General features: G+C 72.6%; 46 protein-coding genes and 1 pseudogene (1 of these 47 running past the window's edge). 28 read left to right on the plus strand and 19 right to left on the minus strand.

The genetic code is table 11. The features are described from left to right. Window positions 1-364: 364 nt before the first annotated feature. Entirely contained in the window at window positions 365-1,249 is an 885-nt protein-coding gene (locus HS045_RS32080; protein ID WP_307827820.1) for a recombinase family protein, read from the plus strand. Window positions 1,250-1,303: 54 nt separating this feature from the next. Then, window positions 1,304-1,573: a hypothetical protein gene (locus tag HS045_RS32085; protein WP_196455381.1), complete on the plus strand. Its 270-nt coding sequence runs from the start codon at window positions 1,304-1,306 to the stop codon at window positions 1,571-1,573. A 275-nt stretch (window positions 1,574-1,848) separates the two neighbouring features. Here the strand turns inward: HS045_RS32085 and HS045_RS32090 are convergent, their stop codons facing one another. From HS045_RS32090 to HS045_RS32105, 4 genes are all read right to left on the minus strand, one after another. Continuing rightward, window positions 1,849-2,373 (minus strand): hypothetical protein, encoded by a 525-nt coding sequence (locus HS045_RS32090; RefSeq protein ID WP_196455382.1) that lies wholly within the window; start codon window positions 2,371-2,373, stop codon window positions 1,849-1,851. A 53-nt stretch (window positions 2,374-2,426) separates the two neighbouring features. Beyond that, complete coding sequence (locus HS045_RS32095; RefSeq protein ID WP_196455383.1) at window positions 2,427-3,017, minus strand: hypothetical protein; 591 nt, start codon at window positions 3,015-3,017, stop codon at window positions 2,427-2,429. A gap of 472 nt (window positions 3,018-3,489) precedes the next feature. Beyond that, window positions 3,490-3,915: an MFS transporter gene (locus tag HS045_RS32100; RefSeq protein WP_196455384.1), complete on the minus strand. Its 426-nt coding sequence runs from the start codon at window positions 3,913-3,915 to the stop codon at window positions 3,490-3,492. Beyond that, the gene (locus HS045_RS32105; RefSeq protein WP_374191431.1) at window positions 3,846-4,445 is read right to left on the minus strand and encodes an MFS transporter; all 600 of its coding nucleotides are present in this window, start codon (window positions 4,443-4,445) and stop codon (window positions 3,846-3,848) included. Before HS045_RS32105 ends, HS045_RS32100 begins: the two co-directional genes overlap by 70 nt. Window positions 4,446-4,939: 494 nt before the next feature. Here HS045_RS32105 and HS045_RS32110 point away from each other — a divergent pair, with 494 nt between their 5' ends. Both HS045_RS32110 and HS045_RS32115 read left to right on the plus strand, forming a co-directional pair. Then, window positions 4,940-6,172 carry a styrene monooxygenase/indole monooxygenase family protein gene (locus HS045_RS32110; RefSeq protein ID WP_196455386.1) on the plus strand — a complete coding sequence of 411 codons (1,233 nt, stop codon included), beginning with the start codon at window positions 4,940-4,942 and terminating at the stop codon, window positions 6,170-6,172. A gap of 6 nt (window positions 6,173-6,178) precedes the next feature. Further along, on the plus strand, window positions 6,179-6,676 hold the full coding sequence (locus tag HS045_RS32115; RefSeq protein WP_196455387.1) for a flavin reductase family protein: 498 nt from the start codon (window positions 6,179-6,181) through the stop codon (window positions 6,674-6,676). A 118-nt stretch (window positions 6,677-6,794) separates the two neighbouring features. Here the strand turns inward: HS045_RS32115 and HS045_RS32120 are convergent, their stop codons facing one another. The 3 genes from HS045_RS32120 to HS045_RS32130 all read right to left on the minus strand — a co-directional run bounded on the left by HS045_RS32120 (window position 6,795) and on the right by HS045_RS32130 (window position 9,349). Further along, entirely contained in the window at window positions 6,795-7,532 is a 738-nt protein-coding gene (locus tag HS045_RS32120; RefSeq protein WP_196455388.1) for a CHAP domain-containing protein, read from the minus strand. A gap of 140 nt (window positions 7,533-7,672) precedes the next feature. Continuing rightward, window positions 7,673-7,984 (minus strand): hypothetical protein, encoded by a 312-nt coding sequence (locus HS045_RS32125; RefSeq protein WP_196455389.1) that lies wholly within the window; start codon window positions 7,982-7,984, stop codon window positions 7,673-7,675. A 285-nt stretch (window positions 7,985-8,269) separates the two neighbouring features. Further along, entirely contained in the window at window positions 8,270-9,349 is a 1,080-nt protein-coding gene (locus HS045_RS32130; protein WP_196455390.1) for a winged helix DNA-binding domain-containing protein, read from the minus strand. A 127-nt stretch (window positions 9,350-9,476) separates the two neighbouring features. Between HS045_RS32130 and HS045_RS32135 the strand changes: the two genes are divergently transcribed. After that, window positions 9,477-10,805, plus strand: coding sequence for a hypothetical protein (locus HS045_RS32135; RefSeq protein WP_196455391.1), 1,329 nt, complete (start codon window positions 9,477-9,479; stop codon window positions 10,803-10,805). Between the two features lie 358 nt (window positions 10,806-11,163). Continuing rightward, window positions 11,164-11,547, plus strand: a complete 384-nt coding sequence (locus HS045_RS32140; protein ID WP_196455392.1) for a response regulator transcription factor — start codon at window positions 11,164-11,166, stop codon at window positions 11,545-11,547. Window positions 11,548-11,705: 158 nt separating this feature from the next. Here HS045_RS32140 and HS045_RS32145 read toward each other — a convergent pair whose 3' ends face one another. Beyond that, the gene (locus HS045_RS32145; RefSeq protein WP_196455393.1) at window positions 11,706-12,398 is read right to left on the minus strand and encodes an endonuclease V; all 693 of its coding nucleotides are present in this window, start codon (window positions 12,396-12,398) and stop codon (window positions 11,706-11,708) included. A 366-nt stretch (window positions 12,399-12,764) separates the two neighbouring features. Here HS045_RS32145 and HS045_RS32150 point away from each other — a divergent pair, with 366 nt between their 5' ends. From HS045_RS32150 to HS045_RS32205, 12 genes are all read left to right on the plus strand, one after another. Then, the gene (locus HS045_RS32150; RefSeq protein ID WP_196455394.1) at window positions 12,765-13,682 is read left to right on the plus strand and encodes a CHAP domain-containing protein; all 918 of its coding nucleotides are present in this window, start codon (window positions 12,765-12,767) and stop codon (window positions 13,680-13,682) included. 415 nt (window positions 13,683-14,097) lie between these two features. After that, window positions 14,098-15,111 carry a LacI family DNA-binding transcriptional regulator gene (locus HS045_RS32155; protein ID WP_196455395.1) on the plus strand — a complete coding sequence of 338 codons (1,014 nt, stop codon included), beginning with the start codon at window positions 14,098-14,100 and terminating at the stop codon, window positions 15,109-15,111. A gap of 93 nt (window positions 15,112-15,204) precedes the next feature. Continuing rightward, window positions 15,205-16,191 carry an ABC transporter substrate-binding protein gene (locus HS045_RS32160; RefSeq protein WP_230885203.1) on the plus strand — a complete coding sequence of 329 codons (987 nt, stop codon included), beginning with the start codon at window positions 15,205-15,207 and terminating at the stop codon, window positions 16,189-16,191. 69 nt (window positions 16,192-16,260) lie between these two features. Next, complete coding sequence (locus tag HS045_RS32165) at window positions 16,261-17,772, plus strand: sugar ABC transporter ATP-binding protein (RefSeq protein WP_196455396.1); 1,512 nt, start codon at window positions 16,261-16,263, stop codon at window positions 17,770-17,772. After that, entirely contained in the window at window positions 17,769-18,821 is a 1,053-nt protein-coding gene (locus tag HS045_RS32170; protein ID WP_196455397.1) for an ABC transporter permease, read from the plus strand. The genes HS045_RS32165 and HS045_RS32170 overlap by 4 nt, the downstream gene beginning before the upstream one ends. Then, window positions 18,818-19,816 carry a galactofuranose ABC transporter, permease protein YjfF gene (gene yjfF, locus HS045_RS32175; protein WP_196455398.1) on the plus strand — a complete coding sequence of 333 codons (999 nt, stop codon included), beginning with the start codon at window positions 18,818-18,820 and terminating at the stop codon, window positions 19,814-19,816. Before HS045_RS32170 ends, yjfF begins: the two co-directional genes overlap by 4 nt. A 52-nt stretch (window positions 19,817-19,868) precedes the next feature. Further along, window positions 19,869-21,563 (plus strand): ribulokinase, encoded by a 1,695-nt coding sequence (gene araB / locus HS045_RS32180; RefSeq protein ID WP_196455399.1) that lies wholly within the window; start codon window positions 19,869-19,871, stop codon window positions 21,561-21,563. Between the two features lie 73 nt (window positions 21,564-21,636). Beyond that, a complete protein-coding gene (locus tag HS045_RS32185) occupies window positions 21,637-22,320 on the plus strand; it encodes an L-ribulose-5-phosphate 4-epimerase (RefSeq protein WP_196455400.1) in 684 nt (227 codons plus the stop codon). A 25-nt stretch (window positions 22,321-22,345) separates the two neighbouring features. Continuing rightward, window positions 22,346-23,851 (plus strand): L-arabinose isomerase, encoded by a 1,506-nt coding sequence (gene araA / locus HS045_RS32190; RefSeq protein ID WP_196455401.1) that lies wholly within the window; start codon window positions 22,346-22,348, stop codon window positions 23,849-23,851. 74 nt (window positions 23,852-23,925) lie between these two features. Continuing rightward, on the plus strand, window positions 23,926-24,891 hold the full coding sequence (locus tag HS045_RS32195; protein WP_196455402.1) for a TIGR03557 family F420-dependent LLM class oxidoreductase: 966 nt from the start codon (window positions 23,926-23,928) through the stop codon (window positions 24,889-24,891). 252 nt (window positions 24,892-25,143) lie between these two features. Continuing rightward, complete coding sequence (locus HS045_RS32200; RefSeq protein ID WP_196455472.1) at window positions 25,144-25,551, plus strand: YciI family protein; 408 nt, start codon at window positions 25,144-25,146, stop codon at window positions 25,549-25,551. Between the two features lie 6 nt (window positions 25,552-25,557). Further along, a complete protein-coding gene (locus HS045_RS32205) occupies window positions 25,558-26,703 on the plus strand; it encodes an RNA polymerase sigma factor (protein ID WP_196455403.1) in 1,146 nt (381 codons plus the stop codon). Window positions 26,704-26,795: 92 nt separating this feature from the next. Here the strand turns inward: HS045_RS32205 and HS045_RS32210 are convergent, their stop codons facing one another. Together HS045_RS32210 and HS045_RS32215 are read right to left on the minus strand one after the other, a co-directional pair. After that, window positions 26,796-28,736 (minus strand): ABC transporter ATP-binding protein, encoded by a 1,941-nt coding sequence (locus tag HS045_RS32210; protein WP_307827821.1) that lies wholly within the window; start codon window positions 28,734-28,736, stop codon window positions 26,796-26,798. Next, window positions 28,733-30,499, minus strand: a complete 1,767-nt coding sequence (locus HS045_RS32215) for an ABC transporter ATP-binding protein (protein ID WP_196455404.1) — start codon at window positions 30,497-30,499, stop codon at window positions 28,733-28,735. The genes HS045_RS32210 and HS045_RS32215 overlap by 4 nt, the downstream gene beginning before the upstream one ends. A gap of 279 nt (window positions 30,500-30,778) precedes the next feature. Between HS045_RS32215 and HS045_RS32220 the strand changes: the two genes are divergently transcribed. Together HS045_RS32220 and HS045_RS32225 are read left to right on the plus strand one after the other, a co-directional pair. After that, window positions 30,779-31,765 carry a RimK family alpha-L-glutamate ligase gene (locus tag HS045_RS32220; RefSeq protein ID WP_196455405.1) on the plus strand — a complete coding sequence of 329 codons (987 nt, stop codon included), beginning with the start codon at window positions 30,779-30,781 and terminating at the stop codon, window positions 31,763-31,765. Between the two features lie 33 nt (window positions 31,766-31,798). Further along, window positions 31,799-33,253, plus strand: a complete 1,455-nt coding sequence (locus HS045_RS32225) for a carboxylesterase/lipase family protein (RefSeq protein WP_196455406.1) — start codon at window positions 31,799-31,801, stop codon at window positions 33,251-33,253. An 82-nt stretch (window positions 33,254-33,335) separates the two neighbouring features. Here the strand turns inward: HS045_RS32225 and HS045_RS32230 are convergent, their stop codons facing one another. The 4 genes from HS045_RS32230 to HS045_RS32245 form a co-directional block, all read right to left on the minus strand. Then, window positions 33,336-34,130, minus strand: a complete 795-nt coding sequence (locus HS045_RS32230) for an SAM-dependent methyltransferase (protein WP_196455407.1) — start codon at window positions 34,128-34,130, stop codon at window positions 33,336-33,338. 114 nt (window positions 34,131-34,244) lie between these two features. Beyond that, on the minus strand, window positions 34,245-35,405 hold the full coding sequence (gene chrA, locus HS045_RS32235; RefSeq protein WP_196455408.1) for a chromate efflux transporter: 1,161 nt from the start codon (window positions 35,403-35,405) through the stop codon (window positions 34,245-34,247). Further along, a complete protein-coding gene (locus tag HS045_RS32240; RefSeq protein ID WP_230885221.1) occupies window positions 35,402-39,640 on the minus strand; it encodes a HAMP domain-containing protein in 4,239 nt (1,412 codons plus the stop codon). The genes chrA and HS045_RS32240 overlap by 4 nt, the downstream gene beginning before the upstream one ends. Before the next feature lie 32 nt (window positions 39,641-39,672). Beyond that, entirely contained in the window at window positions 39,673-40,476 is an 804-nt protein-coding gene (locus HS045_RS32245; RefSeq protein WP_196455409.1) for a hypothetical protein, read from the minus strand. 486 nt (window positions 40,477-40,962) lie between these two features. Here HS045_RS32245 and HS045_RS32250 point away from each other — a divergent pair, with 486 nt between their 5' ends. Together HS045_RS32250 and HS045_RS32255 are read left to right on the plus strand one after the other, a co-directional pair. Further along, window positions 40,963-42,147, plus strand: a complete 1,185-nt coding sequence (locus HS045_RS32250) for an FxsB family cyclophane-forming radical SAM/SPASM peptide maturase (protein ID WP_230885204.1) — start codon at window positions 40,963-40,965, stop codon at window positions 42,145-42,147. Next, entirely contained in the window at window positions 42,144-43,463 is a 1,320-nt protein-coding gene (locus HS045_RS32255) for an HEXXH motif domain-containing protein (protein ID WP_196455411.1), read from the plus strand. Before HS045_RS32250 ends, HS045_RS32255 begins: the two co-directional genes overlap by 4 nt. Before the next feature lie 13 nt (window positions 43,464-43,476). Here the strand turns inward: HS045_RS32255 and fxsT are convergent, their stop codons facing one another. Continuing rightward, window positions 43,477-46,005 (minus strand): FxSxx-COOH system tetratricopeptide repeat protein, encoded by a 2,529-nt coding sequence (fxsT, locus tag HS045_RS32260; RefSeq protein WP_307827822.1) that lies wholly within the window; start codon window positions 46,003-46,005, stop codon window positions 43,477-43,479. A 407-nt stretch (window positions 46,006-46,412) separates the two neighbouring features. On the opposite strand from fxsT, the gene HS045_RS32265 reads away from it, so the two are divergent. Together HS045_RS32265 and HS045_RS36345 are read left to right on the plus strand one after the other, a co-directional pair. Then, complete coding sequence (locus HS045_RS32265) at window positions 46,413-47,387, plus strand: SIR2 family protein (RefSeq protein WP_196455413.1); 975 nt, start codon at window positions 46,413-46,415, stop codon at window positions 47,385-47,387. Beyond that, window positions 47,384-49,393, plus strand: a complete 2,010-nt coding sequence (locus tag HS045_RS36345) for a tetratricopeptide repeat protein (protein ID WP_196455414.1) — start codon at window positions 47,384-47,386, stop codon at window positions 49,391-49,393. Before HS045_RS32265 ends, HS045_RS36345 begins: the two co-directional genes overlap by 4 nt. On the opposite strand, the gene HS045_RS32275 is transcribed toward HS045_RS36345, so the two are convergent. The 4 genes from HS045_RS32275 to HS045_RS32290 form a co-directional block, all read right to left on the minus strand. Beyond that, entirely contained in the window at window positions 49,295-50,686 is a 1,392-nt protein-coding gene (locus tag HS045_RS32275; RefSeq protein WP_196455415.1) for an MFS transporter, read from the minus strand. The two genes, HS045_RS36345 and HS045_RS32275, sit on opposite strands and share 99 nt — an antisense overlap. Window positions 50,687-51,113: 427 nt before the next feature. Then, window positions 51,114-52,526: an NAD(P)/FAD-dependent oxidoreductase gene (locus HS045_RS32280; protein WP_196455416.1), complete on the minus strand. Its 1,413-nt coding sequence runs from the start codon at window positions 52,524-52,526 to the stop codon at window positions 51,114-51,116. Between the two features lie 171 nt (window positions 52,527-52,697). Further along, window positions 52,698-53,837 (minus strand): cellulose binding domain-containing protein, encoded by a 1,140-nt coding sequence (locus HS045_RS32285; RefSeq protein ID WP_196455417.1) that lies wholly within the window; start codon window positions 53,835-53,837, stop codon window positions 52,698-52,700. Between the two features lie 179 nt (window positions 53,838-54,016). Further along, window positions 54,017-54,613 carry a TspO/MBR family protein gene (locus tag HS045_RS32290; protein WP_196455418.1) on the minus strand — a complete coding sequence of 199 codons (597 nt, stop codon included), beginning with the start codon at window positions 54,611-54,613 and terminating at the stop codon, window positions 54,017-54,019. A gap of 115 nt (window positions 54,614-54,728) precedes the next feature. On the opposite strand from HS045_RS32290, the gene HS045_RS32295 reads away from it, so the two are divergent. From HS045_RS32295 to HS045_RS35185, 4 genes and pseudogenes are all read left to right on the plus strand, one after another. Further along, complete coding sequence (locus tag HS045_RS32295) at window positions 54,729-55,295, plus strand: MarR family winged helix-turn-helix transcriptional regulator (protein ID WP_196455419.1); 567 nt, start codon at window positions 54,729-54,731, stop codon at window positions 55,293-55,295. A gap of 162 nt (window positions 55,296-55,457) precedes the next feature. Further along, window positions 55,458-56,177 carry an NADPH-dependent FMN reductase gene (locus HS045_RS32300; RefSeq protein ID WP_196455420.1) on the plus strand — a complete coding sequence of 240 codons (720 nt, stop codon included), beginning with the start codon at window positions 55,458-55,460 and terminating at the stop codon, window positions 56,175-56,177. A gap of 370 nt (window positions 56,178-56,547) precedes the next feature. Next, window positions 56,548-57,291 (plus strand): class I SAM-dependent methyltransferase, encoded by a 744-nt coding sequence (locus HS045_RS32305; protein WP_196455421.1) that lies wholly within the window; start codon window positions 56,548-56,550, stop codon window positions 57,289-57,291. Window positions 57,292-57,586: 295 nt separating this feature from the next. Further along, a pseudogene (locus tag HS045_RS35185) lies at window positions 57,587-57,671 on the plus strand (transposase) (its annotated part continues 224 nt past the right edge of the window); the annotation flags it as partial.

A 57,671-nucleotide genomic window follows, 5' to 3' on the forward strand; every position in this document is an offset into this window, starting at 1 on the left:
GCGGAGGCCGGGATCAGCGGTTCAGAGTGATCAGCAAGCAAACGATCACAAGCTACACATTCACCGCGTTCGTATGCAAGATCCACATAAGTAGCAGATAAAGAACGGAAAGTGGTCAAATCGGAAAGATCGCCTTTCCTGATCGACCGCCGGGTGCACTGGCGGCCGGCCGGTCCTCGATCCCAGGACGCCCGGGGGGGAAGGCGGGTCTCGTGAGTCGCGCCGTGCGCCGCGCCGGACGCTGTTTCATAGGCGACCGCCTATGAAACAGCGCGGCCGGGACCGGCCATCCAGGGCGGACCGTGTTTCATAGGTCGATGCAAACACCTTGCTGATTGAAACATATCCGTGAAACAGTGGCGGGGTGAGCGACGACTTCCTGCGCGTCGAAGAGCGCGACTGCCCGATGTCCTCCTGCGCCGCCCCCGCGGGCTCGCCCTGCCGGACCGGCAAGGGGCGGGTGGCCGCCCAGTACCACACCGCCCGGTTCCGGCTCGTGCCCGCCCTGGCCAAGGCCCTGTCCGTGCCGACCCCGCCGGTCCGCAGGCCCGGCACCGTCTGGACCGAGCTGCCCCGCCCGGCATCGGCCGCCGCCCCACCGGCCGGGCGCATGCGGATCGGCTACGCCCGCGCCTCCACCGCCCGCCAGTCCCTGGACGTCCAGATCGACTCCCTGGCCGCGGCCGGGGTCGCCAAGGTCTTCTCCGAGAAGATCTCCACCCGCGCCACCAGCCGCCCCGAGCTCGAGCGGGCCGTCGCCCTGGCCCGCGACATGCGCGCCGCCGGAGCCGCGGTCACCCTCGTGGTGCACGAGCACAAGCGGCTGGGGCGCGGCATCGAGCTGGCCGCGCTGGCCGAACAACTGCGCGCCGCCGGCATCGGTCTGGAGTTCCTGTCCGGCGAGCTGCAGGGCAGCCACGACCCCTCCGGCATCGTCTTCACCGTGCTGGCCGCCTTGAGCGGCATGGAGCGCGAGTACATCCGCGAGCGCACCCTGGAAGGCCATGAATCCGCCCGCACCCGCGGCAAGACCATCGGCGGCGCGGCCGTCACCGACGAGGCCATGCTGTCGATGGCCCTGCACCTGCGCGAGCAGGGGATGAGCCTGCGCGACATCGCCGGTTGCCTCGTCATCACCAAGGGCAAGAAGAAGGGCCGCCACCCCTCAGCCGCGACCGTCCTGCGCCTGCTGCGCGAGCATGACGAGACGACCGCCGCCGCGGCGGCGGAGAACGTGCCGCCCGTCTAGGGAAGGCAGGCCGCTGCCCGGCCCGCTGGCGATGACCGGCTCACCTGGGAGGGGGTGCGCCCGGCCCCGCGCCGGCTGGAGAACGGCTACCGGGTGGCGCGGCGGTCCGGCGACGGGCGCCGCTACCTGCTGCCGTCCGGCAGCGAGACGCCGATCGGCTACGCCGAGACCGACGGTAGTCGCTGGAGTGCCCGCACGATGGACCACGAGCCGGTTGAGGTGGACGCCGTCTGCGGCTCCCACGCCCGCCAGGCCGACGCCCTGGCCGCCCTGGACCGCCACCACCGCACCCGGCCCACCACCGCCCCGCAGCCCGGCACCTGACCCGCCTGCCGTGCTGCGGAGACGGCTGGCCCGTGGTCATCGGCGGCCCGAGCGCCTATACCGGGCTGCGGTCGATGCCGGGAGCGATGACGAACTGATCCGTTTCATTGAGCGCCGCAGTGACGGGTCGGGGGAGAATCAGGACCTGCGGTACGGGCTGGAGCCGGACGGTACTCCGTCCGGCTCATGGTGATGGTCGCGGTCGTCGACTCCTTGCCCGTGTCTTCGCGCCGATCGGCCGGCTCGATGCTTTCTGGCTCCTGATAAAGGCGGACTTATTCCGGGTCAACGGAAGGCAGACGTCCTGCCTCACCGGTACCGGCGTCCTTCGCCGTGGACCTTCCCGCGGCGATCAACCCGATGGCCATGATCAGCCCGTACACCAGGAAGGGCCAGCCGTACGGCTGGCGGGGCGCCCACTGGTCGGAGACGATCGCCACTCCCGTCAGAAGAACGGCCGCCGTCAGCGCCCAGCCCACCACCTGTCCCGCCAGACGGGTGCGCCGCCACATCAGCAGGAGCGCCAGGACCAGGGCCGTGGCGATCCCCGGCCAGCCCATCTCGACGTACTCCCAGCCGTAGGCGAGGTCATCGTGCCGCTGACCGATGATCGCGTCGTATACCGAGTCCCCGACGAGGGAGAGCGGGAAGGCCATCAGGAGCATGCACAGACTCCCGTACAGGCCATCGCCGAGGTGGCCGTCTTGGGTCAGCCAGGTCAGCGTGAGCACGGCCGCCGCGTACGCGCAGACGACCAACGCCGCGGGCAGGCCGTGGAGGCGGGCGAGGACTCGAATCATGGGATGCCTTCCAAAGATGGCCACGTCATGGCCAAGACGGCAGCACGGTGGTCTCACCGGTGATCAGCGTCCGGCTGCGCTGCCGCTGCACCGCCACCGCGGCGGTGCACCGGTCCGGCTGCCCGGTCACCGGTGGCTTGGCCGTCGCGGTGGCGGCCGCCGCCTGGAGGCGGGCGCCGATCCGGGCGGGGCCGCAGTTCGCCGCAGGGATTCGATCGTGCGCGGTGGCCGATGAACAGGAGGGCGGCAAGGGCCACGAGCTGCATTATTCCGCAGGCCAGGAGGGGGGCGCCGTAGGGTTGTCGCGGCGGCCAGCCGCTGTTGGCGATGGTCCGGCCGAAGTAGATCATGAGCGCCGCGCCGGTCACGGCCATCGACACGCCAAGACGCGTCGGTCGCCGATGGGAGGTCGTCCGCATCAGCCAGGCCATCCAGAGCGCTTGAATCACCCCGGGGCCCACCATCAGGAGAAATCCCCACGGCTCGGCCATGGATGACTCCTGTGCGGCCAGGAGTTCCGCGGCGGGGATGCCGATCGCCTTGCCGATGAGGGAGAGCGGAAGCGTCAGCACGAGGATGAGCAGGTCTCCGTACATCATGTCGCCCAGTTGGCCGCTGTGGGTCCACCGGGCCAGCATGATCACTGCTCCCGCGTAGGGCAGGGCGGCGCAGACGGCGAGTCCGTTGAGGATGATGTGCGTCCTTGTCCGCCTCGTGGTGCGCCGCTGCGGGGCGGCGCGCGGTACGGCGGGGAGGGGTTGACCCACGACATGCTCGCAAGCTGGTAGGAGGAAGTGGAGTAACCGTACGGACGCCGTCCGGGTGCGTGATGCCGGCGTTATGCCCGGCGACCGCGATCTACGCCCGCTTGACGCGGGTGGCGCGGGTCACCCTCGCGGGCAGGTGCGGCCGGGCCGTCGTGCGGGTGCGGCGTGGTTGCGGGGCGAAAGCGTGCCTCGGCGGGCCGCTGATCGGGTGCCCTGGGCATGCTCGCGGGTGAGGTGCGTCATAGGCGGGCCGGTGTGGCCGGGGTGGTGGAGATCGGTGAAGCTTTGCCTGGCTTTACCTTGTTTGCTGTTTGCCGCCCCACCTATTTGCCCTTTTTCCTTCTCTCGCTCACTCTGAATGGGCCTTTGATCCTTTGGGTTGCGTCTTGCGTGGTTTCAGGCGTTTCGTCAGGTTGGGGTGGATTCTTTGGTGAGGCGGCGGCTCATGATGTCGATCATCGCGAGGTGGATCATGGCTTCGGAGCGGTCGGGCCGCGGGCATGGCCATGGTCAGTCCGGCACTGCCGATGACCAGCGCGGGCAGGATTTCGAGATAGCCCGTGTCGGTGTCGGCGACCACGGCGATCCAGCCCATGCCCAGTGTCTGCAGCAGCAGCCCTCCGACCACGAACGTCCGCTCGCCGACCTTGTCGGCCAACCGGCCGGCGATCGGCGCGCACACCATCAGCGTCCCGGTCCACGGCATCAGCCGCAGGCCGGCGCCGAGCGGCCCTTCACCGTGCACGGTCTGGAAATACTGCGCGAGGAAGAACATCGTGCCGTACAGCGAAGCGAACACGCAGAAGTTCGCCGGGTTGGCCGTGGCGAAGCACTGATCAGGGTGAGCGACAGCGGCAGCACCATCGCGGCACCGGCGCCCTGCAACGCCCGGGCCGCGACCAGAGCGGCGATGGTCGGGGACAGCGCGCAGGCCGCCGATGCGACGGTGAACACCGCCAGCCCGGCGGCGAACATGCGGCGGCGGCCGAACCGGTCACCCAGGGCCGCTCCGGTCGGCAGCAGCACCGCGAACGTCAGATTGTACGCGTTGACGGTCCACTCGAGCGATTCGAGCGACGCCGCCAGATCCTGCCGGATCGTGCCGAGAGCCGTCGTCACGACCAAGCTGTCCAGGGCCATCATGAACGACGCCACTGAGGTTATACCCAGTACCCACGCCTGATCGGACGTCATCCGTCCTCCGTCACCGCTCACCGCTTCTTCTTTCTGCTCGGACCTTCTCCGGACACGCGGTCGGACGCCGTTCGCCGGAATCCTGCGGGTCCGCCGTCTGTTTCTGTGCATGGCTTTCTGCACGTGCTCCGCGGGCACGCCGCCGGATACACGCGTCGGGCCTCCGGCCTCCGCGCGACCGGTCAAGTGCGCAGCGATCGCGGGAGATGGCCGGTCCGGTTCCCCGCCCGAGTGCCGTAGTCGCTCGGCCCGCCCGCGCGATGCGGCCCCGGCGATACACGCGTCCACCGACCCTTGGAACACCCCGGCCTCGGCTCAGCCGCTGAACCGGGAGTAGAGCGCGGACCAGGGCCCGTAGCGTTCGGGGACATCACGCCGACCGGACCCGGTGCGCAACCGCCGCTGAGAACCCGCCGACGGGTCGGCGGCCCGCGCCCGTTCGTGGCGGCGTGCCTGTGACGGACCTCCCGGGCCGAAGCCCGCGCCAGGCGGACGGAACCCGCGCTGAGCGGATGGCCCGCCCGGCGGCGCCCGCCGTACCGTTCTCATCAGGCGCCGATCGACCATCCACCAAAGAGAAGACCCTGGAGAAGGGACATCCCACCATGCGCAGAATCCTCATCGTCGGCGCCGGGCAGGCGGGCCTCCACCTGGCCCTCGGCCTGCTCCGCAACGGCTACGACGTCACCGTCGTCTCCAACCGGACCCCGCAGGACATCCGGAACGGCCGGGTCATGTCCGGCCAGGCCATGTTCGGCACGGCCCTCGGGCTCGAACGCGACCTCGGCCTGGACCTGTGGGCGGGCGAGTGCCCGCCGATCGACGGGATCCAGCTCACCGTCCCCGGCCCGGACGGCGGCCGGGCGATCCACTGGGCGGCCCGGCTCGACACGCCCGCCCGCTCGGTCGACCAGCGGCTGAAGATGCCCGCCTGGATGGCCGAGGTCGAGCGGCTCGGCGGCAAACTCGTCATCCACGACGCCGGGGTCGGCGACCTGGAGGAGTACGCCGCCGAGTACGACCTCGTCATGGTCGCCGCGGGCAAGGGGCCGATCGCCTCGCTGTTCGAGCGGGACGCCGCCCGCTCGCCGTACGACGCCCCGCAGCGGGCCCTGGCCGTGACCTACGTCACCGGCCTGACGCCGCGGCCGGAGCACTCCGCGGTCTGCTTCAACCTGATCCCGGGCGTCGGCGAGTACTTCGTCTTCCCGGCCCTCACCGCCGCGGGCCCCTGCGAGATCATGGTCTTCGAGGGGGTGCCCGGCGGGCCGATGGACTGCTGGGGCGACGTGCGCACCCCCGCCGAGCACCTGGCCCGGAGCCGGCGGATCCTGGAGACCTTCCTGCCGTGGGAGGCCGAGCGCTGCGCCGACGCGGCGCTCACCGACGACGGCGGCGTACTGACCGGCCGCTTCGCCCCGGTCGTGCGCCGACCGGTCGCGACGCTGCCCTCGGGCGCGCCGGTCCTGGGGGTCGCCGACGTCGTCGTGCTCAACGACCCCATCACCGGCCAGGGGTCCAACAACGCCGCCAGGTGCGCCGCCTCCTACCTGGCGGGCATCCTGGAGCACGGCGGGCGGCCGTTCGACGCGGCCTGGATGGAGGAGACCTTCGAGCGCTACTGGGAGGGGGCCCGGCACGTCACCGCCTGGACGAACGCGCTGCTCGCGCCCCCGCCGCCGCACGTCCTGGAGATCCTGCAGGCCGCCGGCCGGGTGCCGGAGGTGGCCTCGCGCTTCGTCAACGGCTTCGACGACCCGGCGGACTTCTCCGAGTGGTTCATGGACCCCGTCTCGGCGGGCGGCTACCTGGCGCGCACCGGCGCCCGAGGGGAGTGAGCGGCCGTGCGATCCCTGCGCGAGGCCCTCGGGCAGTACGCGACCGGGGTGGCGGTGGTCACCGCCGCCGCCCCGGGCGGCGACCTGGCCGGGGTCACCGTCAACTCCTTCACCTCGGTCTCGCTCGACCCGCCCCTGGTGCTGTGGTGCCTGGCCCGGAGCTCTCCCAGCGCGCCCGTCTTCCTGCGGGCCGGGCGGTTCGCGGTCAACGTCCTGGCCGAGGACCAGGACCACCTGTCACGGCGGTTCGCCACGCCGCTGCCCGACAAGTTCGCCGGGGTGGAGACACTGCCCGGTCCCGGCGGCGCACCGCTGCTCGCCGGGACGCTGGCGTCCTTCGCCTGCCGTACGGCGACCGTGCACGAGGGCGGCGACCACCTCATCCTCGTCGGGGAGGTCGAGCGCTTCCACCGCGCGGAGGGCGCGCCGCTGGTCTTCCACGCGGGGCGCTACCGCTCCGCGGCGCCCCTCGGCCTCGTCCCGGCTCCGGCGCGCTGCGCCTAGCGCACCGGCGGGCATGCGTCACCGGCCCGCTCCGGCGGGTGCCGCACCCCGGGGCGCCGGCGTCACGTCACCGACGCGCCGGGGCGGGCCGGACGGCCCGCGACGGCGGACGGGGACGTCACCAGCCCGCTCCGGCGGCCCGCGCGGGGGCGCCGGAGCGGGGCCCCCAGATCGCGGGGTAGTCCGGGTAGCCGTATCCGACGACCTCGCCCTCGGACCGGATGCGCCGCTCGACCCGGCCGTTGTCGGTGTTGCCCTCGACCGTGGTGATCGTGCCGTCGCCGTTGTCCCGCTTCACCAGGCCCATGTGGTCGATCCGGTAGACGCCCTCGCCGCCGTCCCCGTCGATGTCGAAGAAGACGACGGCACCGGGGGCGGGGGCGTTGCCCCAGCGCCCGTCGAGCTGGAACCGCCTGGCCCAGGTGACGACGTAGACGTCCGAGCCGACCGTGGACCGCAGTCCCGCCTGCTCGCCGACCCAGGCGACGAACATCGCGCACCAGGGGGCGTTGGCGTAGGCCCGGATGCTGTGGCCGTCGCGGGCCGCGGTCTCCCAGGCCCGGGAGGTCTCCATGTACCAGGCGTGGAACTTCGTGCCGCCGCCGTCGGCGTCCTCCCGGATGCCGACCTGCTGCTCGGCCACGCTGAGCATCCGGGCCACCGCCGCCTGCGGAGCCCGGCCCGCGGGCCAGTACGGCACGGCCTGGGCGAGCGGGCCGGTCCGGGAGCCCGGCGGGACGCCGGAGGTCAGGGCGGGGACGCCGACGAGGGCCGCCCCCGCGACGAGCACCGCGCTGAGGGCCAGCCGGGGAAGGAGGGAGGGGGGGAGGGAACAGGGAAAACGATCATGGATCATCCCGGGTTCGCTCCTTGTCTCCGCGCCGCCTGCCGGGTCGGCCGGCGGATGAGAGAATCGTCGAGAACTCCGAGGTCAGTCTAGCATCCGCCCGCTTTGATGATCATCGGGCGAGCCCGGGGCCGGTCCGGCGGACCGGGTCAGCCGGTCGTCCGGGCCGGCTCGCGGCGGGGTTCCTGCTCCGTCGCGGCCGGGGCGGGACGCGGCGTCTCCCGGGTGGGCGCGTCCCGCTCGGGAGACGCCTGCGGGGGAACGCCGTCCTCGATGCGCCGGACCGTCCGCTCCAGTTCCTCGGCCGTCTCCGCCTCGGCGTGCGACGCGCCGGCCCGCCCCTTCGCGCGGGAGAGGGCCCAGAAGCGACGGGTGTGCTCGCCGTACCAGACCGTCCACCCGGGCAGTCGCGCGGCCAGCGCCCGCGCCGCGGCGGCGCCTTCGGTGTGCTCTTTCGCCATCGTGACCCTCTTCCGTGGTGCGCTCCGTCGTGCATCGGCCGGGACGAGTGCCTTACCCGGGAACACCCGTCCCATCCGCACCGGGGGTCGTCGCGGGCCGATTCTTTACCGAAGCATCGCGCATCAGGGGGCGTCGTCGCGTGATAACACGCGGAAAGTCAGGAAGCAGTAGTCGTCGGGCCACGGCCGCCGCGCACCGGACCGGGTGGCGCGGCGGCCGCCGCGCACCGGACCGGGTGGCGCGGCGGTCTCCGGCTCAGTCCGGGTGGCGCGGCGGTCTCCGGCTCAGTCCGGGCCGGAGGCCAGGAAGCGGGCGACGTCCGCCGCCTCTTCGGCGATCCCGGCCTCGACCTCCGGCGGCAGGGGGGCGAACGGTGTGACGGCGACGGTCCCCTCCCGGCGCGTCCAGGTGGCGACCGCCAGCCCGTCCGCCAGGACGACCGGGCGGATCTGGCCGCCGCCGGGCCACACGCGCCGGGCGTGGGCGGCCGGCACCGACAGGTCCCTCGTACGGTGGCCCACGAGGTAGCCGTCGTAGGCGGGCAGCAGCCGTACGTCGGGAGGGCCCTCCCGCTCGGGTTCCGCCGGCCGGGTCCGGGGCACGAGGTGCGCACCGCCCCCGATCCCGGCCTCGGCGACGTCGTCGAGGGCGCGCCATCCCCGCCGGGCCAGGCCCGCAGGAAGGCCCGACCAGGTGATGAAGTCCTCGGCCGAGGCGGGGGCGTGCGCGGCGAGGTACCGGCGGGCCAGCTCGGCCGCGGCCTCGTGCGCGGGAGGTCGGGGACCGCCGGGCGGGACCAGGTCGTCGAGCAGGGCGAACGTCGCCTCGCCCCGGCGGTCCGGGCCGTGGCAGATCCACCCGCGCAGCGCGGTGCGGCGGATGAGGTGGAAGGCGGACTGGCCGGTCGGGGGCACCCCCAGAGCGGCCGCCAGCCGGGCCGTGAGCTCGGCGCGGGTGAGCGGCCCGTCCGTGCCCACGGCCTCGGCGACCAGGTGTTCGGCGCGTTCCTGAAGCCGCTCGTCCAAGCCGAGTTCGGCGCACCGGCGACGGCCCGCCGCCAGGAAGACCGGCCCGAGCAGCCCGATCAGCCACCTGGCGTCGGGCGCGGCCACCGTGTGCAGCGTGCCGCGCATGAACCAGCCGCGGACGAGGGCGGGGCCGGCGGTGTACGCGGCGCAGACGTCCCGGCGGGTGATCCCTGTGCCGCGGACCCGCAGGCCGAGGGCGGCGGCTCCGGCGTCCTGGGCCTGGATCGCGAAGGCGCGGCCGATGACCTCCGGCACGCCGCGGCCTCTGACGCCGCCGGCCAGCCCCTGCGCCCGGGCGCGCATCAGCCGGGCACGCTCCGGGGTGATGATCGGCATGGGTGCCCACCCTAGTGGCGCGGTCCCCGCCCGGCGCTGAGACCGCATTCGGTCATCAATCCTGAAATTCCTTGATCTGGGGTACGGCACCCGGGAGACTGCGGCCTACCCGATCACAGGAGGACGCATGGGGAAGTGGCGGGCCGCGGCCGTCGCGATGCTGGCGGTGCTCGCGCTGGGCGGGGCGGGGACGACCGGAGCGGCGGCGGCGCCGCCGGAGCCGTACGAGGTGTGGCTGGTCGACCAGTCCGACAGCGCCGGGCGGTCGTCCGGCGGGACCATCCGCGTGTACGCGGGGGACGACGTCACCCGTGACCTGTCCCAGGCGGAGCCCGTGCAGGTGATCGACCTGGGCGGCGCGGCCTCGTCCCTGTGCGCGGCGAGCACGGGCGCGCTCCCGGTGCGCCCCCACATGATCGTGTTCAACCGGGCCGAGACCCATGCGGCGCTCTCCTTCGTCGCCAGCGGCCATGTGGTCGTCTTCGACGCCGCGACCCGGAGGCCGCTCGCCTGCCTGCGCACCGAGGCCGGGGCGGGAGGGGCCCGGCAGGCCCACGCCCTCTGGCCCACCGAGGACGACAGGTATCTGATCATCGCCAACCAGAACGGCAAGAAGCTGGAGCGGATCAGCACCGACTACGCCGCCGGACGCTTCGTCCAGGAGCCGGCGGCGACGCTCGACCTGGCGGGCTGCACCACTCCGAACGAGGCGCCGTGCCAGGCCCCGGGGCTGCGTCCCGACAACGCGCCGATCTGCCCGTTCATCGCCTCCGACAACGGCCCGGTCTTCGTCAGCCTCCGCGGCGGCGGGATGCTGGTGGCCGACTGGCGGACGACACCGATGTCGATCGTGGGCGAGTACGACGACGCGCACATCCCCGCCAACGGCTGCGGGTTCATCGAGGCCGAGGGCTTCGTCTTCGGCGACGGGGGCGGCGGTACGCCCGCCAACCTCGACCAGTTCAGCGTCTTCCGGCTGCCGATGGGCGGTTACTCCCCGGCGAACCCGCCGAACACGCCCGCCGTCGAGCGGCTCTACGACGACGAGGCGGCCGACCGCGACGCCCACGGGACGGCGGTCTCCACCCGGGAGCGCCACATCTGGGTCGGCGACCGCGACGGCAACGTCGCCGAGGTCTTCGACGGCGTGACCGGCGCCCACGAGGGCACGGTCGACCTGGTCTCGCCGTTCAGCGCGGACCCGACGGTCGATCTCTTCGCCAGTTCGCCCGACCACAAGTGGATATTCGCCTCGACGCGGGGACCGCACCCGCTCTCCGGCGACCCGCACTCCTCGCACGGCAGCGATCCCGGGATGCTCGTCATCCGGGTGACCGCCGACGGGAAGTCGGGCCAGGTGCGCGGCCTGATCCGGGTCTCCAACCCGGACGCGGCCGGCCTGGAGCGTGCCGACCCGCACGGCATCCGGGTGCGGGTCGTGCCGGCGACCGGCTGACGGCGGAACGCGGCGTGGCCGGGGGAGCGTCGGGGAGACGGTCCGTGCTCACGGGGGAGCGTCGGGGAGGCGGTCCGTGCTCAGGGGGAACGAGGTGCGGAGAGCGTATGGTGGGGAAGCCGGTCGTCCGGCCCCCGCAGGCCGATGCGGATCGCCGGCGCTCAGGGGGTCCCGGCGTACGGCTCCCCTCGGATCCGGTGTCCTTCCCGTGTGGCGCACCCGATTCCGGGCTCCGGGAAGCGCCTCGCAAGGGCCAGGAGAAGGCGTCAAATTCGTGCAAAGCGCCTGAGAGCGGTATGAATGTCAGTGGTCAGGGCAATGTCCCTACCGGGGATGTGCTTTGTCGGGGGGTGGGTGCATGGCCAGGGTTCTGACGGTCGAGGACGACGCGGACATCCAGTTCGTGATCAGTTTCGCGCTGAAGAAGGCCGGACACGAAGTGAAGATGGCCGGTGATGGTCTGGCGGCCATGGACGCTCTGGCCGAGAAGCTGCCCGATGTTGTGATCTTGGACTGGATGATGCCGGGGCTGTCCGGCCCCGAGGTGTGCCGCAGGCTGCGGGAGATGCCCGGAGGGCAGAACGTGGCGGTGCTCATGCTGTCGGCCAAGTCGGAGCAGGACGACGTGACGCAGGCGTTCGAGGCGGGCGTCGACGACTACATGACCAAGCCGTTCAGCCCCAAGGATCTGGCCACGCGCGTGCAGGACCTGCTGGCCCGGGTGGCGGGGACCCACCTGTGACGTGCCGGCGCGGTCCCGGGCCCGCGCCGCGCCCGGGACGCCCGCCCGGCCTCCCGGACGTTCCGGGTCCTTCGGCGTCTCGGCCGTCCTGACGGCGCCCCGGGTGCACGGACGCCCGGGCATCGGGGCACCCGAGTGCGGTCCGGCCTCCCGGGTTCTCAGACGCTCCGGGCCTCGCCCCGGGACTCGCGCAGGGCGGCCCGGGAGAGCCGGTCGGACGCCCGCGTCGTCTCCGGTAGCCGGTGGCGAGGGCTGAGCGCCAGCACGTGCCGGCAGGCCGTTTCCAGATCGATCCGGTGCCCGGGAGAGACGAAGACCGGTTTGACCCCGTCCTGAGTGCGCAGCACGCGCCCCACGACGTCGCCGTCCAGCACCAGATCACTCCACGCCCCCCGTTCCCGGCCCGGCTCCCGGTGGGTGCCGACGAACGCGGTCTTGCCCACGCCCACGGTGGGCAGGCCGGTCAGCACGCCCAGATGGCAGGCCAGGCCGAAGCGGCGCGGATGCGCCAGGCCGTACCCGTCGCAGACGATCAGGTCGGGGACGACGGTGAGCCGTTCCAGCGCCTCGGTGAGGGAGGGCAGCTCGCGGAAGGCGAGCAGCCCGGGGACGTACGCGAAGGCCGTCCGGCCGGTCACGGTCACCTGCTCGACGACCCGGTGGGTCGCCGCGTCGAGGACGACGACCGCGGCGGCCAGCCGGTCGCCGGAATAGGCCACGTCCACGCCCGCGACCGTCGCCGGGTGGCGGGGGCCGGGGCCCGTGAGGTCGAGTGAGGCGCGCAGGGCGTCCTGCAGGCGCTCGGCCTCGGCGGCGGTCTCCGGCCAGGGGTGGGAACGCTGAATCTTCACACCGCGTGACGATATCTCCCCTCATCTCCCTTCACGCGCGGAAGCATGCGCGGAAGCGCGCCCGGAAGCACACGCGGAAGCACGCCCGGAAGCGCGCCCGGAAGCACGCCCGGAAGCACGCCCGGAAGCGCGCCCGGAAGCACGCGCGGTGAGTGACGGAGCGTCACCGTCGCATTTTCCTCAGTAACCGGTCGCGGCGGCCGAACAGGGAGGCGACACCAGGCTGCGCGCCGGTCGCCGCTCGCCCGCGGACCGGAGCCGAGTCCCGCCGGGGGCGCTGCTTCCGGCCCGGGAGGCCTTCCACCGGACCCCGCCCGTCGCGGCGCGGGTCCCCTCCCCGGCGGGCGGCAGAAAGGGAACGCGTCCTTGTCCGCCCTGTCGCGCGTCTTCTCCCGTGGTGTCCTCGCCACGGGCCTGGCCCTCACCACCGCCGCCGGTTTCGCGGTCCTGCCCGCCGGGGAGGCCGCCGCCGCGGCTCTGCCGGCCGCCGACGACCAACCGGGCGGGGCCCCCTTCGCGGAGATGCAGTCCCGGATCGCCGAGATCGAGTCCAGGATCGAGATCCTCCGGCGGCGGACTCCGGGGACGCTCGAGGGGGAGACGGAGCCTCAGGCGGCGTCCGGCTCCGGGTCCGGGTCCGGCTCCGCGGGGATCGGGACGCAGGACGGGGAGCTCCGGCTGCCGGGAGAGGCCAGGCTGGAGGAGACCCGGGCGCGGTTGGAGAACGGCGGGCCGAGCCTGCCCGATCAGCTCGTGCCCGGCGGGCTCCGGCTGCCGGCGCGGTCCCAGGCGGGCGGGACGCCGGCGCAGGCCGCGTCGCTCGCGGGCGCCGCCCGGGTGCGGCAGGTCGTCACGACCGCGCTCGGCAAGGTCGGCGAGGGCGAGCGGAAGGACGGCACGACCTCCTACGGCGCCTGGTACGACGACTACACCGGGCAGAAGGGCTTCGCCGGGGCGGCCTGGTGCGACATGTTCCTGTCGTGGGTGGCCGTCCAGCACGGCCTGGAGAAGCAGATGGGAATCTTCGCCTACACCCCCTGGCACGCCGAATGGTTCAAGAAACAGGGCCGGTTCGACCGCAGGCCGCAGGTCGGCGACCTCGTCTTCTTCGACTGGGCGGGCTCGCGCAGCGTCTCGGCGATCGACCACGTCGGCCTGGTGACCGGCGTCAACCCCGACGGCACGGTCTCCACCGTCGAGGGGAACATCAGCGACCGGGTCGTGACCCGCACCCGGACCATGGACACCATCGTCGGGTTCGGCCACCCCGCCTACGGAGGCTGACCGGGCGCCCGCCACGACCCCGCCGGCCGGGGACGCTCCGCGCCGTGCCGCCGGCCGGGGCTCCCCGCGGAGCCGGTCCGGAGCCTTCCATGCCGGCTCCGGACCGGCTCTCGCGCGTCCCGCCCGACCCGGCGGCACGGCGCGGCTCCCCGCGCCGGCCGCTCCCCGCGGATCACGCGGGAAGGGGCGGTGCGGACCGCGTCCGCCGCGGGTGGGCGGGCGCGAAATGTGAGCGTTAACAACACGAGCTCCCAACATTTAAGAGCGTGTGGACCTTTACGTCAAGAGTGGGTTAACCACGTATTTCGGGCGGCTGCGATGTGATGTGAACGTAATCCGGGGAGTGCTTGACGCGGCGCGTTGTTAGCGTTCACAGTCGGTCCCAGGTCATCCGGGACGAGTGGAGGGAGCCGCCATGACGCCGAGCAAGGAGCGTCTGCCGGTGATGGCGGACGTGGCCCGGCTCGCCGGAGTCTCCCACCAGACGGTCTCCCGGGTGCTCAACGAGCATCCCAACGTCCGTGCCGAGACCCGCACCCGGGTCATGGACGCGATCGACCAGCTGGGCTACCGGCGCAACCTCGTGGCCCGCGCCCTCGTCACCCGGCACTCGCGCACGCTCGGCGTCGTCAGCTTCGACACGACCCTGTACGGCCCGGCGAGCACCGTCTACGGCATCGAGCAGGCGGCCAGGGCGGCGGGGTACTTCATCAGCATCGTCAGCCTCAAGTCCATCGACCGGGCGGGCGTGCGCGACGCGCTCGGCTACCTCGCCGAGCAGGCCGTCGACGGCATCGTCGTGGTCGCCCCGCAGCGGTCGGCGGCCCGTGCGCTGGCCGATCTGCCGGCGGGCATCCCCGTGGTGGCCGTCGAGTGCGGTGAGGCCGGGGAGGTCTCCACGGTCAGCGTCGACCAGATCGAGGGCGCCCGGCTGGTCGTCGAGCACCTGCTCGGACTCGGCCACGAGACGGTCTGGCACGTGAGCGGCCCGTCGGGCTGGCTGGAGGCCGAGGGGCGGATCCACGGGTGGCGGGCGGCGCTGTCCGATGCCGGCCGCAAGGTGCCCGAGCTGCTCTCCGGCGACTGGAGTCCGCGTTCGGGATACGAGGCCGGGCGGCGCCTGGCCGGGATGGAGGACGTCACGGCGGTGTTCGTGGCCAACGACCAGATGGCGCTCGGCGTGCTGAGGGCGTTCGCCGAGGAGGGGGTGCGCGTGCCCGGCCGGATCAGTGTGGCCGGCTTCGACGACATCCCCGAATCGGAGTTCTTCTCGCCGCCGCTCACCACGGTCAGGCAGGACTTCGCCGCGGTGGGCCGGCGCAGCATCGAGGTGCTGCTCCGGCAGATAGAGACGCGCGAGCAGCGGGTCCGCGAAGCGTTCGTGGTCCCGCCGGAGCTCGTGATCAGAGCCAGCACCTCGCCGGCCTGAGAAAACCCGTCGCGAAGAGATCGGGGGTGACGTCGCGACGTGATGTTAACGCTCACGGAAACACGCTCACGAAATCGTGAGAAGAAGGGAACGATGACCGTGTTCAAGAAGATGTCAGCGCTGCTGCTGGCCGGTGTCACCATCATGGCCGCGGCGGGATGCGGCGGCGGCGGCGAGGCCGCCGGCGGCGGCTCGGGCGACGGGAAGATCACCATGGGCTTCGCCCAGGTGGGCGCGGAGAGCGGCTGGCGCACGGCCAACACCAAGTCCATCCAGGAGTCGGCCAAGACCGCCGGGATCGAGCTGAAGTTCTCCGACGCCCAGCAGAAGCAGGAGAACCAGATCAAGGCGATCCGCTCCTACATCCAGCAGAAGGTGGACGTCATCGCCTTCTCGCCGGTGGTGGAGTCCGGCTGGGACAACGTGCTCAAGGAGGCCCAGGCCGCCAAGATCCCGGTGATCCTCACCGACCGCGCGGTGGACTCGGCCGACACCAGCCTCTACAAGACCTTCCTCGGCTCCGACTTCGTCGAGGAGGGCCGCAAGGCCGGCAAGTGGCTGGTGGAGGAGTACAAGGACTCCACCGACACGGTGAACATCGTCGAACTGCAGGGCACCACCGGCTCCGCGCCCGCCAACGACCGCAAGGCCGGGTTCGCCGAGGTCATCGGCGCCGAGTCCAAGTTCAAGGTGGTCGCCTCGCAGACCGGCGACTTCACCCGGGCCAAGGGCAAGGAGGTCATGGAGGCCTTCCTGAAGTCCAACCCGGACATCGACGTGCTCTACGCGCACAACGACGACATGGGCCTGGGCGCCATCGAGGCGATCGAGGGCGCCGGCAAGGTCCCGGGCAAGGACATCAAGATCATCACGGTCGACGCGGTCAAGGACGGCATGCAGGCGCTCGCCGACGGGAAGATCAACTTCATCGTCGAGTGCAGCCCCATCCTCGGCCCGCAGCTGATGGACCTGGCCAAGAAGGTCGTCGCCGGTGAGCAGGTGCCCGCGCGCGTGCTGACCGAGGAGACGACGTTCACCCCCGAGCAGGCGAAGGCCGCCCTGCCCACCCGCCCGTACTGACCGGACCGGGCCGCTTGCGGACTCGCACTCCGCGAGCGGCCCACTTCCCCGAGAGGAAGGGACGCCGCAATGGCACCCCCCGCCCCGATCCTGCAGATGAGCGGGATCTGCAAGGAGTTTCCCGGCGTGAAGGCGCTGTCCGGCGTCGACTTCCGGCTCCTCCCCGGAGAGGTGCACGCGCTGATGGGAGAGAACGGCGCAGGCAAGTCGACCCTGATCAAGGTGCTCACCGGCGTCTACGCCATCGACGGCGGCCGGATCACCCTGGAAGGCGAGGACGTCGCCTTCACCGGCCCCCTCCAGTCGCAGCAGGCCGGGATCAGCACGGTCTACCAGGAGGTCAACCTCTGCGCGAACCTCTCGGTCGCGGAGAACATCTTCATCGGCCGTGAGCCGCGCCGGCTGGGCCGGATCCAGTGGAAGCGGATGCGGCGGCGCGCCACCGAACTGCTCGCCGGACTCGACCTCGACATCGACGTCTCGGCGCCGCTGTCCTCCTACTCCCTGGCCGTCCAGCAGATGGTGGCCATCGCCCGCGCGGTCGACATCTCCGCCCGGGTGCTCATCCTCGACGAACCGACCTCCAGCCTCGACAGCGGCGAGGTCGAGCAGCTCTTCCGGGTGATGCGCCGCCTCAAGGCCGAGGGCATCGCCATCCTGTTCGTCTCCCACTTCCTCGACCAGATCTACGAGATCTCCGACCGGATGACGATCCTGCGCAACGGCAGCCTGGTGGGGGAGTACCTCACCAGCGAGCTCGGCCAGGTCGAACTGGTCGGCAAGATGATCGGCCGGGAGCTGGCCGACCTGGAGAAGCTGGAGGACAGGCCGCCCGCGCGGACGAGCGAGCCGCTGGTGGAGGCCGAGGCGCTGGGCCGCGGCGGAGCCATCGAGCCGTTCACGCTGACCGTGCACAAGGGCGAGGTGGTCGGCCTGGCCGGCCTGCTCGGCTCGGGCCGTACCGAGATCGCCCGGCTGCTGTTCGGCGCCGACCACGCGAGCACCGGCGCGCTGCGGATCGACGGCGAACCCGTCACCCTGCGCACCCCGCGCCTGGCGATGAACCGCGGGATCGCGTTCTGCTCGGAGAACCGCCGGGCCGAGGGACTCGTCCCCGACCTCACCGTCCGGGAGAACATCGTCCTGGCGCTGCAGGCGATGCGCGGCTGGAGCCGGCCGATCCCCCGGCGCACCCAGGACGAACTGGTCGACAAGTACGTCGCCGCGCTGAACATCCGCCCGGCCGACCCCGACCAACTGGTCAGGAACCTCAGCGGCGGCAACCAGCAGAAGGTGCTGCTGGCCCGCTGGCTCATCCTCGAACCCCGCCTGCTCATCCTGGACGAACCCACCCGCGGCATCGACGTCGGCGCGAAGGCGGAGATCCAGCGCCTGGTCGCCGAACTGTCCGACGGCGGCATGGCCGTGCTGTTCGTCTCCGCGGAGCTGGAGGAGGTCCTGCGCCTCAGCCACAAGGTCGCCGTGCTGCGGGACCGGAGGCTGGTGGCCGAACTGCCCAACGACGACGGCCTCACCACCGGAGTGATCATGGAGACCATCGCGAGCGGAGGCCGCTCATGACGGCGCTCGTCCGGCACCGGCTCTTCTGGCCGGCCGCCGTCCTGGTCCTGCTGCTGGCGGCCAACGTGGCCTTCACGCCGGGCTTCCTGTCCATCGAGATGAAGGACGGCCACCTCTACGGCAGCCTCATCGACATCTTCCGCTTCGGCGCGCCGCTGATCCTGGTGGCGATCGGCATGACGCTCGTCATCGCCACCGGCGGCATCGACCTGTCGGTCGGCTCGGTGGTGGCCATCTCCGGCGCCCTGGCCTGCCTGCACATCAGCGGCCTGCCCGACCAGAACGACGTGGGCGGCGTGCTGGCCGCCGTCGGGCTGGCCCTGGGCCTGGCGCTGGTGCTGGGCGCGTGGAACGGGTTCCTGGTCGCCGGCGTCGGCATCCAGCCGATCATCGCGACGCTGATCATCATGGTCGCCGGGCGCGGCCTCGCCCAGCTGATCACCGACGGGCAGATCGTCACCGTCAACAGCGACTCCTACAAGCTCATCGGCGGCGGCTACTGGCTGACGCTCCCGTTCGGCATCCTCATCGTGCTGGCCGTCCTGGCGCTCACCGCGTTCCTCACCCGCCGCCTGGCCCTGGGGCTGCTGGTGGAGTCCATCGGCGGCAACGCCACGGCGAGCCGGCTGGCGGGCATCCGCTCGCGCGGGCTGACGGTGGCGGTCTACGCCTTCTGCGCCCTGTGCGCGGGCATCGCCGGGCTGATGATCAGCTCCAACGTCTCCAGCGCCGACGGCAACAACGCGGGCCTGTGGATCGAGCTCGACGCCATCCTCGCCGTGGTGATCGGCGGCACCTCCCTGATGGGCGGCCGGTTCTCCCTCGGCGGCACCGTGCTCGGCGCGCTGGTCATCCAGACGCTGACCACCACGATCTACTCCATCGGCATCCCACCGGAGACCACGCTGCTGTTCAAGGCGCTCGTCGTGACCGTGGTGTGCCTGGTGCAGTCCTCCGCCTTCCGCGAGAAGGTCTTCCAGCGCCGCGGGCGCCGCCGACCGGCCGCGCCCCGGGCCACCGACGACGAGAAGGTGGAGGTGCCGGCATGAGCTCGGACATCCTGACCTCCGCCCGGCTGCGGCTGCCCGGCCGCCTCCGGAGCGCGTACATCCCCGTCCTGGCGACGGCCGGCCTGCTGGCGGCGATGTTCGTCGCCGGAGGCGTGCGCTACGAGGGGTTCGCCAGCGGGCAGGTCGTGCTCAACGTCTTCATCGACAACGCCTTCCTGCTCGTGGTCGCCGTCGGCATGACCTTCGTGATCCTCACCGGCGGCATCGACCTGTCGGTCGGCGCGGTCGTGGCCCTGTCCACGATGGTCTCGGCGAGCCTCATGACCGACCACGGCTGGCCGCCGCTGCTGGTGGTCCCGCTCGTGCTGCTCATCGGCTCGGTGCTCGGCCTGGCGATGGGCTGCATCATCCACTACTTCGAGATCCAGCCGTTCATCGTCACGCTGGCCGGCATGTTCCTGGCCCGGGGCCTGTGCTATGTGATCGGCACCGAATCGATCTCGATCACCGACCCGGACTACACGGCCGTCGCCCAGGCGCGGATCGCGCTGCCGGGGGAGATGTCCGTCTCGGTGAGCGTGCTGATCGCCGTGGCGGTGGCCGGCGCCGCGGCGTACGTGCTGCACTACACCCGTCTGGGGCGCAACGTCTACGCGATCGGCGGCAGCGAGCAGTCGGCGCTGCTCATGGGCCTGCCGGTGGCCAGGACGAAGATCGCGGTCTACACGATCAGCGGCTTCTGCTCCGCGCTCGGCGGCGTGCTGTTCTCGCTCTACACGCTCTCCGGTTACGGTCTCAACGCGCTGGGTATGGAACTGGACGCGATCGCCGCGGTCGTCATCGGCGGCACCCTGCTGACCGGCGGGTCCGGTTACCTCGCGGGCACCGTTCTCGGGGTGCTGGTGCTCGGTCTGATTCAGACGATCATCAGTTTCGAGGGCACCCTCAGCTCCTGGTGGACCAAGATCTTCATCGGGCTGCTGCTCTTCGCCTTCATCCTGCTCCAGCGCCTCATCTCCGCGCGCCGGGCGTGATCCGTCCGCTGCGGAGCCGTGCCTCGTGAACCCTCTGAACAGGAGAGACATTGTGAACGTTAACAACGATCAATACGTCGTCGGGGTCGACTTCGGCACCCTGTCCGGCCGTGCCGTGGTGGTCCGGGTCGCCGACGGTGCCGAGATGGGCAGCGCGGTGCACGAGTACCCGCACCGGGTGATCGAGGACCGGTTGCCCGGCACGGACGTGCGGCTGGGACCGGCCTGGGCGCTGCAGTCGCCCGAGGACTGGCGCGAGGTCCTGCGCACCGCCGTGCCGGAGGCGATCATCGTTTCGGGGATCTCCCCGGCGCAGGTCGTCGGCATCGGCACCGACTTCACCGCCTGCACGGTGCTGCCGGCCACCGCCGACGGCACCCCCCTGTGCGAGACCGAGGGACTGGCGGCCCGGCCGCACGCCTGGCCGAAACTCTGGAAGCACCACGCCGCCCAGCCGCACGCCGACCGGATCAACGCCGTCGCCGCCAAGCGGGGCGAGACCTGGCTGCCCCGCTACGGCGGGAAGATCTCCTCGGAGTGGCACTTCGCCAAGGCGCTGCAGGCGCTGGAGGAGGACCCCGAGGTCTACGCCGCCGCCGACCACTGGATCGAGGCCGCCGACTGGATCGTCTGGCAGCTGACCGGCGTGCAGACCCGCAACGTCTGCACGGCCGGCTACAAGGCGATCCGCCAGGACGGGGCCTACCCGTCCGACGACTTCCTGGCCGAGCTCAATCCCGCCCTGGCCGGTCACACCGGCAAGCTCGGCCCGGAACCGGTGCCGCTCGGCGGCCTCGCGGGCACGCTGTCCGCGACGGCCGCCGGGTGGACCGGACTCCCCGAGGGCATCGCGGTCGCCGTCGGCAACGTCGACGCGCACGTCACCGCCGCCGCCGCCGACGCCGTGCGGCCCGGCCAGATGGTCGCGATCATGGGCACCTCGACCTGCCACATCATGCCCTCCGACAGCCTCGCCGAGGTTTCCGGCATGTGCGGCGTGGTCCGCGACGGGATCGTGCCGGGGCTGTGGGGCTACGAGGCGGGCCAGTCCGCCGTCGGCGACATCTTCGGCTGGTTCGTCGACACCTGCGTGCCCGGGTCCTACGAGCGGGAGGCCGAGCGCAAGGGCGTCTCGGTGCACGAGCACCTGACCGCCCTCGCCGCCGAGCAGGCGGTCGGACAGCACGGCCTGGTGGTGCTGGACTGGCACAACGGCAACCGGTCGGTGCTCGTCGACCACGACCTGTCGGCGGTGGTCGTGGGCCAGACGCTCGCCACCCGCCCCGAGGACACCTACCGGGCGCTCATCGAGGCCACCGCCTTCGGCGCCCGCACGATCGTGGAGGCGTTCGAGTCCTCCGGCGTGCCGGTGCGGGAGTTCGTGGTCGCCGGCGGCCTGCTGAAGAACCGCTTCCTCATGCAGGTCTACGCCGACGTGCTGCGCCGCCCGCTGTCGGTGATCGGTTCCGAGCAGGGCTGCGCGCTCGGCTCGGCGATCCACGCGGCCGTCGCCGCCGGGGCCTACCCCGACATCACCGCCGCCGCCGCGGCGATGGGCAAGCGCACCGAGGCCGCCTACCTGCCCGACCCCGGCCGGGCCGACGCCTACGACCGGCTGTACGCCGAGTACCGCCGCCTGCACGACCACTTCGGCCGGGGCGAGGAGCCCGCCGGCGGTACCGCCGGCAACGACGTCCTGCACCGGCTGCGGGCCCTGCGCAACGAGGCCGGCGGGGCGAGCGCGTGACCCCCGTCCGGCACCCCGACCTCCGATCCACCGAGTCACGCCGGTCCCCGCGGCCGGCCAGGGAGAACCCATCATGACCTCCGCCACCACCGGCAGCGCCGCCAGTGCCGTCAAGGCCCTGCGGGAGACCGTCTGCCGCCTCCACTCCGAGCTGGTCCGCTACAACCTCGTCGCCTGGACCGCCGGGAACGTCTCCGGCCGGGTGCCCGGCGAGGACCTGTTCGTCATCAAGCCCAGCGGCATCTCCTACGACGACCTGACGCCCGAGTCGATCGTGGTGTGCGACCTCGACGGCAACCTGGTCGAGGGCGAGCTCGCCCCGTCCAGCGACACGGCCGCGCACGCCTACGTCTACCGCGCCATGCCGCACGTCGGCGGCGTCGTGCACACCCACTCGACCTACGCCTCGGCCTGGGCGGCCCGCGGCGAGGCGATCCCGTGCGTGCTCACCGCGATGGCCGACGAGTTCGGCGGGGAGATCCCCGTGGGGCCGTTCGCGCTGATCGGCAACGACGACATCGGCAAGGGCATCGTCGCCACGCTGGAGGGCCACCGCTCTCCGGCGGTGCTCATGCAGAACCACGGGGTGTTCACCATCGGCAAGGACGCCCGCGCCGCGGTGAAGGCCGCCGTCATGTGCGAGGACGTCGCCCGGACCGTGCACGTCGCCCGCCAGATCGGCGAGCCGCTGCCGATCGCCCAGGCCGACATCGACCGCCTCCACGACCGCTACCAGAACGTGTACGGCCAGCGCTGAACCGCACGGACAAGGAGTCTGAACAATGAAGTCCCTCAACGGCCGCGAGATCTGGTTCCTCACCGGGAGCCAGGGCCTGTACGGCGAGGACACGCTGCGCCAGGTGGCCGAGCAGTCCCGGCGGATCGCCGAGGCGCTGAACGACGCCGAGACCGTGCCGTTCCGCGTGGAGTGGAAGCCGGTGCTCACCGACGCCGACGCGATCCGGCGCATCTGCCTGGAGGCGAACGCCGACGACGCCTGCATCGGCGTCATCGCCTGGATGCACACGTTCTCCCCGGCCAAGATGTGGATCGCCGGGCTGGACGCGCTGCGCACCCCGCTGCTGCACCTGCACACCCAGGCCAACATGGCGCTGCCCTGGGACTCCATCGACATGGACTTCATGAACCTGAACCAGGCCGCCCACGGCGACCGTGAGTTCGGGTACATCCAGTCGCGGCTCGGGGTGCCCCGCAAGACCGTCGCCGGGCACGTCAGCGACCCGTCGGTCGCGGCCCGGATCGGCGCCTGGGCCCGCGCCGCGGCCGGCCGCGCCGAGGTCGGCTCGCTCCGGCTGGCCCGCTTCGGCGACAACATGCGGGACGTGGCCGTCACCGAGGGCGACAAGGTCGAGGCGCAGCGGCGCTTCGGCGTGTCGGTCAACACCTACGGGGTCAACGACCTGGTCGCCGCCGTCGACGCCGCCTCCGACGCCGAGATCGACACGCTCGTCGCCGAGTACCAGGACGCCTACACGGTCGCGCCCGAACTGCGCTCCGGCGGCGAGCGGCATGACTCGCTGCGCTACGCCGCCCGCATCGAGCTGGGCCTGCGCGGCTTCCTGGAGGCGGGCCGGTTCGGCGCGTTCACCACCAACTTCGAGGACCTCGGCGGCCTGCGGCAGCTGCCCGGCCTGGCCGTGCAGCGGCTGATGGCCGACGGGTACGGCTTCGGCGGCGAGGGCGACTGGAAGACCTCGGTGCTGCTGCGCACGCTCAAGACGATGGCGGCGGGCCTGCCCGGCGGCACCTCGTTCATGGAGGACTACACCTACCACCTGAACCCGGGCCAGGAGCTCATCCTCGGCGCGCACATGCTGGAGGTCTGCCCGACGATCGCCTCCGGCACGCCGTCGTGCGAGATCCACCCGCTGAGCATCGGCGGCCGGGAGGACCCGGTCCGACTCGTCTTCGACGCCGAGCCCGGCCCCGCGGTGGTGGTGGGCCTGGCCGACATGGGCGACCGGTTCCGGCTGGTCGCCAACGAGATCGACGTCGTCGAGCCCGCCGCGCCGCTGCCCAACCTGCCGGTGGCCCGCGCGGTGTGGCGGCCCCGCCCCGACCTGCGCACCTCCGCCGAGGCCTGGCTCACCGCCGGAGCCCCGCACCACACCGTGCTGTCGGCCGCCGTCGGAGCCGAGGAGCTCACCGACTTCGCCGACATGCTCGGCGTCGAGCTGCTCGTCATCGACGCCGAGACGACCTCCCGGCAGTTCGCCAAGGAGCTGCGCTGGAACCAGGCCTACCACCGCCTGGCCCAGGGGTTCTGACCGCCGCGTCGCGACCGGTCCCGCCCGCCCCGGCCCCGGGGGGATTCGGGGGGAGGGGCGGGTAGGAGCCGGGCATGACGCGAATCGGATACACGATGATGGGCGAGCAGACGCCCGCCCGGCAGCTGGTGGACGACGTGGTCGCGGCCGAGCGGGCCGGGTTCGACTACGCGGTCGCCTCCGACCACTACTTCCCGTGGCTGGAGGAGATGGGGCACTCGCCGTACGCCTGGTCGGTGCTCGGCGCGGCGGCGTACGCCACGGAGAACCTGCCGCTGATGACCTACGTGACCTGCCCGATCATGCGCTACCACCCGGCGGTGGTGGCGCAGAAGGCGGCCACGGTGGGGGTGCTGTCCGGCGGCCGGTTCACGCTCGGGCTGGGCGCGGGGGAGAACCTCAACGAGCACGTGATCGGCCAGGGCTGGCCGCCCGTCAACACCCGGCACGAGATGTTCCGGGAGGCCATCGAGATCATCAAGGGCCTCTTCGAGGGCGGCTACTTCACCTACCGGGGCGAGTACTTCGACGTCGACTCGGCCAAGCTGTTCGACCTGCCCGAGCAGCCGGTACCGCTCGCCATCGCCGCCTCCGGCACGCAGTCCGGGGACATCGCCGCCCGGTACGGCGACGCGCTCGTCGCGGTGGACCCGGACACCGACCTGGTGCGCTGGTTCAACGACTCGCGCGGCCAGGGCAGGCCGGTCTACGGCCAGCTGGCGATCAGCTACGACCCCGACCGCGACGCGGCGGTGGAGCGCGCGCACCGGCTCTGGCGCTGGGCCCTGCCCGGCTGGAAGGTCATGGCCGAGCTGCCCGCGCCGGTCAACTTCGCCGCCGCCGCCGCGACCGTGCGCCCGGAGGACGTCGCGGAGAAGATCCCGTGCGGCGCCGACGTGGAGGCGGTCGTCGAGGCCGTTCGCGCCTACACCGACGCCGGGTTCACCCACGTCGCGCTGGTCCAGATCGGCGCCGAGCACCAGCGCGCGTTCATCGAGTGGTCGGAGAAGGAGCTGCTGCCCGCCCTGCGGCGGGGGTGAGGGGCCGTACAGGGCAGCCGTAGGCACGCCGGGCGCCGTCGGGAATCACGTGCAGGATGCGGGGGCGGTAGTGGATGTCGTGGTTCCACCGCTTGCCGTCGTCCACCGCCATGTGATCATCTTGCCGGATGCGGTGGTGTCATCGGAATCCGCCGGGAAAACATCGCGGTGGGATGTCGAGAATCCGAGCGCGGCTCCGTCCCCGCAGTGAACACGGCCACAACGGGCCGCACCGGCACCAAGGAGAACACGATGGCCAAGTACCTGTTGCTCAAGCACTACCGCGGCGCCCCGGCTCCGGTCAACGACGTGCCGATGGACCAGTGGACGCCGGAGGAGATCTCGGCCCACCTGCGGTACATGCACGACTTCGCCGCCCGGCTGGAGGCCACCGGCGAGTTCGTCGGCGGCCAGGCGCTCTCCCCGGAGGGCACGTTCGTCCGCTACGACGGCGAGGGACGGCCGCCGGTCACCGACGGCCCGTTCGCCGAGACCAAGGACCTGATCGCCGGCTGGATGGTGATCGACGTCGAGACCTACGAGCGGGCGCTCGAACTGGCCGGCGAGCTGTCCGCGGCTCCGGGGGCGGGCGGGAAGCCGATCCACGAGTGGCTCGAGGTGCGCCCGTTCCTGGCCGCGCCCCCGACCATCACGGAGTGACGCACGGTGGACGAGGCCCTGCTCCGGACCCTCACCCCCGCGGTGATCGGGATCCTCGTCCGCCGCGGAGCCGACTTCGCGGCGGCCGAGGACGCCGTGCAGGACGCCCTGACCGAGGCCGTGCGCACGTGGCAGGCCGACCCGCCGCGCGACCCCAGGGGCTGGCTGGTCACCGTGGCCTGGCACAGGTTCCTCGACGCCGCCCGCGCCGACGCCTCCCGGCGGCACCGGGAGGTACGCGTCGAGCACGAGCCCGTTCCCGGCCCGGTTCGGGCGACGGACGACACGCTCCGGCTGTACTTCCTGTGCGCGCACCCGTCCCTGACGCCGGCCTCGGCCGTCGCGCTCACCCTGCGCGCGGTCGGCGGCCTGACCACGCGCCAGATCGCGCAGGCCTACCTCGTGCCGGAGGCGACCATGGCCCAGCGCATCAGCCGGGCCAAGCGGACCGTCTCGGATGTCCGGTTCGACCGGCCCGGTGACGTGGCCACGGTGCTGCGCGTGCTCTACCTGGTCTTCAACGAGGGCTACTCCGGCGACGTCGACCTCGCCGCCGAGGCGATCCGGCTCACCCGGCGGCTCGCGGCCGCGATCGACCACCCCGAGGTGGCGGGGCTGCTCGCGCTCATGCTGCTCCACCACGCGCGGCGTCCGGCACGGACCGGCCCCGACGGCAGGCTCGTGCCTCTCGCCGAGCAGGACCGCGGCCGGTGGGACACCCGCCTGATCGCCGAGGGCGTCGACGTGCTCCAGACGGCTCTGGCCCGCGACCGCCTGGGCGAGTTCCAGGCCCAGGCCGCCGTCGCCGCGCTGCACGCCGACGCCCGGACGGCCGAGGAGACCGACTGGGTGCAGATCGTCGAGTGGTACGACGAACTGGTGCGTCTCACCGGCAGTCCGGTGGTCCGCCTCAACCGGGCCGTCGCGGTCGGTGCGGCCGACGGCCCGCGGGCCGGCCTGGCCGCCCTGGCAGGGCTCGATCCCGCTCTGCCCCGCCACGCCGCCGTCGCGGCGTACCTCCACGAGCGCGACGGCGACCCGGCGACGGCGGCGCGGCTGTACGCCGAAGCCGCCCGGTCGGCGCCCAGCCTCCCCGAACGCGACCACCTCACGCGGCAGGCCGCACGGCTCAACGCGCGACTGCGCGGCTGAGCGGCGCGGCACGATCGTTCGAGCAGGCCGCCGCGGCGGGGAGCGCGCCGTCCCGGTTCCAGTGGGACGGCGCGCTCAGCGGGACGGCGCCCTCAGCCGGACGGGCGCGGCAGGTCCGAGATGCTGTCCAGCCAGGCCCGGTGCAGCCCGGCGAAGCGGCCGGCCCGCGCGATGAGCGCCTCCGGCGGGCCGTCCTCCACGATCGTCCCGCCGTCCATCACGAGGACCCGGTCGGCGGTCTCGACGGTCGAGAGCCGGTGGGCGATGACCAGGGCGGTCCGGCCCGACAGGATCGTCCGCATGGCCCGCTGCACCAGCCGCTCGCCGGGGACGTCCAGGCTGGAGGTCGCCTCGTCCAGGACCAGCACGGCGGGATCGGCGAGGAAGGCGCGGGCGAACGCCACCAGTTGCCGCTGCCCCGCCGACAGCCGCCCGCCCTGCTTGCCGACGGGCGTGTCGTAGCCCTGCGGGAGCGCCGCGATGAAGTCGTGGGCGCCGACGGAGCGGGCCGCCTCGACGACCTCGTCCATGGCGGCGTCCGGCCGGCCGAACCGGACGTTGTCCGCGACCGTGCCGCTGAACAGGAAGTTCTCCTGCGTCACCACGACCACCGCGGCGCGCAGCGCGTCCTCGCCGAGGTCGCGCAGGTCGACCCCGTCGAGCAGCACGCGGCCGGCGACCGGGTCGTAGAACCGGGCGACCAGCTTGGCCAGCGTGGTCTTGCCGGCCCCGGTCGCGCCGACCAGCGCCACGACCTGGCCCGCCGGGATCTCCAGGTCCATCCGGGACAGTACCGGGGTGCCGTCCCGGTAGGAGAACTCCACCCCCTCGAACCGGATCGCGCCCGCCGGACGCTCCAGCGGGACCGGCTCGCGCGGCTCGGCCACCGCGGGCCGCTCCTCCAGCACGCCGGAGAGCTTCTCCAGCGCCGCCCCGGCCGACTGGAAGGTGTTGTAGAACTGGCTGATCTCCTGCATCGGCTCGTAGAACTGGCGCAGGTAGAGCAGGAACGCGGCGAGCACGCCCACCGTCACCGAGCCGCCGGAGGCCAGCAGGCCGCCGTAGAAGAGCACGGCGGCGGTCGTCACGTTCCCGATGAGCTTGACGCCGGGCATGAAGACCGCGATCAGGTGCATGCTCCGCACGTTGGCGTCCCGGTAGTCGGCGTTGAGCCGGGAGAAGATCTCCTGGTTGCGCGGCTCGCCGCGGAACGCCTGGACCGCCCGGATTCCGGTCATCGACTCCACGAAGTGGACGATCACCAGCGCCACGGTCTCCCGGGTCCGGCGGTAGGCGAGGCTCGACTGCCGCCGGAACCAGCGGGTGAACAGCAGCAGGACCGGCAGCGGGAGGAGGGCGACCAGTCCGAGGCGCACGTCCAGGAAGAGCAGCACGGCCGCGGTGCCGACGAGGGTCAGCACGGCCGTGACGAGGCCGTCGAAGCCCGACTGCAGCATCTCGGAGATGGCGTCGATGTCGGAGGTCAGCCGGGACACCACCCGCCCGGAGGTGTAGTCGTCGTGGAACGACAGCGACAGCCGCTGGAAGTGGCGGAAGACCCGCCGCCGCAGTTCCAGGATGATGCGCTGGCCGATCCGGCCGGACATCCCGAGGAACGCCCGCCGGGTCGCCGCCTGCACGACCGCCGCGGTCAGCAGCGCCGCCACGACCGTCACCAGCGCGGCCGGCCCCTCGCCCGCGGCCATGGGCGGGATGCCGGCGTCGATGCCCACCTTGACGAGGTAGGGGATGGCGAGCGCGGCCACGTTGCTGACCACGATGAGCGCGACCAGCACCGCGATCCGCCTGCGGTACGGCCGGAGCAGGTCGCCCAGCAGCCGCCGGGAGCGGTCCCGCAGCAGGAGCGACACCTGCTCCGGGATCTCGTCCCGGTCCTCCGCGGCGACGCCGCGCCAGTCCCGCACCATGCCCGCGGTGCCCGCGGTGCCCGCCGTACTCGTCGCGCGGGCCGGGTCCGTCGCGCGGGCCGGGTCCGCCGTGCCTGCCGGATCCGCCGTGTCCTGTCCGCTCACCGCAGTGCCCCCTCTGCGTCCACGTCGTCGTCGAAGTCGTCATCCAGGCCGCCGCGGTCGTCCGGGTCCTCCTCCAGACCGGCGGAGAGCAGCGCGCGGTACTCCGGCACGCTCGCCATCAGCTCCTGGTGGCGGCCGACGTGCGCGATCGTGCCGCCGGACAGCAGGGCGACCCGGTCGGCGATCAGCACGGTGGAGGCGCGGTGCGCGACCACGATCCCCGTGGTGTCCCGCAGAACGTGCCGCAGGGCCTCCTCCACCAGGGCCTCGGTCTCGACGTCGAGCGCCGAGAGGGTGTCGTCCAGCACCAGGACCCTGGGCCGGGACAGGACCGCGCGGGCCAGCGCCAGGCGCTGGCGCTGGCCGCCGGACAGGGACATGCCCTGCTCGCCGATCCGGGTCTCCAGCCCCCACGGCAGCCGGTGCACGAACTCCGCCTGGGCGACCCGCAGCGCCGCCTCGATCTCCTCCTCGGCGGCGTCCGGCCGGCCCAGCGTGAGGTTCTCCCTGACGCTCATGGAGAACAGGGTCGGCTCCTCGAAGGCCGTGGCGACCATCGAGCGCAGCGCGGGCAGCGACAGGTCGCGCACGTCGTGGCCGTCGATCGTGACCCGGCCCGCGGTGACGTCGTGCAGCCGGGGGACCAGGGCGGTCAGCGTGGTCTTGCCCGAACCCGTCGCGCCCACGACCGCGACCGTCTCGCCCGGCCGAACCTCCAGCCAGACGTCGCGCAGCACCGGCTCCGCGGCGCCGGGGAAGCGGAACTCCGCGCCCTCGAAGCGCAGGTGCCCGCTCGGCCGCCCGACCGTCCGGGCGCCTCCGACGATGGTGGGCTCGACGTCCATCACCTCCATCACCCGGTCCGCCGCGGTCATCGCCTCCTGCGCCATCGCCAGGATGAAGCCGAGGGCCGAGATGGGCCAGACCAGCTGGAGCATGAGCGTGGTGAAGGCCACCAGCGTGCCCAGCGACAGCGTGCCCGAGCCCACCGCCAGCGCGCCGAGCAGCAGTACGGCGGCCAGCGTGACGTTCGGGATCACCTCCAGGAAGGTGAAGAACCTGGCCGAGAGCCGCACCTTCTCCATCGCGGTGCGGTAGACCTCGCGGGCCCCGGCGTCGAAGGCGTCGTAGACGTGCCGGCCGCGGCCGAAGGCCTTGATCGTGCGGATGCCGGCCGCCGACTCCTCGACGACGGTGGCCAGGTCGCCCTGCTGGTCCTGCACCCGGCGCGAGACGTCGATGTAGCGGCGCTCGAAGCGCAGCGAGGTGACCACCACCGGGACCGCCGACGCGGCGACCAGCAGGCCGAGCGGCCAGTGCATCTGCAGCAGCAGGACGGTCACCGTGAGGATCTGCACGGTGATCAGCACGAGGAAGAGCATGCCGAAGCCGAGGAACCGCCGGATCGTCGACAGGTCCGTCGTCGCGCGCGACAGCAGCTGGCCGGACTGCCAGGCGTTGTGGAAGGCCATCGGCAGCCGCTGCAGGTGCCGGTAGAGGTCGTCGCGGATCCGGGTCTCCAGGCCGATGACGGCGTCGGCCAGCAGCCGGCGGCGCACCAGGACGAGCAGCGCCTCGACCGCGCCCAGCGCCAGGGCGAGCAGCGCCAGGGGGAGCAGGCCCGCCGTGTCGCCCCGGGCGACGGGGCCGTCGACGACCTCCCGGCCGACGAGCGGGATGACGATCCCGATCCCGGTTCCCAGGAAGGAGGCCGCCCAGATGACGGCCAGGCGGGTGGAGTAGGGGCGGAGGTAGGTCTTCATCCGCCACAGCGAGCGCATCCCGGCCAGAGGCCGGCTGCGGGGTCGTGGTCGCCGGGTCGCTCGTTCCGGCTCGGTGGCGACGGTATCCGGAGGTTCGGGGGACATCGTCAGGCGGCACGCTCCTCACGGGTCTCGGTTGACGGCCGGTCACCACGGGCGGTGAAGGGCCCGTTCAGGCTAAGCAGCCCGTCAACCGGTTTTCCGCGGGAGAGAAGCGTTCATATCAGACAATGAGTGACTCTATGTAATCAGGGCAGTACATAGAGTATGAAAAACGGAGTGAACGGTTCGGGGCTCCGATTGTTGATCATAATTGGCGACGGTCCCGCGAATGATGACATCACGTATCTGGAAGAGGGGGCGCGGCGGCGCGGGCACCTGCCGCTCGTCGTCTCCTGGAGCGAACTGAGCGTGGCCCTCGACGAGCGGGGACCGAGGCTCTGCGCCGACGGGCTCCCGCTCGCGGTGGACGGGATCATCCACCAGATGTCCACCGACGCCCTGCCGGGGCTCACCGTCCTCGGCGCGGTGGAGGACCGGATCGCGCACCTGAACTCCACCGCCGCCGTGCTGCGGTCGGCCGACAAGTTCGCCACGCACGTGCGTCTGGCCGCGTACGGCGTCCCGACGCCCGCCACCGCCTTCTGCCCGGGCGACCGCGAGCTCAGGATCTTCGCCCGGACCTACGGCTACCCCGTCGTGCTCAAGCAGCCGGACGGAGCGCGCGGCGCGGAGGTCGCCCTCGCGCGCGGGGAGGACGAGCTGATCGCCAAGGCGGAGTCGATCCGGGGCCGGGGGAGGCCGCTGCTCGTCCAGCGGTTCGTCGCCGAGGCGGCCGGGCGCAACCACCGGGTGGTCGTCGTCGGCGGCCGGTTCGTCGCCGCGGTCGAGCAGACGGGCCGGCCGGGCGACTTCCGGTCCAACGGGCCGGGGGACGTGTGCCGCCCGGCCGCCCTCACCGCCGACGAGGTGTCCGTCGTGGAGCGCACGGCCCGCGCGGCGGGGCTCGACCTGATGAGCGCCGACCTGCTGCGCGGACGCGACGGCCCGGTCATCCTGGAGACCAACTCCTTCCCCGCCTTCGGCGGGTTCGGCCACGTGGACCTGCGGGACCCCGTCCTGGACCTGATCGAGCGCAAGGCCGCCGCCCACCGGACCGGCACGGCCGTCCCGGTCGCGCTGCCGGGCCGCCGGCCGTTCCCCCGGGAGGAGCGCGTGCCCTCCGCGCCCCTCACGGGGGAGGAACCCGTCACCGCGCCGGCCTGATCCGCCGCCCGCCGGGCGGGTAGACAGCGCTACATGGACCCCCAGGCGGTGACCACGAGCGGACGGGTGCGCGGGCGCTGGAGCGGCGGGGTGGCCGAGTTCCTCGGCGTGCCCTACGCCGCGCCCCCCGTCGGCGCGCTGCGCTTCGCAGCCCCGGTCCCGCCGCCGCGCTGGGACGGGGTGCGGTGCTGCCGCAGCCACGGGCCCACCGCGCCCCAGCCGCGGGGCGGCGCCGGGGACGTGCCCGAGCCGCTCGTCGCGGGCGACGGCTTCCTCAACCTCAACGTCCGCACGCCCGACCCGGGCGCCGCCGGGCTGCCGGTGCTGGTGTGGATCCACGGCGGGGCCTTCGCCACGGGCGGCAACACCGGCCCGTGGTGCCGCGGCGCCTCCTTCGCCCGCGCGGGGGTGGTGTTCGTCGCGATCAACTACCGCCTGGGCGTGGAGGGGTTCCTGCCCCTGGACGACGCCCCGGCCAACCTCGGCGTGCTCGACTGGATCCGGGCGCTCACCTGGGTCCGCGACAACATCGCGGCCTTCGGCGGCGATCCCGGCAACGTGACCGTCGGCGGGCAGTCCGCCGGCGGCCAGGCGAGCGTGACCCTGCTCGCGGCGCCCGCCGCCGCCGGGCTCCTGCACCGCGTGATCGACATGAGCGGCGGATCGGTGACCTGGGAACCGGCCGGACCCGCCCGGGAGGCGGCCCGCGCGCTCGCCCGCCGCCTGGGCGTGCCGCCCGTACGGGAGGCGTTCGCGGCGTTCACCCCGGCGGAGCTGGTCGCGGCGTACGGCTCGCTCGGCTCGGGCGAACCGGACCCCGGGCCCCTCGGCGCGGTCTTCGGGCCGGGCCCCACGGGCTTCAACCCGGTCAACGACGGCGAGGTCGTGGCGCGCAGCCCGTACGCCATGATCCAGGACGGCTCGGCCCACCCGGCCGCGCTGCTCGTCGGCACCACCCGGGAGGAGTTCAACGCGCTGGTGCGCTCGCGGTCCGCCCCGCCCGGCGAACGGGAGTACGGCGACGCCCTGCGCGCGCTCGGCGCCGGGCCCGAGGCGCGGCGGTTCTACGAGGAGCGGCTGCCCGCCGGCCCGGAGGTGCTCGGGCAGATCCTGACCGACCGGCTCTTCCGGGTGCCGGCCCTGCGCCTGGTCCGGGCCTGCGCGGCCGCCGGGCGGTCCGTCCACGCCTACGAGTTCCGCTGGCGCTCGCCGGTGCGCGGCGGCGTCGTGGGAGCCGGCCACTGCGTCGAGCTGCCGTTCGCCTTCGACGACCTGGGCGCGGAGGGGGTGGACCGGGTGTGCGGCCCCCGGCCCCCGGCCGACCTGGCCCGCGCCATGCACACGGCCTGGACGGGGTTCGCGGCCACCGGTGATCCCGGCTGGCCACCGTACGGCGGGCCCGGCGGAGCGGTCCGGATCTTCGACGACCCCGGCTGTCTGGCCCGCGACCCGCTCGCCGCCGAGGGCCGCCTGTGGCGGGACCTGTGAGTGCGCCGCGCAGGTTCCGGCCCCGTCGCCGCGGCGCCCGGACGCGGTCGGCGACCTCGCGCTCCGCCCCGGGGCCGCGGCCTCAGGGCTTGCGGCCGAGCCCGCCCACGATGCGCAGCCCCGTGTCGGGCTCGTCGAACTCGGGACGCCAGTGCTGCACGGGCACCAGACCGGGCTCGACCAGGTCGAACCCCTCGAACAGGGCCAGCACCTGCTCGTGCGTGCGGAAGGTCGGCTGCGCGGGTGAGCCCGCGGTGGCGGCCTTCAGCTGCTCGATCGCCTCCGGCGTGCTCTCGGCCGTTCCCGCGGAGAGCAGCAGATGGCTGCCCGGCGCCATGCGGTCGCGGAAGGCCCGGACGACGCCGGGCGCGTCCTCCTCCTCGGCGATGAAGTGCACCACTCCGACCAGCAGGACGCCGACGGGCCGGGAGAAGTCGATGAGGCCGGTGATCCGCGGGTCGCCGAGCACGCTCTCCGGGTCGCGGACGTCGGCCTCCACGCTGACCAGGCCGTCCTCCACGGCGAGGATCACCTCGTTGTGCAGGGTGACCACCGGGTCGTGGTCGACGTAGGCGACGCGGGCGTCGGGATGCGTCTCCCGGGCGATCTCGTGCACGCTGGGGGAGGCGGGGATGCCCGCCCCCAGGTCGAGGAACTGCCGGATCCCCTGCGCGGCCATGAGGCGGACGGCGCCGGCGATGAAGCGCCGCTGCGCCTGGGCCAGGAGCCTGCTGTCGGGGGCGACCGCCAGCAGGCGGGCGGCCACGTTCCGGTCGATCTCGAAGTGGTCCTTGCCGTCCAGCAGGTAGTTGTAGACCCGGGCGGCGCTCGGCACGCCGGGGTCGACACCGGTGGGAACGCGGGACGGCTCGACCACGGAATCGGGCTCCTTCGGGAACGACGGATGGAAGGCGATCGTACCGGGCGCCGCCCGGAGGATGAAGATCTTCGGGCGCCGGACCCCCGCGCGGTCGCCGACCGCGCCGCGGCGTCATCCCGTGACGAGCGCCCGGACGAGGCCGACCGCGGCGGCGGCGGCGATGAACCAGGCGGTGTTGAGCCTGGTGCGCCACTGCAGGAGCAGGGCCGCCCCGGCCAGGCCGACGGTGAGCGGGTCGACGAACGCCTCGCCCGCCAGCTCGACCGTGACCCCCGCCATGAGGGCCAGCGCCGTGGCGTTGACCCCGTCCAGGAACGCCGAGGACCAGACCCGGTCGCGGATGCGGTCGACGATCCGGGTCAGCAGGGCGACGAAGGCGAACGAGGGCGCGAAGATCCCGACGGTCGCCAGGACCGCGCCGGGCAGCCCGGCGATCACGTACCCGAGGAAGGTCGCGGTGGTGAAGACCGGCCCGGGGGTGACCTGCCCGATGGAGACGGCGTCGAGCAGCTGGGTCCGGGTGATCCACCCGAGCCGCTCGGCGAAGTCGCCCTCCAGGAAGGCCAGCAGCACGTAGCCGCTGCCGTACAGCACCGAGCCGATCTTCAGGAAGGTCAGGAAGAGCTGCGCGAGCTGACCGCCGGTCGGGTCGGGGAGGTACGGCCCGGCGGGCAGCAGGGCGATCCCGCCGAGCCCGCCGGTCCCCCCGCCCGGCGGCCGGGCCGGCAGGGTGCGCACGGCCGTGACGAGCAGCCCGCCGGCCGCCAGCACGAGCAGCTCGTCGACCCCGAGCAGGTAGGCGGCGAACGCCGCCGCGGCGACGACCGCCGTCAGCGGCCCCTTGACCGCGGTCCGCAGCAGGCCGGCCAGGGCCCACACCACGATCGCCACGACCACCGGCTTGATCCCGTAGAGCAGCCCCTCGGCCGCCGGGGCCTGCCCGTGCCGGACGTAGGCCCAGGCCAGGGCGAGCACGACGGCGAACGCCGGGAGGATGAAGCAGACCCCGGCCACGACCAGCCCCCTGCCGCGGGCCCGCTCGTGGCCGAGATGGATGGCCAGCTCGGTGGAGTTCGGGCCCGGGATGAGGTTGGTCGCGCCCATCAGGTCGACGAAGCGCTCGTCGGAGACCCAGCCGCGCCGCCGTACCAGCTCCTCGCGCATCATCGCGATGTGCGCGGCCGGCCCGCCGAACCCGATCACCCCCAGCTTCAGGAAGACGGCGGCGACCTCCGCGAGGGTCCGGCCCCGTTCACCCGTCGGACGGCTCACACCCCGACCCATCGCTGCATCCGCGTGAGCAGGTCCTCGGCGTCGACCGGCTTGGTGACGTAGTCGGTCGCCCCCGCCGCCAGCGCCTTCTCCCGGTCGCCCTGCATCGCCTTGGCGGTGACCGCGATGATCGGCAGCTCCGCGAAGCGCGGCATCTTCCGGATGGCGGCGGTGGCCGCGTACCCGTCCATCTCCGGCATCATGATGTCCATCAGCACCAGGTCGACGTCCTCGTTGCGGGACAGCACCTCGATGCCCTTGCGCCCGTTCTCGGCGTAGAGCACCTGCATGCCGTGCAGCTCCAGGATGTTGGTCAGCGCGAACACGTTGCGGACGTCGTCGTCGACGACCAGGACCTTGCGGGTCGACAGGGCCGTGTCCGGCTCGCCGGCCTCCTGGGGCCGGACGTCCGGGCTGGACTGGACCAGGGGGAGCACGTCCCCGGGCTGCCGCGCCGACAGGTGCAGGGTGATGCGCTCGCGCAGCTCGTCGAGACTGGGCAGGCGCTCCAGCGGCTGGGTGGCCGAACGCCCCTGGAGCAGGTCCTCCTGCGGGCGGGAGAGCGTGCGGCTGTGGTGGGCGAGCACCGGCACCCCGCGCAGCGCCGGGCTCCGGTCGAGCCCGCGCAGGAACTCCGCCGCGGCGTCCTGCCGCATGCCCAGGTCGAGCACGATGCAGTGGTGGTCCTCCCGGGCCAGCGCGGCCAGGGCGGTGGCCGGGTCGTCCGTGGTGGACACGCGGACCTGCCCGTGCGTCTCGGGCAGGTCCGCCACCACGCTCTCGGCCAGCTGGGACAGCAGGCCGTTGACGCGGGACTCCACGACGAGCAGGCGGCGCACGTCCCCGCCGCCCGGCCGCTCGGCCTCCGGGCCGGCGATCAGAGCCGGAGCCGCCGGGACGCCCGGCGACACCGCGGCGCCGTCGGAGCCGGGACGGCCCGCCGCGGCGGTCCCGCTCTCCGGAAGCGGCAGGTACAGGCTGAAGGTGCTGCCCTTGCCGACGGAGCTGACCGCGCGGATCTCGCCGTTGAACAGCGCGGCGATCTCCCGGCTGATGGACAGCCCCAGCCCGGTCCCGCCGTACCGGCGACTGGTGGTCCCGTCGGCCTGCTGGAACGCGTCGAAGATCTGCGAGAGGTTCTCCTCGGCGATGCCGATGCCGGTGTCCACCACGTGGAAGACGAGGACCTCCTGGCCCTCCGAGCCCGGCGGCTCCATCCCGGCGGCGCGCTCGATGCGCAGGCCCACCGAGCCCTCCTCGGTGAACTTCACCGCGTTGGACAGCAGGTTGCGCAGGACCTGGCGCAGGCGCTGCTCGTCCACGAGCAGCTCCGCGGGCACCTCGGGGTCGACGGTGACGTCGAACCTGAGGCCCTTCTCCGTGGTCAGCGGGCGGAAGGTCGCCTCGACGTAGTCCAGGAGCTGCCGCAGCGGCAGCGGCTCCAGGCTGAGGTTCATCTTCCCCGCCTCGATCTTGGACAGGTCGAGGATGTCGTTGATCAGCTGGAGCAGGTCGGTGCCGGCGGAGTGGATGACGTTGGCGTACTCGACCTGCTTGGCGGTGAGGTTGCGGGTCGGGTTCTGGGCCAGCAGCTGGGCCAGGATGAGCAGCGAGTTGAGCGGGGTGCGCAGCTCGTGGCTCATGTTGGCCAGGAACTCGCTCTTGTACTTGGAGGCCAGGGCGAGCTGCTGGGCGCGGTCCTCCAGCTCCTGGCGCGCCTGCTCGATCTCCCGGTTCTTCGTCTCGATGTCGTGGTTCTGCCGGGCCAGCAGCTCCGCCTTGTCCTCCAGCTCGGCGTTGGAGCTCTGCAGCTCCTCCTGGCGGACCTGGAGCTCGGTGGCCAGCCGCTGCGACTCGGTCAGCAGGGCGTCGGTGCGGGCGTTGGCGACGATGGTGTTGACGTTGACGCCGATGGTCTCCACCAGCATCTCCAGGAAGGCCCGGTGCACCTGGGTGAAGCGGTTGAGGCTGGCCAGCTCGATCACGCCGAGCACCTGGTCCTCGAAGACGATCGGCAGCACGATCAGGTTGACCGGCGCGGCCGCCCCCAGGCTGGAGGAGACGGTGACGTACCCGCCGGCGACGTCCTCGGCGAGGATGGGGCGCCGGGCGAGCGCGGCCTGCCCGACCAGCGAGTCGCCGAAGCCGTGGCGGCGGGCGGTCTCCCGGTGGCCGTAGGTCCCGACCACCTGCAGCTCGGGCCCGGCCGGGCCCTCCTCGGCCAGCAGGAACGTGCCGTACTGGGCGGAGACCAGCGGGGCCAGCTCGTTCATCACCAGTTCGGCCACGACGGCCAGGTCCCGGTGGCCCTGCATCAGGCCGGAGATGCGCGCCAGGTTGGACTTGAGCCAGTCCTGCTCCTGGTTGGCCAGGGTGGTCTCGCGCAGGGACTTCACCATCGAGTTGATGTTGTCCTTGAGGTCGGCGAGCTCGCCCTCGGCGTCGACGGTGATCGAGCGGGTCAGGTCGCCCGAGGTCACGGCGCTGGTCACCTCGGCGATCGCGCGGACCTGGCGGGTCAGGTTGCCGGCCAGCTCGTTGACGTTCTCCGTCAGCCGCTTCCAGGTGCCCGAGACGCCCTCGACCTCGGCCTGGCCGCCCAGCCGGCCCTCGCTGCCGACCTCCCGGGCCACCCGGGTGACCTCCGCGGCGAAGGACGAGAGCTGGTCGACCATGGTGTTGATCGTCGTCTTCAGCGCCAGGATCTCGCCGCGGGCGTCCACGTCGATCTTCTTGTTCAGGTCGCCCTGCGCGACCGCGGTGGTGACCTGGGCGATGGAGCGCACCTGGCTGGTCAGGTTGTCGGCCATCGAGTTGACGTTGTCGGTGAGGTCCTTCCAGGTGCCGGCCACGTTGGGCACGCGGGCCTGGCCGCCGAGCTGCCCCTCGGTGCCGACCTCGCGGGCCACCCGGGTGACCTCGTCGGCGAAGGCGGACAGCGTGTCGACCATCGTGTTGATGGTCTGCGCCAGCGCGGCGACCTCGCCCTTGGCCTCGACGGTGATCTTCTGCGAGAGGTCGCCGCGGGCCACCGCCGTGGCCACCTGGGCGATGGAGCGCACCTGGCTGGTCAGGTTGGAGGCCATGACGTTGACGTTGTCGGTGAGGTCCTTCCAGGTGCCGGAGACCCCGCGGACGGTCGCCTGGCCGCCGAGGTTGCCCTCGGTGCCGACCTCGCGGGCCACCCGGGTGACCTCGTCGGCGAAGGCCGAGAGCTGGTCGACCATCGTGTTGATGGTCTCCTTCAGCTCCAGGATCTCGCCGCGGGCGTCCACCCGGATCTTCTGCGACAGGTCGCCCTTGGCCACCGCCGTGGTCACCTCGGCGATGCTGCGGACCTGGGCCGTGAGGTTGTCGGCCATCACGTTCACCGACTCGGTGAGCGCCTTCCAGGTGCCGGAGACGCCCTTGACGTCGGCCTGGCCGCCCAGCCGGCCCTCGGTGCCGACCTCGCGGGCCACCCGGGTGACCTCGTCGGCGAAGGAGGAGAGCTGGTCGACCATGGTGTTGATGGTGTTCTTCAGCTCCAGGATCTCGCCGCGCGCCGAGACCGTGATCCGCTGGGAGAGGTCGCCGCGGGCCACGGCCGTGGCCACCTGCGAGATGTTGCGGACCTGGTCGGTGAGGTTGCCCGCCATGTAGTTCACCGAGTCGGTGAGGTCGCGCCAGGTGCCGGAGACGCCCTTGACGTCGGCCTGGCCGCCGAGGTTGCCCTCGGTGCCGACCTCGCGGGCCACCCGGGTGACCTCGTCGGCGAAGGAGGAGAGCTGGTCGACCATGGTGTTGATGGTGTTCTTCAGCTCCAGGATCTCGCCGCGGGCGTCCACGGTGATCTTCTGCGAGAGGTCGCCCTTGGCCACCGCGGTGGTGACCTGGGCGATGGAGCGCACCTGACCGGTGAGGTTGCCCGCCATGGCGTTGACCGAGTCGGTGAGGTCCTTCCAGGTGCCCGAGACGCCGGGCACGTCGGCCTGGCCGCCGAGCTGCCCCTCGGTGCCGACCTCGCGGGCGACGCGCGTCACCTCGGAGGTGAACAGCGACAGCTGGTCCACCATGCCGTTGAAGACCGTGGCGATCTCCTGCAGCAGTCCGTCGCCCTCACCGGGCAGGCGGGTGCCGAAGTCGCCGTCGCGCACGGCGGTGAGCCCGGCGAGGAGCCGGCGCAGGTCCAGTTCGTCCACGCCGGAGGCGGTCGCGGCCCCGTTCTTCACGAGGCCGTCGGCGATCTCAACCATGTCCACCATCGCTTGTCTCGACGGGCAAGAGGTCAGGCAATGGTAAGGCCGGAACGGTCCCGGCGGGATTCCGCCCCGGCCTCCCGCGCCCGTTCCCCGGCCCGTTCCCCGGCCCGTTCCGCGGCTTTTCCCGCCCGTTCCCCGGTCCGTTCCCCGGATCGGGCGCGCCCCCGCCGCGAACCGGCGTAGGCCGCCTCGCGCACCCGCAGGAGCAGGGCGGGGAAGCGCAGCGCCGGGTGGCGGTTCAGCATCGGGTCGAACGCGGCGAACTCCTCGTCCGGGAGCACGGTGTGCAGGCTCAGCCGGGCGAACGGCCGCCGGCGGCCCTCGACGCCGAGGACGAAGTCCAGCGGGGCCGCCGCGACGGTCTCGGCGATCGCGCCGGGGTCGGCGGAGCGCGCACGGGTGCGGTCGGCCGTCACGGCCAGGAACCGGATCCGCCCGGACCCGTGCCGGTAGGGGATCAGCGTGGAGAAGACACCGGAGCCGAACCCGGTGCTCGGGAAGGGCAGCCACCGGGGCCGGCCCCTCGTGGCCAGCAGCAGGTCGAGGACGCCGCCGGGCGCCTGCTCGCACGGGAGCCGTACGGCCAGGCCGAGCACGTCGGGCAGGCCGCCGGGCAGGGAGGCCCCCTTGGAGAGCCGTACCAGGGCCTGCCGCTCCCCGGGCTCGTCGAGGACGGGGACGCCGAGGCGGGGGCCGGCGTGGTCGAGGACGCGGAAGGCGGCGCGGAAGAACCGCCCCCGGGTGTGGACCGCGCGGCCGCCGCGCAGCGCCGCCACGCGGCGGAACAGCGAGGGGACGACACCGGTCTGGTCAGGTGAGCAAGAGGTCATGCCCCCCACCTACCCCGGCGACCGGATCACAGCGGGCCGTGCCGGAATCGGTGCTGGAATCCGTGCCGGGGCCGCGCGGGGCGGTGCCGTGCGGGGCCGGGTGGATCCCGTGGCGCGCGGGACCGCACCGCGGGAGAGCCGGGATCAGGCCCGCAGCGGCCGTGGATCTTCAGGACGAGCCGGCGGAACGGAGCCGGCCGCCGGCCTCCGGCCATCGGTTCCCCGGCATCGAGGGTCGACGGCCCCGCGCGCACCGCTGATCGGCCTCCGTGTTGAGACCACGTCATGCAGCCGCAGGACAGGGGAGCCGTCCCGGCGGCGCAGGATGTTGTCGTAACGGTGCGTGATGGTTCGAACGCGGCCGGTCTGAATCTTGACTATCGACACGAATTCAGGCGAAATAGAAAATGGCGCAAGAGAGGTGTGCCGCGGTTGCCAAAAGAACCCGAAACCGAAAATCTGCCACCCGAAAACATGTTTCCGGCAATGCTCGACGTGGACGGATTGCTGGCCTCGGGATGGCGGCCGTCGGCCTTCCAGCAGTTCATCCTGAAGATCCACAGCCGCTGCGACCTGGCCTGCGCGTACTGCTACATGTACGAGATGGCGGACCAGTCGTGGAGGGCCCAGCCGCGCCGCATGTCGGAGGCGATCGCCGACCGGGTGGCGCGGCGGATCGCCGAGCACGCGCTGGGCCACGACCTCGCCGAGGTGGAGGTGATCCTCCACGGCGGGGAGCCGCTCCTGGCGGGACCGGAGTTCATCTCCCACGCCGTGCATGCGATCAGGGCGGCGGCCGCCGACGTCGGGACGCGGGTGCACCTGGCGGTGCAGACCAACGGGGTCCGGCTCGACGAGACCTTCCTGCGGCTGTTCGACGCCCTGGAGGTCCGTGTGGGCGTGAGCCTGGACGGTGACGAGGAGGCCCAGGACCGCCACCGGCGCTTCGCCGGCGGGCGGGGGAGCCACGCGGCGGTCTCCCGCTCCCTCCGCAGGCTTGCCTTCGGCCGCTTTCACCACCTCTTCAGCGGCCTGCTCTGCACGATCGACGTCCGGAACGACCCCCTGGCCACCTATGAGGCGCTGCTCGCCTTCGACCCGCCCGCCGTTGACTTCCTGCTCCCGCACGGCAACTGGTCCTCGCCGCCGCCCTTCCGCGACCCGGAGTCGATCGCCACTCCGTACGCCGACTGGCTGATCCCGATCTTCGACCGCTGGTACGGCGCCCCCGCCGAGGAGACGGAGATCCGGCTGTTCACCGAGATCATGCGCCTGCTGACCGGGCGACCCTCGCGGACGGAGACGGTCGGGCTGTCACCGGTGCGGATGGCCGTCGTCGAGACGGACGGCAGCATCGAGCAGTCGGACATCCTCAAGTCCAGCTATCACGGAGCCACCGCGACCCGCATGCACGTCCTGCGCAACTCCTTCGACGAGGTGCTCGCCCACCCGGCGATAGCGGCCCGGCAGATCGGCGAGCTCGCGCTGGCGCGAACCTGCCTCGAATGCGACCTCGTCCGGGTCTGCGGCGGCGGGCTCTACGCCCACCGCTACAACACCGGCACCGGGTTCCTGGCGCCCTCGGTCTACTGCCCCGACCTCTACCGGCTCATCACCCACATCCACGCCACCCTCGCCCGGGACGTCGCCCTGCTGAAGGGAAGCCGATGAGACTCTTCACCCGGCCGCTCTCCGGGACGGTCCTGGCGGAACTGGCGGCAGGAGGGGGCGGTGCCGCGGCCGTACGCGAACTGGCGGCGGCGCAGCACCTGAAGAACCTGCTACTGCTGCGCGGGGTCGTCGAGGAGGCGGCGGCGGCCCGGCACCCCCGTGCCGAGCTGGCGGCCGAGGCCTACGGGCTCCTGTCGGACATGGAGAACCGCGCGGCGGACCGGGTCGGGCGGGTGCTGCGCCATCCGGCGGCCGGGGCGTGGGCGTGGCGGACCTACCGGTCGCTGAGCCGGCGGACCGGTGAGGAGGATCCCGGGAGGCTGGGCGCGCTGGCGCTCTCGGCCGCGATCGGCTCGCGGACCGCGTGCGAGCTCCGGCTGCCCGTCGCGGGCGGGGACGTCATGCTGCCGTCCCTGGGCCTGCTCACCCTGCCCGCCGAGCTCGGGGCGGTGGCCGACGTCGCCGTACGGCCGGACGGCACCGGGGACGGCGACGGCGACGGAGCCGAACTCCGCTTCGGCCGGTTCACGGTCCGGGTCGACCCCCACCGGGACGGGCCGGGCTGGCAGGCGCTGCACCGGCTGGCGGTGAGGCCGGGATTCAGCCTGGTCGTCGACGACCTGGACCCGTACCGGTGGGCGGTGGCCGACGTCGTCGAGCCGAGGCTGAGCGCGGAGCGGCGCGGTTGGTGGCAGTCGTGCCTGCGGGACGCCTGGCGCATCCTGACGGCCCACCACGGTACCGTCGCCGAGGAGGTCGCCGCGGCGACCCGCGTCCTCACCCCGATCCAGGCGCCCGCCTGCGGCCAGAACAGCGCGACGTCCCGGGAGACGTTCGGGACCATGGCGCTCTCGGAGCCCCGCCACGGGCTCGGATTCGCGGAGACCTTCGCCCATGAGGTCCAGCACGCCAAGCTGACCGCCCTGACCGACATGGTCGATCTCACGCTGCCGGACGACGGTCGGCGTCACTACGCACCCTGGCGGCCCGACCCGCGGCCTGTCTACGGACTGCTGCAGGGCGCTTACGCCTACCTCGGCGTGGCAGGGTTCTGGCAGCGGCAGCGGCGGTTCGAGAGCGGGGAGGAGGGCTTCCGGGCCGAGGTGGGGTTCGCGCGCTGGCGGGAGGGCGCCCATCTCGTCACCGGCACGCTCCAGGCCAGCGGGTGCCTGACCGAGCGGGGACAGGAGTTCGTCGCCGTGATGAGGGGGACGCTGGAGCGGCTGCTCGCGGAACCGGTGGACCCCGCGGCGGCGGCGCAGGCACGACGTGAGGCCGACCGGCACCGCGAGGAGTGGACCAGGCGGAACGCCTGACCGCGGTGCCCGGTCAGATCGGCGGCGGGTCGAAGTCGGTGTCGATGCGCAGGCCGGCGACCGCCGCGAGGATGTCGGGCTGGACCGACGCCAGCGGGCTGTACTCGTAGCGCTCCAGGGTCTCGGTCCGGAGCCGCTCCGCCTCCTTCTCCGCACCGGCGGCCCGCAGGTCGAGCGAGAGGTTGGCGGCGCACAGCAGTGAGAGGTAGTGCTCCTCGCCGAAGAGCCCGTGGAGTCGTCGGAGGGTGTCCTCGCCGAGCTCCCGCGCCCTGGCGGTCTCGCCCAGGAGCGCGAGGTCCGTCGCGAGGTTGACGGCGCAGGCCAGTGAGTAGTTGTGCGTCCGGCCGACCGTGGCGGTCAGCCTCTCCAGGGCCGCCTCGTCGATGGCCCTGGCGGTCTCGGTGTCTCCGCGCAGCCGGCACAGGATCGCGAGGTTGCTCCGGCAGGCCTGGGTGTACGGGTGGTCCTCGCTGTAGACCCGGGGATAGCGGAGCACGGTCTCCTGCGCGATGGCGAACGCCTCGTCGAGTTCGCCGGTCGTGCGCAGGGCGTTGGAGAGGTTGACCGCGGCGGCCATGGTGTCGGGATGCTCGTTACCGAAGAGCCGCTGGAACCGCGCGTGCGCGTCGCGGGCCATGGCCAGCGCCTCGGGGAGATCGCCGGCCCTGCGCCGGGCGATGGACAGGTCCTTGGCGGTGAGCAGGGTGACGGGATGGTCGGGACCCAGTTCCTGGACGCCGTAGGCATGCGCCTCGTCGCCCAGGTCGCATGCCTCGGCGTAGTCTCCGCAGAGCCGCACGACGCGGGCCAGGCCGTTCCACGACAGCAGGAAGGAGGACTTGCTGATCCCCTGGGTCGCGTCGCTCTGCTCCAGGTAGGTCTCCTGCTGCAGCGTCCGGGCGAGCATGTAGTCGCTGGTGAGGCCGTAGTCGAGGGCGAGGTTGTTCATCACGCGCAGGGTGGACGGGTGGGTCGGTCCCAAGGTCTGCTCGTGGGCCTGCCGGGACTCCTCGTCGAGTTCGCGGGCCCTCATGAACTCCCCTCGGGCGCGCAGGGAGGCGCCGAAGGCGTTGGTCATCGACAGGGTCTCGGGATGCCGCGGTCCGAAGACCTCGTGCATGAGTTCCAGGGTCTCCCTGCCGAGGTCGTAGTCCTCGGCGTACCTACCGAGTCCGCGCAGCACGTTGCCCAGGTGCTTGCGCGCGATCAGCACGTCGGGGTGCCGGGGCCCGCTGCTCTCGGACCACCTGCCGATGAAGTCCTCCGCGAAGGTGAGGGCCGACTGGTAGTTGCCCGCCTGGTACAGGTAGCGGACGATGTTCAAAGCGAACCTGCGCACCACGGGCTCGGTGCTCTCGGCGAGCTCCGAAGGGGCGACGTGGCCCACCAGCTCCTCGAACTGGCGCCATCTCGTGCTGTCGTCCGGGTCGGGCGGTGCGCTGCCGGCCAGCAGCAGGTGGACCTCCCGCCGCGCCGTCCGCTGCTCCTCACCGGACAGGCCGTCGCGCAGGAGCGCCTGAACGAGGCGGTGGACCTGGATGGTGCGTGTCTCGGGCTCGATCCTGGCGAGGGCGAAACGCCGCAGCTCGCTCAGGGCCTTGGCCAGCAGGATGGGATCGGACAGGATCGAGCTCAGCAGCGGGTCGGCCTTCTCCCCGGCACCGCGGCCGATGGTCCGCCCGCCCCGGCGGAAGATGTCACGCGGGATGGGCTCGGGACCGAAGAACGCGCAGCACCGCAGGATCCTGACGGCCTCGGGGAGCCGGTCCTGCAGCATGGAGACCGAGACCTGCCAGGCGGCCGTCATCGACAGGGGGTAGCCCGACGCCTTGTTCGCGCCGAGCAGCCGGCCGGTCTGCTCGTCGAGCTGCTCGATGTACTCGTCGACCGACATGCCGGTCTCGTACTGGAGCGCTCCGGCCTGCTCCAGCGCGAGGGGCAGGTCGCCGAGCTTCTCCGCGAGCCGGGAGGCGTCCTCGTCCGAGATCTCCCTCCGCAGCCGCCTGCGGAGGAACTCCACGCTCTCCTCGCGCTCGAACACGTCGACCTGGAGCGTCTCGAAACGGTCCTCCCAGTCGGGGTTGCGCGAAGTGATCAGTACGTGCCCGGGCCCGAGCGGGATGAACTCCTCGATCCTGGCGGGGTCCTCGGCGTTGTCGAAGATCAGCAGCCAGCGGCGGTACGGCTCGCCGCTCTGCAGCGCCCTGCGCACCGCCTCGGCCGTCTCCTCCACACCGGTGGTCGCGGCGCTCGGCAGGCCGAGGTGGGGCGCCATCATGGCCAGCGCCGACGGCACCAGGACGCGTTGGTCGGCGGGGATCCACCAGACCAGGTCGTAGTGGGACCGGTAGCGCCAGGCGTACTCGATGGCCAGGTGGGTCTTGCCGACGCCGCCCAGGCCCTGGAGCGCCTGGGGCTGGGGGACGACGGCGGTCACGGTGCTGATGCCCCGGCGGAGCCGGGTGAGGAGCTCCTCGCGGCCGGTGAAGTTCCTGTTGCGCGGCGGCACTTTCTCCCAGACCTCGGGCGACCGCTCAGGCACCGCGTTCACCGTGTGAGAAAGCTCCGCCACCTGAGGCCTCCACCCTGTGAGCCGAAACGATCCTTCGGCCATCCTAAAGGTTGATTGACGAAGGGGAGTGTCACAGAATGATTTAAACCCCGGTGGCAGGATCCCGGAGCGATCGGAGGACGGGGTGGCCGCATTGTTTTCGGGCCGGCCGTAACGACGGGACGGTCCGAGAAAGTGGAGGAGTGATCATGCGTGAAAATGAGACAGGATGCAAGCCTGCAGAAGTCCTCGTCGGTCGCGACAGGCTGCCCCTGCTGTCCCTGGAAGACATCCAGGGAATCGACAATCCCGTCTTGGGCAGGATGCTGCAGTCGCTCCTCCAGGATGATCGACCTCCACTGGCGGGGTTCAATTCCGTCATATGATCCCGCCGGGCATTGACCGGGCCAATAGAGTCGTACGGCATCGGCCCGTGGTCCGCCGGGCCCGCGGTCGACGAGGTGGTGCCGTGCGTGTACGACATGGGTGACGCCGAATGGGAGCGTTTGATCTACCAGCTGAGAAGCGGGGACTGCACGCCTTTCCTGGGGTCGGGGGCGTGCGTGGGCACCCTGCCGACCGGAACGGCGCTCAGCCGGAAAATGGCCCGCCGCTGGGGATATCCCTACGGGGACGACCACGACCTCCCCCGGGTGGCGCAGTTCGGAGCGATCAAATACGGCGACGCCGTCCATGTCAAAAGACTGGTCTGCGACGAGCTGGACGCGGCGGATCCCCCGGATTTCCTCCATCCGCTGGAACCGCACGGGCTGCTGGCGGAGTTCCCGCTCCCGGTGTACCTGACGACCAACTACGACGACTTCATCTTCCGCTCCCTGAAAGCGGTGGGGAAACGCCCGAACACGGCCGTCTGCCCGTGGAACAAGGACATCGCCTACGCCGAGAAGCTGTTCAGCAACGAGGCCGGGTGGAACCCCCAGCCGGACACGCCGCTCATCTACCACCTGCACGGCAACCTGCAGGACCCGACGTCGATCGTGCTGGCCGAGGACGACTACCTGGAGTTCCTCACCAGCCTCGCGGCCGAGGGCGTCGCGGGCAGCCAGCGGATGCTGCCCACCTCGATCCTCGCGGCGCTGACCCGGCGCCCCCTGTTGTTCATCGGCTACAGCCTGCAGGACTGGACGTTCCGCGTCCTGTTCCGCGGGCTGCTGCGGGCGGTCCCCGGCATCAACCGGCGCAGGCACATCAGCGTGCAGCTCGCCCCCTCGCTCGACACCAGCAAGGCGGACGTGAAGGACGTGCAGCGGCAACTGGCGAGATACTACGAGGACTGGCGGATCTCCATCTTCTGGGGGACCGCCGAGGAGTTCTGCATGGAGCTGCGGCGGCGGATGGGGGCGATGTCGTGAGCCCGGGTGACGTCCGCCCGGCGCAGGCGGTCGAACCGTACGTGGGGTTGCGGGCGTTCCGGCGGGAGGACGGCGCCCGGTTCTTCGGGCGGGCCAGGGAGTCGCACGAGATCGCCGACCTCTGGCAGGCCAACCGCCTGACCATCCTCTACGGCCCTTCGGGGGTGGGCAAGACCTCGCTCATCCAGGCCGGCGTGCTCCCGCTGATGGATCCGACCACGGTCGACATCCTGCCGATCGGCCGCGTGTCGCACGGCTCCCCCTTCCCCTCCGCCGCGCTCTCGCAGCACAACCCGCACGTCTTCGCCCTGCTGTCGTCGTGGTCCCCGGAGGAGACGCCCACGCGGCTGGCCGGCCTGACGCTCCGCGGGTTCCTGCGGCGCAGGCCGTCCCGGCAGGACCCGTACGGGGATCCGGTGCTGACCCTGGCCGCGATCGACCAGGCGGAGGAGCTGTTCGGCGACCTCGCCCACCGCCAGCCGTACCGGGAATGGTTCATCGACCAGCTCGTGGAGGCGCTGGACGAGGATCCGCACCTGCGCCTGCTCGTGTCGATCCGCGAGGACTACCTGGCCGCGATCCTTCCCTACGAGCCCAAACTGGCCGGCATGCCCCGGGGCCGCTTCCCGCTCGCCGCGCTCGACACGGCGGCGGCGGTGCGGGCGACGGAGGGTCCGCTGGAGGGCACCGGCCGGTCCTTCGCGCCGGGAGCCGCCGAAGGGCTGGTGGAGGACCTGCGCAGGATCCGGGTGGGAACGGCGCTCGGGGAGGAGGTCGTGGCCGACGCGAAGGTGGTCGAGCCCGTCCAGCTCCAGGTCGTCTGCTCCGCCATGTGGCGCTCCCTTCCCGCCGACGTACGGGTCATCACCGCCGAGCACGTGCGCCGCTTCGCCGACGCCGACCGGTCGCTCACCGGCTTCTTCGAACGGATGATCGCCGAGGTGGCCCGCGACCACCTCGGCGGGGACACCGACCGCCTGCGGACCTGGCTGCGCCGCAACTTCATCACGGAGCACGGCAGGCGCGAGATCGTCTACCAGGGCGAGACCCTCACGGCCGGGGAGCCGAACCGCGTGGTCAGGGCGCTGGTGGAGCGCCACATCCTGCGGGAGGACCTCCGGGCGGGCGCGCGCTGGTGCGAGCTCTCGCACGAGCGGCTCATCCAGCCCATCCTCCAGCACGGCCGCGCCGCCGAGCCGGTCGAGAGCCGGGCCACACCGGACGAGTACCTGCGCGCCGCCGAGCTGGCCTTCCGCGACGGCGAGTTCGGGCTGGCCGCGAAACAGGCGGAGGAGGCGCTGAGCAGGTGCGGGGACGACACGTGGCTCCGCGCGGAGATCGAGTCCTTCCTCGGCAACGTCGCGCACCGGCGCGAGGACTTCGAGAAGGCGGTCGCGCACTACCGCACGGCCGCGGTCCTGTTCGAGACGCTGGGCGCGACCACCGCGGTGGGCCGGCTGCTCGCCGGGATCGGGCGGCTCCGACTGGCGCAGGGGCGGCCCGCGGTCGCCGTGCAGGAGCTGTACTCCGCGATCCGCCGGGTCCCCGGCGACACCGCCATCCAGACCGAACTCGCCTGGGCGCTGTGGTACGGCGGGCACCCCGACGCGGCGAGGGACGTCCTCAACGACGCCCTCGCCCGGGAGGGGGACGCCGCGGAGGCGCTGCGCGCGCGGGGGGAGATCCTGGCCGATCTCGGCCGGACGGCGGAGGCCCTGCACGACCTCGAACGGGTCCGGCCGCTGCAGTGGCCGTCCACCCGGGCCGCCTACGCCCTCGCGCTCGCCTCCGGAGGGCGGGCCGCCGAGGCGGACCGGGAGATCACGGCCGTGCTGGCCGAAGCGGGCGACCACGGCCCCGTCCTGCTGTACGCGGCCAGGGTCAGGGAACTGGCCGGTGACGCCCCCTCAGCGGCCGGTCTGGCTCGGCGTGCGAAGGCCGCGGTGGCTCCGCGGCTTCCTCCGCACCTGACCGCAGAGGCGGACCGCCTGGCGGAACAGGTCTGACCGGCGGCAGGCCGGTTCGGGGGCGGGTGGGACCCGGCCCTCCGGCCGGCTGCGGATCCGTCCGGGGGCGGGTGGCCCGGCGGAGGCGGACCGCCTCCGCCGGACCTTCCGGAGCGCGACCGCCGCGGACACGAGCAGGGTGGTGCCGGACATGGCGAGGAACAGGCTCGTCGTCGCCGCCGCCACCCCCACCGCGGAGACGAGGAACCCGCCGAGCGGTGCCGCCAGGCACACGGCGCCGTGCGTGGTGAACCGGTGCACGCTGACCACCCGGGCGAGCTTGCCCTCGGCGACCCGATCGATCTCGAAGGCCCTGACGGACATGTTGCTGAGCGCTCCGGCGCACCCCATCAGGAACAGCGCGGCGCCGAAGAAGACGGGGGACCCGCCCCCGACCGGGATGAGGAGGGCGAACGTCCATATCCACATGTGGGCGAAGAGCAGGATCTCCCGGGGACGCCCGAGCGGCGCCAGACGCGGTGCCAGTAGCCGATGCCGGAGCAGGCGCCGCAGCGGAGGCGCCAGAGCCGACCCGAACACCCCGCCCAGACCGCTGGCGGCGAGGATCAGGCCGACCTTCAGAGGAGAGCGGGTCACCGTGCCGGCGACGAAGATGATGATCAGCATATTGCTCATCAGGTTCGTGAACGTGGTCAGCACCATGGCGTCGCGCAGGAAGCGGTGGCTTCTCAGCTCCCCGACGCCGGCTGTCATCTCCTGGAGGAACGGCAGTCTCCCGCCCGTGGGGACCGCCGTCCGCGGGGCACGGCGTTCCTTCCCTCCCGACAGGGTGAGCACGGCGATGAGCGAGGCGAAGAAAAGTAGGGCGTTCATCACGAACGGCACGTAGTGGCCGAGTCCGAACAGGAACCCTCCCACAGGCCTGGCGGTCATCACCGCGATGTGGGAGTTCGTCTCGCTCGTGGCCAGCATGCCGACGAGGCTCGCCCGGGGGACGGCGGACCGGATCAGAGCCGTCTCCGCCAGCGAGTAGACGACCCAGAAGGCGCCCTCCACGAAAGCGGCTGCCAGCAGGTGGGGGAGGGTCGTCCTCCCGAAGAGCACGGCCAGGAACACGCTCGTCACCGCCAGCAGACGGGCCGCCTCGGTGGCCACCATGACGGCGCGCGCGGTCATCCGATCGACGAGGAGGCCGGCCGGGATATAGAAGAGCAGGGTCGGAAGGGTCAGGGCGAAACCGACCCAGCCGACGTGCACCGGTGACTTCGTCAGCGACAGGGCCAGCAGCGGGTAGGTGACCCCCAGGGTCCGGAACCCCACCGTCGAGGACATCGAACCCGCGCAGATGCGGAGCAGGTCCCACCGCGACCGGATCTCCGCCTCTCGGAGCCCGCCGGAGGGCGGCGGTCCCTCCGATGGGCGGGGCTCATCGGACCGCGGGGTGCCCGGAGCCGCGAGGGGCGTCCCAGGCTCCGTTCCCACGATCCGTTCGTCCCCTCTGCTCCTGCCGGCGTCGTCGGGAACAGCCCATCGTGAAGAACGGAGGGGAGAGCTGTAGCGACCCTCGTTGCCGGAGGGAAAATGGTGGCTCTTTGGGCAGCCGACTACCAGGGGGAAGCCGTGCCCCGACGATCGCTCCGGGTCGCCCGCGGGCAGCAGCATAGCGCTGGTCGTGGTCTTCCGCGACGCCGTCGGCGACTCCCCTCCTGCGGTGCTCCCCGGGAAGGGGAAGGGGCGGCATGCCGTATCGGCCGGGAGGTCACAGGCCGTAGGCCTCCAGCAGGCGCAGCCAGATCTCGCTGACCGTCGGGAACGACGGCACCGCGTGCCAGAGCCGCTCCAGCGGCACCTCGGCGGTGACCGCGATCGTGGCGGCGTGCAGCAGCTCGGCCGCGCCGGGACCGGCGAAGGTCACGCCCAGCAGCACCCGCCGCTCGGTGTCCACCACCGCCTTGGCGCGGCCCCGGTAACCGTCGCCGAGCAGGTAGGCGCCGCTCACCGCGCCCAGGTCGTACTCGACCGCGCGGACCGGGAATCCCTCCGCGCGGGCGCGGGCCTCGGTCCGGCCGACCGCGCAGACCTGCGGGTCGGTGAAGACGACCTGCGGCGCGCCGTAGCCGCCCGCCAGGTCCCGCAGCGCCGGCAGGTCGTCGGGCTCGCCCTTGGCCCGCGCGGCGATGACGTCGCCGCAGATCCGGGCCTGGTACTTGCCCATGTGGGTGAGCAGGTCGCGGCCGTTGACGTCGCCCACGGCGTACAGCCAGCCGCCGTCGACACCGGTGGCGCGCATGCCGTCGTCGACGGCCACGGGCCGGTCGCCGGCCAGCCCCACGCTCTCCAGGCCGAGGCCGGCGACGGCGGGCCGGCGGCCGGTGGCCACCAGCAGCTCGTCGGCCTCGACCGGCGGGCCCGACGACAGGTGCACGGTCACCGGCCCGCCCGGCACGGGCCGCTCCACCCGCGTCACCTCCGCGCCGGTCCGCACGGTGATGCCGGAGGCGGCGAACGACTCGGCCACCAGCCCGGAGGCGAACGGCTCCAGCCGTTCCAGCAGCCGGCCCCCGCGCACCAGCACGGTGGTCTCGGCCGCGCCGAGCCCGTGCATCGCCTGCGCCATCTCGCAGGCGACCACGCCACCGCCGATCACGGCCAGCCGTTCCGGGACCGCCTCGGCGGCGGTGACCTCGTGGCTGGTCCACGGCCGCGCCTCGGCCAGGCCCGGCACCGGCGGGACCACGGCGCGGCTCCCGGTGGCCAGCACGACCGCGTGCCGGGCGGTCAGCGACCGCGAGGTCCCGTCGGGCAGGTCCACCCGGACCCGCCGGGGGCCGTCCAGCCGTCCCCGCCCCCGCACGAACTCCGCCGGCACACCCGCGATCCACTCGACCTGACCGGCGTCGCTGTAGTGGGAGACGGCCTCGTCCCGGCGTGCCAGCACGGCCGCGGCGTCGATCGGGCCGACCTCCAGGCCGGGCACCCGGCGGGCCTCGGCGGCCAGCTCGACCGGGCGGAGCAGGGCCTTGCTGGGGATGCACGCCCAGTAGGAGCACTCGCCGCCGGCCAGGTTCTCCTCCACGATCGCGGCGCTCAGCCCGCCCCGCACGGCCCTGTCCGCGACGTTCTCACCGGCCGGTCCGGCACCGATCACGATCACGTCGAACTCGTCCGCCACCACTGCCTCCTGTCGGGAACGCGCGCCGGAGATCCGTGTCGCCGGTGCCGGTTCCATCGTCCCCGTAATCTTCCCCAGTCGCAGGAGGCCATCGCAACGCGGGGCGCCGGAGGACGCGGACCGGGGCGGCGGGCAGGCGGCGGCCTGCGCTCGGGGACCGCGCCGGGGCCGCTAGCCGGCCGTGCAGGAGACGGCGGGGGCGGCGGAGGGGGTCCCGGAGGCGAGGAAGCCGAAGGACGTGCCCGCCCCGGGCGCCAGGGAGCCGTTCCAGGAGGCGTGCTTCGCGGTGACGGCCGAACCGGACTGGGTGACCGAGGCGTTCCAGGCCTGACTGACCCGTTCGCCTGCCGCGGTCCAGCTCACGGTCCAGCCGGTGATCGCGGAGGTTCCGGCGTTCCGCACGGTCACCTCGCCCTGGAAGCCGCCGGCCCACTGGTTCACGACCCTGTAGGCGGCCGTGCAGCCGTTCCCGGCGGTGGGGGTCACCGTAGGAGTGGCCGTAGGAGTGGCCGTGGGGGTCACGGTCGGAGTCACTGTGGGAGTCGCGGTCGGGGTCGCCGTGGGCGTGACGGTCGGGGTGGCGGTCGGTCCGGCGCCGAGCAGGGCGGTCAGCGCGGGGAACCACCGGTCGGCGATCTTCCGGTCGCCGGCCGCGTTGGGGTGCACGCCGTCGCCCGTGTCGACGGCGGTGTCGAAGCCCGTCCACTGGTCGACCACCACGACGGGGGAGCGCGCGGTCGTCCTGCCCGCCGCCCAGCCGGGGATCGCCGCGTTGAGCGCCGCGACCCGCCGGCCGCACTCGCCGCACGAACTCGGATTCATCGGGATGATCTGGGCGACCAGGATCTTCATGTCGGGATTGCTCTGGCGCATCTGGTCGACCAGTTTGCCGTAGGCGGCCAGGATGGTCGCGGTGGAGCGGTTGCTCCACGCGTCGTTGGTGCCGAAGTGCATCATCACGATGTCGGGGCGGGTGGCCGAGAGCCAGGCCGGGAGCTGGTCCTGGTCGGCCACGTTGGTCGCCAGGAAGCCGCCGTGCCCCTCGTTCTCGCCGTCGTAGGCGAAGCCGCAGCCCTGCGGCGGCAGCGTCCCGACGAAGTCCACCGACGAGGCCAGGCCGGCCTCCTGGAGGCGCTGCCAGAGCAGGGCCCGCCAGCAGCCGGGGGAGCCGGTGATCGAGTCCCCGAGGGCCATGACCCTGACCGGTTCGGCGCGTGCCGACGATGCGGCGCCCGCCGTACCCGCCAGCACGAACCCCAGGACGGCGGCCGTCGCCGCCAGTGCCGCCAGAACCGCCTTGCCTTCGCGCATCGCCCGCTCCCGTCGTCGCCCGGCGCGATGCTAGGCATCCACGCCGGGAGACGGGAAGCGGACCGCTCCCCGGCACTGCGCCGACCTGCGGCGCCACCGGTGCCGGGGATGTAACTTTCAGTCCGCGGCCGGGTCTCCGGCTCGGTCCGCGGCCCGGTCTCCGGCCGGGTCGGGGCGGCTCAGCCCTCGGCCGGGTTGAGGCGGACGATCGCGGTGTTGAGGGCGGTCGCGAACAGCGTCCACGCGCCGTAGGGGAGCAGCACCGCCCCGGCGGTCCGGTCGGTCGCCCACGCCCGCCTGATCAGGTCCGCGTTCGAGGCGTTGAGCGCGGTGATCTCGGCCAGGGCGAGCCTGGGCGAGCGTCCGCGGAAGAAGGCGAGGCTCCAGCCGGCGTTGAGGACGAGGTTGGCCGCGAAGCGGGCGGCGAACGCGGTGCGCTCGTCCCCCTCCCGGCGGTCGAGGACGCGGGCCGCCCCGACGGCGATCAGCCCGTACAGCGGTGTCCACACCAGGCCGAACGTCTGCGGCGGCGGCTGCCAGGACGGCTTGCGCAGCCGCCGGTACCACAGGGAGGCGGGCCGGGTCGCCAGGCTCCCGACGGCGGCCGTCGCGCTCACCGCGAGCAGCGTCCTGGCCAGGGTGCGGGCGCGGGCGCCCGCGCGCGTCCGCACGATCTCCTCCGTACGGCGTCGCGCCCGGCCCGGGGCGCCGTCCCCCGCCCGGCGTTCCGGGGCCGTCCGCGCGAGGGGCGAGGTGGTGGGTGATGTCGTCTTCATAGGCGGGCTCCTACCCCGGTCGCCGGTGATATGCCGCGCCCGGGTCGCCCCGCGCCCGCCGTCGCGGGAGGAGGGCGGCGCGGCGGAGATGCAACAGGGCTGTTATGTTGGCGGGATGCCTCCCCTCGACTCCGGGCCGGGTCTGCTCGGGACCCGGCTGCGGCACCTGCTCGACCTGCTGGACGCGGATGTCGCCGCCGTCTACGCCGAGCTGGGGGAGGCCGGGTTCCGCCCCCGGTTCGCCCCCGTCCTGCGGGTGCTGGCGGCGTCCGGTCCCTGCGCCATCCGCGACCTGGCGGAGGCGATCGGGGTGACCCACTCGGCGGCGAGCCAGACGGTGGCCCAGATGGCCGGTGAGGGGCTCGTCGTCCTGACGCCGGGGGCGGACGCGCGCCGCCGGATCGTCCGTCCCACCGCGAAGGCCGAGGCGCTGCTCCCGGTGCTGGAGGCGGAACGGGCGGCCACCGCCGCCGCGGCGGCCGGACTCGAGGCCGAGCTGTCGTTCCCGCTGAGCCGCCTCGTCGAGGAGGCGCTGGACGCCCTGGACCGGCGGCCGATGAGACAGCGGATCGCCGACGCGGCGCCGGATCCGGCCGCCTGGGCCCGTCCCGGGCGGCCGGAGAGGGCGGGGCGGTCAGCGGCGGAGGAGGCGGAGGAGGCGGAAGAGGAGGATCGGCGCTGACGGCCGGTCTGCGGTTCACCGGCCACAGTGGGCGACATATGCCTCATGTCTATCTTTACGGCGAAATAGCAACTTCATGCACTATTAGTACTCTGATCATGTTCATCGCCCCCCTTCTCGGGCACAAGCGCCGTGACGTCGCTCGGGAGAAGGGGTTCGGGGATGAGGATCGTGGGGATCGCGGGAAGCCTGCGGCCGGCGGCACACGTCGGGAGACTGCTGGAGGCGGTGGCGCGGGAACTGCCCGTCTCCGCGGATTTCACGGTCTGGGAAGGGCTCGCGGAGATCCCCCCCTTCACCGGCGGCCCGCTCCCGAGCCCCGCGGAGGAGTTCTGCGACCTGCTGTCCGGCGCGGACGGCCTGCTGATCACCGCTCCCGAGCACAGCGTCCTGCCGGTCCAGCTGCTCCACGCGCTGGAGTGGGCCTCCCGGCCCGGAGCGGGCGCCGTCCTGCTGGGCAAGCCCGCCGCCGTGGTCACGGCCTGCGTCCGCCCGCACGAGGCGATGTGGGCGCAGACCGCGCTGCGGCGCCCGCTCGTCCTCGCCGGCGCCGTCGTGTACGGGGTCGACCTGCCCGCCTCTCCGGCTCCGGGGCGGTTCGACGCCGCCGGCGGCCTCGCCGATCCGGCGGTGCGCGACCGGCTCGGCGGCGTGGTGGAGGTGCTGTGCGCGCGGGCGCGGTCGCACCCGCGGGAGGCCGTGCCCGGAAAGCTGCCGGAAGGTGCGCCGGGGAAGGCGCTGGAGACTCTGCCCGGCGGGGTTCCGGGCAGGATCTCGCTGGACAGGGTCTCGGGAACGGCCCCGGTGGCGCTTCAGGGCAAGGCCCAGGCGGCCGTGCCGGTGATGATCCCGGAGAAGGCCGCGGAGCGGATCCCCGTGTGAGCGTGCGCCCCCGGATCCCGGCCCCGGCGCACCCGGCCGGACGCTGTCGCGGCTGGGCCGCGCCCGTCCTGCGACGGACGCGCCTCAGGGCCGGGCCCGCCGGCCGGCACGCACGGCCGGACCCGCTTCCGGCTTCGGGGGCTGCTCGGCCACGGCCTGTCCCGTGGATCTTCATCAAGGAGTCCGCCCTGGTCATCGGCCCATCATGAGTGATCCCAGTGCTCGCTGACCAAGATTTCCCAGGAGTCGGCGGGCGCGAGCCGCCCTCATCGGCGTGCTCGGTCCGGTGCCGGACCAAGGTGGACGTCGGCCGCGACCGCAAGACCGAAATCGTTGGACAACGCGTACGTCCGCTGCCACCGTTGCCAGAATGCGACAGGATGAGATCTGGGACGCCGAAACCGCCCAGCGTTACGACACGCCGGGCACCGGCATGTTCGCGCCCGAGGTCCTCGGACCGGTCGTGGACCGCCTCGCCGGACTCGCGGGCGACGGACGGGCGCTCGAGTTCGCCATCGGAACCGGTCGCGTCGCCGTGCCGCTCCGCGAGAGAGGGGTACCCGTCGCGGGCATCGAGCTGTCGCAGCCGATGGTCGATCGACTACGCACGAAAGTGGACGAAACGACGATCCCCGTGGTCATCGGCGACATGGCCGCGGCCACCGCCCCGGGAGAGTACGCGCTCGTCTACCTCGTCTACAACACGATCTCCAACCTGCTCACTCAGGCCGAGCAGATCGAATGCTTCCGCAATGCCGCCCGTCACCTCACATCCGGTGGCCGGTTCGTGATCGAGCTCTGGGTGCCCGAGCTACGCAGGCTCCCCCCCGGCCAGCAGGCCACGGTCTGGCATTGCGAGCCCGGCTACATCGGCCTGGACACCTACGACGTCCTGCGCCAGCACGTCATATCGCACCACTTCAGGTTCGACGAGAGCAGGCAGGCCCGGCTGTCCCGCAGCCCGCACCGCTACATCTGGCCGGCCGAGCTCGACCTCATGGCCCGACTGGCCGGATTCGAGCTGGAGAGCAGGCACGCCGATTGGGCCGGAGCCGCCTTCACCGCCGAGTCGCGCTCCCACGTGTCCGTCTACCGCATCCCGCCGAGCGGCTGAAGACCATCCCGTGTCGGGAGAGCCGGTCCAAGGCCGCGACCGGCGAGATTCGCGGGGCGGCCGGCCGTACGCCTTCGATCCGGAGATCTGTAAGCGGCGCAACGCGGTCGAGCACGCGATCGCGTGCCTGAAGCGGTACCGCGCGCCGGTCGCCCGGTACGCCGCGCGCGGTCGTCCACCGCTGCCAGATCCTGCTGGTCGCGACCTCGGACTGGCTCTCGTGATTTACCGGACAGGCCTTAGCACTGCGACGGCACTTGCGCAGTCCTGTCCTCCTTGTGATCATCCATGTTTCGTGACCGCGGTAGATCCTGAGGTGTGGGCGGCTGGGTTGGAGGAACTGCATCAGCGGATCGCCCGGCGGTTCGCCCGCGCCGAAC

The sequence above is a fragment of the Planomonospora sp. ID82291 genome (genome assembly GCF_015711645.1).
Lineage (GTDB): Bacteria > Actinomycetota > Actinomycetes > Streptosporangiales > Streptosporangiaceae > Planomonospora.

Excerpts from the sequence above, each read along its gene's own strand:
- HS045_RS32090 (WP_196455382.1), bottom strand. The coding sequence starts at position 2,373 with ATGATTCGAGTCCTCGCCCGCCTCCACGGCCTGCCCGCGGCGTTGGTC.
- HS045_RS32100 (WP_196455384.1), bottom strand. The coding sequence starts at position 3,915 with ATGTTCTTCCTCGCGCAGTATTTCCAGACCGTGCACGGTGAAGGGCCG.
- HS045_RS32105 (WP_374191431.1), bottom strand. The coding sequence starts at position 4,445 with ATGCACAGAAACAGACGGCGGACCCGCAGGATTCCGGCGAACGGCGTC.
- HS045_RS32110 (WP_196455386.1), top strand. The coding sequence starts at position 4,940 with ATGCGCAGAATCCTCATCGTCGGCGCCGGGCAGGCGGGCCTCCACCTG.
- HS045_RS32120 (WP_196455388.1), bottom strand. The coding sequence starts at position 7,532 with ATGATCCATGATCGTTTTCCCTGTTCCCTCCCCCCCTCCCTCCTTCCC.
- HS045_RS32125 (WP_196455389.1), bottom strand. The coding sequence starts at position 7,984 with ATGGCGAAAGAGCACACCGAAGGCGCCGCCGCGGCGCGGGCGCTGGCC.
- HS045_RS32130 (WP_196455390.1), bottom strand. The coding sequence starts at position 9,349 with ATGCCGATCATCACCCCGGAGCGTGCCCGGCTGATGCGCGCCCGGGCG.
- HS045_RS32135 (WP_196455391.1), top strand. The coding sequence starts at position 9,477 with ATGGGGAAGTGGCGGGCCGCGGCCGTCGCGATGCTGGCGGTGCTCGCG.
- HS045_RS32140 (WP_196455392.1), top strand. The coding sequence starts at position 11,164 with ATGGCCAGGGTTCTGACGGTCGAGGACGACGCGGACATCCAGTTCGTG.
- HS045_RS32155 (WP_196455395.1), top strand. The coding sequence starts at position 14,098 with ATGACGCCGAGCAAGGAGCGTCTGCCGGTGATGGCGGACGTGGCCCGG.
- HS045_RS32160 (WP_230885203.1), top strand. The coding sequence starts at position 15,205 with ATGACCGTGTTCAAGAAGATGTCAGCGCTGCTGCTGGCCGGTGTCACC.
- HS045_RS32165 (WP_196455396.1), top strand. The coding sequence starts at position 16,261 with ATGGCACCCCCCGCCCCGATCCTGCAGATGAGCGGGATCTGCAAGGAG.
- HS045_RS32170 (WP_196455397.1), top strand. The coding sequence starts at position 17,769 with ATGACGGCGCTCGTCCGGCACCGGCTCTTCTGGCCGGCCGCCGTCCTG.
- yjfF (WP_196455398.1), top strand. The coding sequence starts at position 18,818 with ATGAGCTCGGACATCCTGACCTCCGCCCGGCTGCGGCTGCCCGGCCGC.
- HS045_RS32185 (WP_196455400.1), top strand. The coding sequence starts at position 21,637 with ATGACCTCCGCCACCACCGGCAGCGCCGCCAGTGCCGTCAAGGCCCTG.
- araA (WP_196455401.1), top strand. The coding sequence starts at position 22,346 with ATGAAGTCCCTCAACGGCCGCGAGATCTGGTTCCTCACCGGGAGCCAG.
- HS045_RS32195 (WP_196455402.1), top strand. The coding sequence starts at position 23,926 with ATGACGCGAATCGGATACACGATGATGGGCGAGCAGACGCCCGCCCGG.
- HS045_RS32200 (WP_196455472.1), top strand. The coding sequence starts at position 25,144 with ATGGCCAAGTACCTGTTGCTCAAGCACTACCGCGGCGCCCCGGCTCCG.
- HS045_RS32215 (WP_196455404.1), bottom strand. The coding sequence starts at position 30,499 with ATGAAGACCTACCTCCGCCCCTACTCCACCCGCCTGGCCGTCATCTGG.
- HS045_RS32225 (WP_196455406.1), top strand. The coding sequence starts at position 31,799 with ATGGACCCCCAGGCGGTGACCACGAGCGGACGGGTGCGCGGGCGCTGG.
- HS045_RS32240 (WP_230885221.1), bottom strand. The coding sequence starts at position 39,640 with ATGGTTGAGATCGCCGACGGCCTCGTGAAGAACGGGGCCGCGACCGCC.
- HS045_RS32245 (WP_196455409.1), bottom strand. The coding sequence starts at position 40,476 with ATGACCTCTTGCTCACCTGACCAGACCGGTGTCGTCCCCTCGCTGTTC.
- HS045_RS32250 (WP_230885204.1), top strand. The coding sequence starts at position 40,963 with ATGCTCGACGTGGACGGATTGCTGGCCTCGGGATGGCGGCCGTCGGCC.
- HS045_RS32255 (WP_196455411.1), top strand. The coding sequence starts at position 42,144 with ATGAGACTCTTCACCCGGCCGCTCTCCGGGACGGTCCTGGCGGAACTG.
- HS045_RS32275 (WP_196455415.1), bottom strand. The coding sequence starts at position 50,686 with ATGTCCTCGACGGTGGGGTTCCGGACCCTGGGGGTCACCTACCCGCTG.
- HS045_RS32285 (WP_196455417.1), bottom strand. The coding sequence starts at position 53,837 with ATGCGCGAAGGCAAGGCGGTTCTGGCGGCACTGGCGGCGACGGCCGCC.
- HS045_RS32290 (WP_196455418.1), bottom strand. The coding sequence starts at position 54,613 with ATGAAGACGACATCACCCACCACCTCGCCCCTCGCGCGGACGGCCCCG.
- HS045_RS32295 (WP_196455419.1), top strand. The coding sequence starts at position 54,729 with ATGCCTCCCCTCGACTCCGGGCCGGGTCTGCTCGGGACCCGGCTGCGG.
- HS045_RS32300 (WP_196455420.1), top strand. The coding sequence starts at position 55,458 with ATGAGGATCGTGGGGATCGCGGGAAGCCTGCGGCCGGCGGCACACGTC.
- HS045_RS32305 (WP_196455421.1), top strand. The coding sequence starts at position 56,548 with ATGCGACAGGATGAGATCTGGGACGCCGAAACCGCCCAGCGTTACGAC.